A 55917-nucleotide genomic window follows, 5' to 3' on the forward strand; every position below is an offset into this window, starting at 1 on the left:
AGGCAGGCGCCCTGGCCGTCATGCCAGATCACCTTCAGCAGATTGCCCCGACGCCCGCGGAAGCAAAACAGGTGGCCGCCCAGCGGGTCGCGGTGCAGGATCTCCTGAACCTGCAATGCCAGCGACGGAAAGCCCTTCCGCATGTCGGTATAGCCGGTCGCGAGCCATACCCGCACGCCGGCCGGCAACGGGATCATCGCCGCCCGCTCGATAACGCAGCGACAGCCGTTGTCAGCGTCACCGCGTCAATCGTGCCGGTGATCCGCATCCGTACTCCGGTCACAAACTCAATCTCGATCGCGCCCGCAGCGGCCAGTTCAGTCGGCATTGGCGCTGTTGGCTCTGCTTCCGGAACCACCAATGCCGGAATGAAGCCAGTTGGCTGCTCGGCGCCACCCTCCTGCCTGGCTCGAAACAAGCGTCGCCATTGCAGCAGTTGCGAGCGTGAGATGCCGTGCCGCCGGGCTGTCGCAGAGACTTGGCGTACCCCTTGCAAACTCTCAACGACAATCTTGAGCTTCTCGTCTTCGGACCAGCGCCGCCGCCGCCCGGTCTCGACCACCCCAAGCCGTTCAATCTGAGCACTGTGAGTATGCCTGTCCATAAGGACAGTTCTCAACACAACGGTCCACCTGACAAGGCGGCCCCCAGCGGAGGATTACTCTTCAGATCACATTTGGCATGATCTCGTGCGGCGACGCCACGCACGCCTACATCGCCTCTTTCAGCGTCAACCGCGCCGTGAAGGGCACGCTGGCCTTGCCGACCAGCGCCATGCCTTCGACCTCCGCGCCGCCGGCGAAATAGCCGCCGGAGAAACCGCAGGTGACCTCCCTGCCCCCGAACGCCAGCGATTTGCCGAGCGCCTCAGTGTGCTGATTGACCGTCATGTCGCCGCGCCACTTGCCGTTCCGGAAGGTGTAGTGGCCGGTGTAGTAGAAATAGCTGTCGCCACCCATGATGCGCCCGTCGCAGAGCACGGCAACGCCCTTGGCCTGGCCGCGTTTGCCGTCGCGCATCTCGATCTCGAACATATAGAGGCCGTTGACGACCCCGGTGTGATCGTCGGCCGTTTCCGGCCCAGGCTCGGCCGCCATCAGCCTATCCCCCTTTTTCGTTGGCCTTCGTCACTTCGGCACGTTGCGCTCGAGGTCGTCGAGCCAGGCGGCTGCGCTGGAGTCGGACGGCGCGCGCCAGTCGCCGCGCGGCGAGAGCGAGCCGCCGGCCGAGACCTTTGGACCGTTGGGCATCGCAGAACGCTTGAATTGGCTGAAGGCAAAGAACCGTCGCAAGAACACCTCGAGCCAGTGGCGGATGTCGGCCAGCGCGTAGGCCTTGCGCCGATCGCTCGGAAACGCCGGCGGCCACTCGCCCCCGGCAACATCCTTCCACGCATGCAACGATAGGAAGGCGATCTTGGACGGACGGAATCCGTAGCGCAGCGTATAGAACAGGTTGAAATCCTGCAGCTCGTACGGTCCGATCGCGGCCTCCGTGCTCTGTGGCTTCTCGCCCGGCTTGACCGGAACGAGTTCCGGCGAGATTTCGGCGGCGAGGATCGATCCCAGCGTTCGGTTGACATCATCGCTGAACTGCTTCGAGGCGATCACCCAGCGGATCAGATGCTGGATCAGCGTTTTTGGCACGCCGGCATTGACGTTGTAATGCGCCATCTGGTCGCCGACGCCATAGGTGCACCAGCCAAGCGCGAGTTCCGACAGATCGCCCGTGCCGATGACGATGCCGCCGTGATGGTTGGCGAGGCGGAACAGGTAGTCGGTGCGCAGGCCCGCCTGCACGTTCTCGAAGGTGACGTCGTAGACTTTCTCGCCCTTGCCGAAGGGATGGCCGATGTCCCTGAGCATCTGCGTCGCCGTGGTGCGAATGTCGAGTTCCTGCCAAGTCGTATGCAGCGCTTTCATCAGCGCAAGCGCGTTTGTCTTGCTCTCGCTGCCGGTGGCAAAGCCCGGCATGGTGTAGGCGAGGATGTTTTCACGCGGCAGACCAAGCAGGTCGATCGCCTTGGCGGCGACGATCAAGGCGTGAGTGGAATCAAGCCCGCCCGACACCCCGATGACGACGCGTTTCGTCCCCGTCGCACGCATCCGCTGCACGAGGCCAGCAACCTGGATGTTGTAGGCCTCATAGCAGTCCTGCTCGAGCAGATGTTCGTCGCTCGGAACGAAGGGAAAGCGTTCGACGTTGCGCAGGAAGCCGATATCGACGACCGGCGGCTTCAAGGCAAAGGCGATCTTGCGGTAGCTTGCCTCGCGCTGACGACGATTGTCGTCGAACGTTCCCATCAGCGAACGCTCCTGCCGCAGCAGGTCGAGATCGACGTCGGCGGTCGTGATCTGTCCGCCCTGCCGAAACCGCTCGCCCTCGCCCAGCAGCACGCCGTTCTCGTAGATCGAGGTCTGGCCGTCCCAGGCCAGATCGGTCGTCGACTCCCCGGCACCCGCGGCGGCATAGACATAAGCGGCAAGGCAGCGCGCGGAGGTCGATTGGCAGAGCAGCGCGCGCGACCGTGCGCGGCCGATCGTGATCGGACTGCCGGAGAGGTTGATCAGCACGCTCGCACCAGCCAGCGCCAGCTCTGAGGCGGGCGTCACCGGGATCCACATGTCCTCGCATATCTCGACGCCGATGGTCAGGCCCGTGACGTCCTCCGCCGCAAACAGCAGGTCGACACCGAACGGCGCGCTTAGGTCGCCAACCGCGATCTCCTCGCCCAGGATCCCTGCCCCTGAGGCAAAGTGACGGCCTTCGTAGAACTCGCGATAGGTCGGCAGGTAAGTCTTCGGAACGACGCCCAGAATGCCGCCGCGATGGATGACGACCGCGCAATTGTAGATGCGCGCGCCATGGCGCAGCGGCGCGCCGACGATCAGCACGGTCATCAGGGCGGACGATGCCTCGACGATCGCTTCAAGGCCGCGCTCGACCGCATCGAGCAGCGGGTCCTGCATGACGAGGTCTTCGATCGCATAGCCGGATAGGCACAGTTCAGGGAACACGGCGACCGCCACCGACTGCTCGTGGCATGCGCCCGCCGCCGCGACGATCGCCGTCGCATTGGCGGCCGGATCGGCCACATGCGAGGTGGTGACGCAGGCGGCCACGCGCGCAAATCCGTGGGCGTAGATCGAGTGAAAGCTCATGGCGCGCGGGACCTTTTTGTTCAGTTGCGAACCATTCTTAGCCGATTGACGCGGATCAATGCACGCAATTCCCGATCATGCATAACGGTCCTGCTAAATATTCTCCCTACTCCACTTCCGGCCGCTGCACCCCATGGCTGCCGCGGCCGTTCCTTTTAGTGGAATGGCGCAGATCCCTATCGGGAGCGTTCGGCCCGCAGCGTCTCGAACAAAGCGACGATGGCCTCGACCTGATGGCTGGCAAGCCGCGGGTTCGGCATGGACTGGTTCGGTCCGAGGTAGCGATGACCGGAGGTGAGAAGCTGCCTGATGTCGTCGCTGGAGAATGACGGCCGGCTCGCGAGGTCCGGGAAGCTCGGCGCCGGAACGCGCGACTCCGGCTGTTCGTTCGGCCTGTCGGACACCACATGGCAGTTGCCGCAGATCGAGCGCGCCAGCCCGCGCGCCTCGGCGAGTTGGTCGACGAAGAGCTGATCCGTGAACGGCGAGTTCGCCGGGACCTGAAGCGTGATGAAACCATATCCTTCGGCGCGGTGGCAGGCGTTGCAGCCATTGGTCAGATCGCCATAGGCCTTGGTGAAAGCCGCGGCGTCCTTGGCATCGATGGCACTGCGCAAGGCCTTTACCGCCGCGGCAGCCCGATCGGCGCGGCCCATGGGTTGCGCCACACGCCCGAGGCCGGCTTCGATCTGGTTGAGCTCATAGGTCGCAAGCGGCCAGTTGCCGAGGCGGCCAGCGGACCACAATTTGATGTGCTGGAACTGAAGCGCGGCCATCAGCTCGGACGCCGCTTTGTCGCCGCGCATGCCGTCGGCCTGTGCGAGCGCCTGCGAGAGCGAGGCAGTCAGCAGCGCGAGAGCAGCCAGAAGTGTGCTGAACCTCATGGAGCCTCCACGTCACACTCTAGGCTCCACGTCGGTCCAGCGGCTTTGACCGGGATCAAGACCGGCGTCGTCCGGTACGTCGCTCAGGCCCGGCGTGCGAGAACGCCACCACCGAGATCGGAACGTAGCCATTCGGTGATGCGCGGCCAGGCATGAGCATGGGTCCGCGCTCCCATGAACAGCCCAAGATGATCCGAGGGCTCCGATGCCGCCGCGATGAACATCGAGGGCGTGCCCACGAGATCGGCGATCGCCAGCGCCTGCGTCGCCGGTACGACGTTGTCGTCGAGCCCGGCGAGCAGGAAGATGGGCGCTCTCACATCCTTCAAATCGATTCGTCTGCCGAGCGCCACGAAGTCGCCCGCCGCGATCCGGTTCTCGCGGAAGATCCAGTTGACGATCTGAAGATAATAGCTGCCCGGCAGGTTGAGCGTCTCCTCGTTCCAACGATTGAAGCGCTCCAGGAGCTCGGGTCCGCCCTCCTCGGCCAAACTCCTTTGCAACGCCACCGCGATATCTTCCGCACTCGGTGACCTCGACCAGAAGCGCAGCATCTCCTCGCCGCTGACATTGCCGCCGCCGCGTGCCACGAGCTGGTCATAGACCAGTTCCGGCGCATTGCGCGCCAGGCGCGACAATGCCGACTCGATCGCGAGATCAACGGGGGCGCCGACCAGCACCAGGCGGCGCACCTTGTCCGGAAAGCGCGCGGCGTAGAGCAGCGACAGCCAGCCGCCCTGACATAGGCCGATGAGGTCGACCGGCGCGCCGATCTCGTCGATCGCGACATTGAGGTCGCCGAGATAGCTGTCGATCGAGAGATAACGCATCTCAGGCGACGCCGAGCGCCAGTCCGTGAGATAGACCCGATCGACCCCGCCTTCGAGCAGCGACTGCACAACGCTATGACCCGGCGCAAAATCGGCGATCAGCGCGCGATGCAGCGCATAGGGCGCGCAGACCAGCGCCGGCGGGCCGGTACGCTTCTTGGTACAGTCGCGCAGGCGCATGGTCGCGAGCTCCAGCGCGACCTGATTGGGCGTGGTCCAGGGCAGTTCCGTCTCACGCGGCTCGGGCGAGCTGCGCTCTACCCACCAGAACGCGGCGTTCATGGCGAGCTTGGCCGCTGCAAACGGCCACAGCAGCGGATCATCCGACCCGGGCTCGGATCCCGTCGAGGGCGGCGGTTTCTTGGTGCCTTGCGCCATTTCTAGAAGAACGCCTCGATGCTGACCACGGGAATGCCGAGCGCCTTGAAGCTCTGATGGGTGGCGGCGACCGAGCCGTCGAGATCGATGCCGCGGCAGGCATCCTCGATCACGGCAACCTCGAGCCCAGCCTTGCGGGCATCCTCCGCCGAAAAGCGGACGCAAAAATCCAGCGCCAGGCCCGCGACGAACACCGTCTTCAGCTCGCGCTCGCGCAAATAGCCGAGCAGCCCGGTTGGGGTCTTGTGGTCGTTCTCGAACAGCGCCGAATAGGAATCGATGCCGCGGCGAAATCCCTTGCGCACCACGAGGCTTGGCCGGTGGACCTCGAGGTCCCGGTGGAATTCGGCGCCGGCGGTGCCCTGCACGCAATGGGTCGGCCACAGCACCTGCGGACCGTAGTCGAGATCGATGGCCTCGAACGGCCGCTTATTGGGGTGGTTGGAGGCGAAGGAGACGTGATCGGCGGGGTGCCAATCCTGCGTCAGCACGACATTGGCGAACTTTTGGGCGACGCGATTGATGGCGGGCACAACTCTTTCGCCGCTCGGGACGGCCAGGGCCCCGCCGGTGCAAAAGTCGTTCTGGACGTCGATCACGAGCAGGACGTCCCGGTCGGATATCTTCATTGCTGGTCTCCACCCGGTCTTGCCTCAATGTCGATCTTCCGGCGCCGCTTCGCAACCGCCTACCGCGGGCGGAGTGCTGCCGGCGCAACGGTTCGCCCGCATCGACGTTGACGACATCATCAAGCCGCGGTGGTATGCGAATCTGACCGCGTAGCAATGGAGACAAAGGTTCCCGCGATCACCAATGGCGGTGGACGCGGCGACCGCGAGGACATGACCAGTCGGACCACAAGAGGTTGCGCTTTGCTCGCCGACATCGGCGGCACTAATTCGCGGTTCGCGCTGATGGAGGAGGACGGCCGGATCGGGCCGGTCGCCTACGCGCGGGTCGTCGACTTCCCGACCGTTCGCGACGCCATGGCCGACTTCCTCGCCCGTCAGGTCAATGGCCCGTGCGTCGGCACCGCGGTGCTCGCCGTCGCGGGACCCGTCGTGAACAACCGCTGCGTCATGACCAACAGTCCCTGGATCATCGATGGGAAGGAGCTCCGTGAGGGCTTTGGCCTCGACGCTGTTCACGTGCTCAACGATTTCGAGGTGCTAGCCTGGGCGCTGCCGGCCTTGCAACCGGCCGACCTGTTCCCGCTCGATGCCCAGACTGGCGCGGCTGGCGAGCCGCTGCTGGTGCTCGGACCCGGCACGGGCTTCGGCGTCTCCTGCCTCGTCGAGCGTCACGGCGCCCGGGTGGCCGTGATCACGGAAGCCGGTCACGCGACCCTGCCGGCTGAGACGGAGCGCGAGGAGCGCGTCATCGCCGCGATGCGACGGCGCATGGGCCATGTCGAGATCGAGCTGGGCGCGCTGTCCGGTGCGGGGCTGCAAAATCTCTACGAGGCGGTCGCCGAGGTCGATGGTGTAAAGGCTTCGCAACGCGACGCGGCAGCCATCACCACGGCCGCGCTCGACGGCAGCTGCGACCTCAGCCACACCGTGCTCGAGATGTTTTGCGCCATTCTCGGCTCAGTCGCCGGCAACCTGGCGGTGACGTTCGGTGCTCGCGGCGGCGTCTATATCGCCGGCGGCATCGTCCCGCGCTTCCCGAAATTCCTCGCTGCCTCCGCCTTCCGCGAGCGCTTTGAGGCCAAGGGACGTTTCCGGGATTACCTGCACCCCATTCCGACCAGCATCATCGTCAAGCCGGACGCCAGCTTTGCCGGCCTGAAGGCTTTTTGCGATCACAGTACGGCTTGAGCCTTCGCCCCACGACTGCGGTGTCAAGCGTGAAACGCCTCACGGCTTGCCGCCCCGGCCGTGTTAGGATCACGGGGTTTGAGGGCTCGGGGGAGACTTTTGTGAAAGACCTGATCCGGATCATTGCGATTTCGTTTGTCTTGATTGCCCCTGGTTTTGCGCAAAAGCTGGTCGATCCAGGGGCGGTTGCGCCGGAATACCGCGACGCCACGGAGCATCGCCGCGCCGAGCAACTGAGGCAGCGTGCCTGCGCCCTCAAGGCGGACCAGGCCAAGATCCTGCTGCGCGACCGCGCCGCCTTTGTGCTGAAATGCATCGACGCGGCCGATGCGAGCAAATAGCCCGTCGCCCGCTAGCGGCGTTTGCCAAGCTCACCGCGCTTGCGGCCGAGCATGCCTGCCAACGTCATGAATGCAATCAGAACAGCCGTCAGACACGCCCATCCGCGCAACTGCGCGAGCGACCAGCCAAGCTCGGCCTGCGCGAAGTAGTCCAGCAGGATGGCGGCATAGCCGGCCACCCAGACGGCGACAATGATCGAAATGAAATCGAATTCGTCTTGCATTCGCGTATTCCAATGCCCTGCCGCTTAGCTATAGGCCCCGGCAGGCGAGAGCTCTGTGACCTCTTTCACAGCGGACGCGCGATCTACCATTGATCTCGCGCAAGGCAGGCGAGCCAATCCACAGCTGATTGCACCGGTCACGTCGCCGGACGCGAGTTCCTCCTTGCCCGCTGCCGTCGCTTGAACAACAATTCGCCCGTGGTGCGTGTGTACGATATGGGGGCGTGGCATGCGTAAGCTGGATGTGGGATTTGACTACCATCGCTATCACCGGTTGCTGACCGAGGCGGTGGACGAGGACAGGCGATTGGCGCTCATCGATCTCCTGATCGAGGAAAAGGCCAGGGATCAACTGGCCGCGCAGCGTGCCTCTGACCGGGCCGCGATGACGGCGCATACCATCGCCAAGGTGCTGCGAACGGGCCGCGACTAATCCCGGGCCACCAGCCCTGCCGGCCCGCCGCGGAGTCGGGTTTCGATTGCGATTCCGTTAAGGATGCCTAGCAATCCCGTATCAAACTTTCTGCGCTAGAGCTTTCCCCTACCTGATGCAATTCAGGATCAAAACAGGGGGAATTCACATGAGCATGCTTTCACTTGCTGAGATGCCGGCCCGCATTGAGGTCCGGTCGTTCGACAATGCCTTCAAGACCATCGTCTTCTTCTGCTGCATCGGTCTCGTCGCCTCGTTCAGCCTGATGGCGACCGGCATTGACCTGAGCGCCGGCTTGATGTGAGGACGAGACGCGTTGATTAGAGACGTTCTTTAGGTCAGTTTCACCGCAAGACATTGATCGAATGGCCGCCCCTCGGGCGGTCATTCTCGTTTTCGGCCCGCATGCAGCTCAGGAGCGCCGCGTTGCCTCCTCTGGGCCGACGAAGGCGAGTCCGATCCGGTTCTTCTGGATCCAGATCACCCGACAATCGTGGACCGAGGAGTCCTTGGCCATGACGAGGCGAAAACGCTGGGGAACGAAGGCGGGATTGTCGACGTCGATTGCCGCGCCGGCAGGCGAGATGTTGCGCACGACACAGCTCATCACCGAGCCGCCCGCGGAGACATAGGCCAGCTCTTCGATATCGATACGCGGATACTTTCGTTTGTCGTCCATGCGCGGTCTGCCTCGATCCAAGCCTAGCCGGACTGCCTAAACAAATTGCACGATCCTCGGGTTTCCCCAGCGTCTTTTCATTGTGCGATGCAATGGGGATGGCGGCTGGCGTGAAAGCCAATCACGCGCCCGCGTCGCGGGTTCCCGACAAGACCGCAGCTCGGCCACAGGTCGGGCGTGAATCGGTCGGCTTTTCTTCAAGTTCCCGTGACGAATTGGGCAGGCCGCGCCGCTGCGGCAGGATAGCCGGGCGCAGTGCCTTCCACCTACCCCAGGGCAAGGTTGCCCGGCTATTCGCCGCGAGCGGACGTCAGGCCGATCCGCTTTTCGAGGCGGCCGGTGCGCCGGGAAAAAGAGAATCGATGATCGCCTTGAGCTGGTCGATTGAAATCGGCTTGCGCAGGATCGGCCTGCGCCGGAGCAAGGACGGCAGCAATTCCGGTCCGTAACCCGTGGCGAACAGAAACGGTTTGCCGCGGCGCTCGATCAGGTCCGCGACGGGGTCGACGTAAAGCCCCATGAGATTGATGTCGAGAATGGCAAGATCGTATTGCGCCGTCATCGCGAAGGCGCTCGCGTCCTGAACATTGTCGGCCTCGGCCACAACATGGTGGCCAAGCTCCTCCACCATGTCGGCGATCATCATCCGGATCAACGCCTCGTCTTCGACCAGGAAAACGGAGAGTGCGCCCGTCGTCATATCAACCCCGCAGCGATCATTTGCAGCTAATCATAACTGCATCGCTGCGGGGATTCACGAGTTCGTGGCAGTCGAGCGCGACAAATCTTACTCAAACGCCGATCAATCCAGGCCGCGCTCGTGGCTGAGGCGCACCATTTCCTGGATGAACACTTCCTTCTGCTTGTCGTCCAGGCTCGAAAACAGCGGCTCGGCGGCATCGGCGACGTTGCGCTGGTCGGCCGCGCGGTCGATCAGGAACTGTGCCTCGTTGCGCATCTGCTCGATGATGTCGTCCGGCGGATCGCGCTTGGCGCGGGCAATCCGCAGATTGAGCCGCTCGGCACCATTATGCCCGAGGTAGTGCATGGCGCTGGAGAAACCGTACCAGTGCTTCTCCTGGTCAGGCGTGAGGTTCAGCTCGGTCTTGATGCGCTCGATATAGGAATCGCTGTTGGCGACGATCTGCTCGCCGGTGAGCTGCGGCGCGCCGTTCTGGGTGAGAACGGTGACGTCCTTTGTCGCATCCTTCGGTGCATCCTTGCCGGCCTTGGCGGTCTTGCTGCCCTTACCACTTTTGGCGTCCTTGGTGCCCTTGGCGTCGGCGCCCTTGTCGGCCCCCTGCTGCTTCGCGTCCTTGCTTGCGTCCTTGGCGGGCGGCGCCTGGTTGTTGTTGCCAACCCCGAGCACGCCGGTGAAGACACCGACCACGCCGCCAATCGCGCCGCCCAGCACGCCACCGACCGGGCCTGCAGCCTTGTTGCCGGCGGCCGCGCCCTCCTGAACTCCTTTGACCAGGCCCTGCGCATTGGCAACGCAAGCCGCGCCCAACAGCAATGCCACGACTGACCCGAGCGCGAACCATCGTCGCAGGCGAAGCCGCGCAGGCGGCGTCGGGTTGATCATTCTAGTCTCCATGTCGATCTGATTGGCTGCTCGGAGGGTGGAATCGCGGAAAGTCTGCCCGCCGGAACTCTAGCGTTTTCACGCCGCTCCGGTCCAGATCGAGGAGCGCCCCTCCACATCCGAAAAGTCTGTCCTGCGAACCGGTTAGTTCAGGGTTATTCGGAACTGCGGCGTAATTGCGCTCAAACGATCCTCGCCGATCCTGACCACAGTGTGCGTCGCAAAAGGATCAGTCCAGGTTCAACACCGCGACACATGCGCGACGCGGAGCTACTGAATTTTCGGACTCAACGTTAGTTCAAGAAACGCGCGCGTCGGATTTCTCGACAGACGCGATCAATTCTGATCTGATCGCGCTACCAATTCTCCGCGGCTCGCGTGACTGGCCACGCGAGGCGACGGCAAGAAAAACAAAACAACAAAAAGCAAAACAACGAACGCCAAAGCGAGGAAACGAGATGTCACGCAAGAAGCTTACGCGGCGACAATTTGTGGCCGCAACTGCCATGTCCTCCGCCGCCCTGATCACCGCGCCCTACGTGCGCGGCGCCTACGCCGCCGGCAAGCTCTCGATCGGCTTCTGGGACCACTGGGTGCCCGGCGCCAACGACAGCTCCAGAGCTCTCGTCAACGAGTGGGCAGCGAAGGAAAAGGTCGAAGTCTCCATCGACTACATCACCAGCAACAACAAGAAGATCGAGCTGACCGTTGCCGCCGAAGCGCAGGCCAAATCCGGTCACGACATTCTTCAGATGTACACCTGGTGGCCGCATGCTTATGCCGAGCAGCTGGAGCCCGTGAATGACGTCGTGGAGGCGGCGATCAAGCAGAACGGCGAGGTGAACGGCACCGTGAAATATCTCGGTCAGGCTGCCGGCAAATGGCTTGCCGTCCCCGCCACTCCGGGAAGCCAGATCAAGGGACCCTGCTCCCGCATCGATCTGATGAAGAAGCACGCCGGCATCGACGTTCAGGAGTTGTATCCGGCTGGCGGCCCACCGAAGGCAGACAGCTGGAACATGGATACCTTCCTGAAGGCGGCGGAAGCCTGCCAGAAGGCGGGCTTCGCATTCGGCATCGGTCTTGGCGAGACCACCGACAGCGTCGACACGGCGGGCGCCATCTTCCAGTCGTTCGGCGCCGAGCTCGTCAACTCCAAGGGCGACCTCACGGTGAAGACCGATCAGGTCCGCCAGGCGCTGGAATACTACAAAAAGCTGATCGCCTTCCTGCCGCCGGATGCGCCGTCCTGGGACGATGCCTCGAACAACAAATGGCTGATCTCGGGCCGCGGCGCGCTCATCATGAATCCGCCGAGCGCTTGGGCGGTTGCCAAGCGCGACGCGCCTCAAGTCGCCGAGCAATGCTGGACCCACGGTTTCCCGGCGGGTCCAAAGGGCCGCTTTGCGCCGTTCCTGCCGTATTTCTGGGGCCTTTGGAGCTTCTCCAAGAACAAGGAAGCGGCCAAGAGCCTGCTCACCTATCTGTCGCAGCCGTCATCGATCGAGAAATTCGTCGCGGCGAGCGGCGGCTATGACCTGCCGGCCTATGCCAACATGACGACGCTGAAGACCTGGGCCGAGGAAGGGCCGCCGAAGGGTACGCTCTATCATTATCCGAACCCCTACAACCATCAGACGCTGTCGATCGCGGCCTCTCCTGCGCCGCCGAAGATCGCCCAGCAGATCTATGCGCAGGCGACGCTGACCAAGATGGCGCTGCGCTTTGCGCAAGGGGAGAAGCTGGAGCAGTCGCTGGCCTGGGCCGAGGGCGAGTGCGAAGGCTTCATGCGAAGTTGAGCCGGGGTGTGCCACGGCGGTTCACGCCTCGCGCGTGGGCCGCCGGGCACCCCGCCATTCGCCGGACGTGATCAGATGAAGCCGACACGCGCGTGCCGGCTTCGACGTTGGACATCCTGCACGCAAGCTTGACCCAAGGAAGTTTGACCCGGGGAAACTGACATGGCCGATGTCGTCGTTGAGCACGGTCGCGTCGCGGGCACCGCGAACGCACGAAAACGGACGAGCCTGCACAACGCGTTGGGGCGAAAATCGACCGTAGCGTTCTTCCTGACGCTGCCGCTGATCCTCCTGATCGCGCTGCTCGTGCTCTACCCTGCCCTCTTCTCGATCCACCTCGCGACGCTGAACAAGTCGATGCAGAAGTTCGTCGGCTTCGGCAACTTCACCTTCCTGTTCAAGCGCGAAACGTTCTGGATGGTGGTCAAGCAGTCCTGCATCTTCGCGATCACCGCCGTGATCTTCAAGGCGCTGATCGGCTTCATCGTCGCGCATTTCGTGCACAATATTCCGGCCAAGGGCCAGCGCAAATGGCGCGGCATGCTGCTGGTGCCCTGGGTCATTCCGCCGGCGATGAGCACGCTGGCCTGGCTCTGGCTGTTCGATCCCTCCTATAGCGCATTCAACTACACGCTCTCATTGTTCGGCATCGGTCCCGTTAACTGGCTCGGTAGTGCCGCGTGGGCGCGCTTCTCCGTCATCCTGGTCAATGTCTGGTACGGCGCGCCGTTCTTCATGATCATGTATCTGGCGGCGCTGAAATCGGTGCCGGAGCAGCTCTATGAGGCCGCCGCAATCGACGGCGCCAATTGGTGGCAGCGGATCTGGTACGTGACGCTGCCGATGATGCGCAACATCATCGCGATCACGACGCTGTTCTCGCTGATCGTCACCTTCGCCAATTTCGACATCGTCCGCATCCTGACCTCGGGCGGGCCGCTCGACCAGACCCAGATCTTTGCCACCTACGCGTTCCGGGTCGGCATCGAGAGCAGTGACATCCCGCTCGGCGCCAGTGTCTCGCTGTTCATGGTCCCCATCCTCGCCGTCGCGGCGATCTTCATCCTGCGCGACGTCTCTAAACGCGGGAACGAATCCTGATGAGCACGCTCGCGATCGACAAGGCCGGCCCCCGGCGCAAGGTCAAATATGGCAGCATGAGCCGCGACCGCGCCTGGGCGCTGCGCTGGTCCTACTTCTTCCTGGTGCTGTTCGCGATCTTCTTCCTGACGCCGCCACTCTACATGGTGATCACCTCGCTCAAGAGCAGCGCGGAGATATCGGCTGCGACCAATCCATGGTGGGTTTTCCACCCGACGCTGTCGAATTACCTCGAACTCCTGACGTCCAACCAGTTTCTCCGATTTTTCTGGAATTCGTCGATCGTCTCGCTGGTGGTCGTGTTCGTGACCATGCTGATCAGCGTCCCCGCGGCGTTCGCGCTGGCGCGGATGCGGTTCTGGGGCTCGGCGACACTCGCGACCGGCGTCTTCCTGACCTACCTCGTCCCCGACAGCCTCCTGTTCATTCCGCTCTTCAAGATGTTCGCGCTGATCCAGGATCTGACTGGCATCACGTTGCTCAATCGATGGTACGTACTGCTGTTCGTCTATCCGACGCTGACGGTACCGTTCTGCACCTGGATCATGATCGGCTATTTTGCCTCGATCCCGAAGGAGCTCGATGAAGCCGCGATCATCGACGGGGCGTCCTGGCTGCAGACCCTGACCCGGATCTTCATTCCGGTGGCCCTGCCTGGCCTGATCGCCGCGACGATCTTTGCCTTCACCGTCTCCTGGGCCCAGTTCCTCTATCCCCTGGTGTTCACGACCTCCATCGACCAGCTCGTGCTGCCGGTCGGCATCACCACGACACTGATCAAGGGCGACGTCTTCAACTGGGGCCAGATCATGACGGGCGCGCTGCTCGGCGCGGCGCCGCCATTGGTCATCTACGCCTTCCTGATGGACTACTACATTGCCGGCCTGACCGCCGGTGCGACGAAGGGTTGAAAGCGAGAGGTTGACGATTCATGGCTGAAGTTTCCTTGCGCAAGGTGGTCAAACGTTACGACGACGTCGAGGCGGTGCGCGGCATCGATCTCGACATCGCAGACCACGAGTTCATCGTGCTGGTGGGCCCGTCGGGCTGCGGCAAGTCGACCACGCTGCGCATGATCGCGGGCCTCGAGGATATCAGCGACGGCGACATCACGATCGGCGGCGACGTCGTCAACGACGTTCCCCCGAAGGACCGCGACATTGCGATGGTGTTCCAGAACTACGCGCTTTATCCGCACATGACGGTGGCGGAGAACATGTCGTTCGGGCTGCGCCTGAAGCACTATCCCAAGGCCGAGATCAAGGCGCGCGTGACGGAGGCCGCCCGCCTCCTCGACATCACCGACCTGATCGACCGCAAGCCGAAGCAGCTCTCCGGCGGCCAGCGCCAGCGCGTTGCGATGGGGCGCGCGATCGTGCGCAATCCGAAAGTGTTTCTGTTCGACGAGCCGCTGTCCAACCTCGATGCCAAGCTGCGCGTGCAGATGCGCATCGAGATCAAGAAGGTGCATCAAAAGGTGCGCACCACCACAGTCTACGTTACCCACGACCAGGTCGAAGCGATGACGCTGGCGGACCGCGTCGTCGTGATGAACAAGGGCCGCATCGAGCAGATCGGCACGCCGAACGAGCTCTACCACAAGCCGGCGACGCGCTTCGTCGCGGGCTTCATCGGCTCGCCCGCGATGAATTTCGTGCCATGCCGGCTCGAGGACGTCGGCGGCCAGCTCAACATCCGCCTGACCGATCGTGTCTCCTTCCCGCTGCCGCCGGCGCGCGCCTCGCGCTACAACGCTCTGCCGCGCACCGACAAGCTGCAGCTCGGCATCCGCCCCGAGCACCTCACCGAGTCGCATGCGCATCTGGCGCCCGGGGTCGAGACCTTCGACACCGTGCTGGATGTCACCGAGCCCATGGGCATGGAGACGCTGGTCTACTTCACCCTCGAGGGCACGCCGGTCTGCGGCCGCGTCGATCCCAATGCCGGCGCCAAGGACGGGGCACCCATGCGTTTGGCGATGGACCTCAACAACATGCACCTGCTAAACGAGGCGACCGGCCTCGTGCTGTGATGGCCGGACGAGAAAAGCTTCGAGCAGGCAGGGAACGATGGCGGCCAACAAGAAGAAGATTTTTGTCACGCAAACTTTGTCGCGGGGCGCACGCGCCCTTCTCACCCAGCGGGACGACATCGAGCTCGTCGAGTTCTCCAATCTGATCTCGGCTTCGGATTTCCAGGCGATGCTGACGGCGCATGCGCCGGTTCATGGCGTGGCGCTCGGCGCAACCCGGTTCGGCGAGCCCGAGCTCGAGGCCTCCAGGGACATGAAGGTGGTGACGCGGATCGGCGTCGGCTACGACGCCGTCGACGTGCCTGCCCTCTCGCGCCGCAAGGTGCCACTGATGGTGGCAGGCAGCGCCAACTCGCCCTCGGTCGCGGAAGCCGCGCTGTTCATGATGCTGACGCTCGCCAAGCGCGCCCAGGAGCTGCACGCCTGCGTCAGGGACAACAAATGGGCCGACCGGCTCGGCATCCTGCCGTTCGATCTCTACGGCAAGACCGTGGTGATCGTCGGCTTTGGCCGCATCGGCAGCCGCACCGCCAAGCGCTGCCTCGCGATGGAAATGAACGTCCTGGTCTACGACCCCTACAAGCCGGCGGCCGACATCAAGGCTGCCGGTTGCGAGCCGGTCACCGATCTCGACGCGGCGCTGTCCCGCGCCGACTTCGTCAGCATCCACTGCCCGAAGACGCCAGAAACCGTCGGCATGTTCAATGCCGCGCGGATCGGTCTGATGAAGCGGGCCGCCTATCTCATCAACACCGCACGCGGCGGTATCGTCGAAGAAAAGGCGCTCTACGACGCGCTCACCTCTGGCCGGCTCGCCGGTGCCGGCCTCGACGTGTTCGAGCAGGAGCCGCCGCCGGCCGGACACTCGCTGTTCGAGCTTTCGAACGTGATCATGGCGCCGCATGTGGCCGGCGTCACCGTCGAGGCAGTCGACCGCATGAGCGAGCAGACCGCGCGCAATATCCTGAGCGTGCTCGACGGCGATCCGATCCGTCAGAATGTGATCAACCAGGATGTGCTCGCCTGAGCGCTGCAGTTTTCGGAGAGGCAGAAATTGCCGCACCAAGGTCAACCAGACGTCCCATTTTGGCACAATCGGGCCCAAACCTGGCCTTAATCAAAGGCAAGCTAGGCTGACAGGTCGCGACCGGTCGTGGGACGGAATTGCCGGCGCGTCCTCTTGGAGGATGACCCCTTGTCAGACATCGACCCGACCGACCACGCGCTGGCGACGATCGCCAGCATTCTCGAACACCCCGAGGCCCGGCCCGAGACTGAGAAGTTCGCGAGCGTCGACGAGCATCCGAGTGCCGACGAGGATCTGGTCGTCGACGAGCAGCCGCTCGTGCCGGAGCACCCGGCCGACGCCGACGGCTACAGCAAGCTCGGCCCCGGGCCGATGGCGGCACTGCGGTTCAAATGGACCGTGCAGCGCGGCGACGAGGGTCTCTACTACGTTCACGAGACCATCGGCGAGTATTCCACGCCTGTGGTCAGCGGACCGATGTCGGGCGAAGCCGCGGTGCGGTTCGTCGATGAGCGCGAGAGCGAAGCGCATCGCCGCTTCGAGGTCCTGCGCGACGAGATCGCTAACCGCAGCTCGGTCGCCGACATCGTACGGAAAGGTGAGGCGTAGGCCTCACCTTCTTCCCAAAAAATCCTTCTTCACGAGATCGACGCCGGCGTGCCGCAGGATGTCGTAGGCGGTCGTGACGTGGAAGAAGAATTGCGGGACCGAGAAGGTCAGAAGCAGCGAGCGCCCGGTGAAGGGCAGCTCGGCGCCGCTTTTCAGGCGGAAGGCGACGTCCTTTTCGCCTGCGGCATCGATCTCGGCCTGCGGCAGGCTCTCGACGAAATCGATCGCGGCCGCGATGCGCCGCTGCAGCTCCGCAAGATCAGGCTTGGCATCGGCAAACGTGATCGGCTCATGCCCGGCAAGCAGCGCGGGCCCGACCACGGCATGGCGGACCGCCTCGCCCACCTGCTGCGCCAGATCGTACATGTTCGGATAGAGCCGCATGCCCAGCAGGATGGCCGGATCGATCTTGCGCACCTCGGCGTAAGCGGCGGCCTTGTCGAGCAGCCCGGACAGGTTGCGCAGGAACGGCACGAACATGCCGACCGAAGCCTCGTGGAGAGAGAGCGTCACCTCAAGAAATTCCTTCTCGCAGTTTGCGGACATCTGGTCTAAATCCGCAGGTTCAAGAGCAACATGACAGCTCATGCGAGGGTAGGAAAGAGATGATCGTTCGACGACTGGCGGCGCTGGCTGCGGCGGTGGTGATAGGCTTTGCGGCCCATGCACAGGAGACAACGTCCCCTTCCCGCCTCGACGAGATCATCAAGCGCGGCACGCTGCGCGTCGGCATGACCGGCGACTACAGGCCCTTCACCTCTCTCGACAAGACCACGCAGAAATTCAGCGGCTTCGACGTCGACATGGCCGAAGCGCTGGGCAAGGCGCTCGGCGTCAAAGTGGAGTACGTCCAGACCGCCTGGCCCAAGCTGATGAAGGACTTTGAGGCCGATCAGTTCGACATCGCGATGGGCGGTGTCTCCATCACCTTCGACCGCCAGAAGAAGGGCCTGTTCTCGACGCCCATCATGCGTGAGGGCAAGACGCCGATTGCGCGCTGCGCGGATGTCGGCAAGTACCAGACGCTCGCCGATATCGACAAGAAGGGTACGCGCGTCATCGTCAATCCCGGCGGCACCAACGAGCGCTTCGCGCGGGCCAACATCAAGGACGCCGACATCGAGGTCTTCCCGGACAACACCGCGATCTTCGACGAGATCGCCAAGGGTCATGCCGACCTGATGATGACGGACGCCTCGGAGACGCGCTACCAGCAGAAGCAGCATCAGGGTGTGCTCTGCGCAGTGCATCCGGACAAGCCGTTCGATTTCTCGGAGAAGGCCTACTGGCTCCAGCGCGACGTCGCGCTGAAGGCCTTCGTCGACCAGTGGCTGCACGTCTCTATGGAGGACGGCAGCTACCAGAAAATTTATGGCGCCTGGTTCGACTAGAACGCGGCGCCTGTCCGCATTTTGGCGGCCCGCCGGTCAAACCTTGAACCGAGTTGGCGGGCATTGAACCAAGATCGAAGGGAGTACGACTCATAGCTGGAAAGTGATCTGGATCACGTTTCGCCACGGGGCCGCGGCGTAAGGGTCGATACGGGGAGCACCTGCTCAGGAGATTGCAATGAAAAAGCTGTTGGCGATGGCCGCATTTCTTTTGGCGAGCACGGCCGCGCAAGCGCAATACACCTTCGAGTATGGCGGCCGCACCATCCGGATCGACCCCGATCGCGGCACGGTGCAGATCCCAGGGGTCTACGACAACACCGGCCAGGGCAAGGCGAGGAAGGCCAAGAACGACACGAAGAACGACGCCAAGACGGACACCAAGAACGCTCCCAAGGCGGACACGAAGCCGCCCCAACAGGCCAAGGTCGATCCGCAGCCGCCGGCCAATCCTGCGCCCGCGCCGGCTCCCGTGACACCGCCTCCGGCGGCCGAGCAGACGCCCGCGGCAGCGCCAGCTCCAGCAGCAGCCGTACCGCCTCCGGCGCCACCCACCCCGCCTGCACCGCCACCCGCCACGACCGCCAACAACGCGCCGGCTGCAACCGCCGTTGCGCCTCCGCCGGCTCCACCATCGCCGCCCGCCCCGGCCCAGCAGGACGCCGCTCCCGCGGTGACACCGCCGCCTGCTCCGCCAGCCACCGTCGCGGTTGCTCCGCCTGCACCTCCGGCTCCGGCTCCGGCCCCGCCGCCGGCGCCCGCTCCGCCTCCCGTTCAGGCGACGGCCGCTCCAGCTCCGACGACAGCGCCTACGCCCACGCGCGACCTCAATTCGCCGCTCGGCATCTGGCTCACCGAGGAGAAGGAAGGCAAGGTCCGCATCGAGCAGTGCGGCAACAATCTCTGTGGCTACTCGGTCGATGCCAAATCGGACCAGAACGGCGAGCAGATCCTGATCAACATGAAGCCGGTCCAGGGCCAGAAATGGACCGGCCGGATCGTCGATCCCAACACCGGCTCGACCTATGATTCCACCATCGCGATGCGCGGCACCGATCGCCTGCGCGTACAGGGCTGCGCCTTCGGCGGCATGTTCTGCGGCGGCCAGACGTGGACGCGCGTGAACTAGTTCACATCCGTCTAGCTAAAGCGCGATGAGATTGGGATGAATCGTCATCGCGCTTTGGGGCGTTGTTTGGGCATGATCTCCGCGCAATCGCGAGGGAATACCGCTTCACACTTTTCCGGATCATGCCTTAGGACGTCGCCTCGATCACGTGCGCCTGGATCTTTGCGGAGATCTCGCCCTCGCCATGTCGCGCTGCAATTTTCTTTGCCGCGTGAGCAGTAGCAGCCTCCAGCGCGTCGGGACGTCTCGCCTCGATTTCGTTGCGGAGTGGCGTACCCTGACAGTAGCTCATCGCCACATGCCGCGCTGAGATGGATCGGCTTTCATCCGACCGTGTTTGAACTGCCACCTCTGAAAACCCTGCGTCCTGCAAATCGCGGTGGATCGTGGCGGTGTCGTGATAGCCATGCGGCGTGCGCGCCAGGAAGCGCGGCGGATCGTCCGGGAAGAACTCGGCCAGCGCGTCGGTGACGTCTCCGGCAAAGACGTTGTCCTCGACCCTGTCCCAGACGCTGAAGATGAAAATCCCTCTCGGCCTCAGCACGCGCCGCGCCTCCCGGTAGGCCTTGACCCGATCCGGGAAGAACATCGCGCCGAACTGGCAGCACACGACGTCGAACGAGCTGTCGGGGAACGGGAGCACCTGCGCGTCGGCCTGGCGCCAGCTGACGCGCGCATCGGCACCTTGCCGAAGTTTTGCATGCTCGAGCATCGGCTGATTGAGATCGGTCACGACGTAAGTCGCATCGGGCGGCAGAACGGCTGCGACGGCGCGTGTAACCACGCCGCTTCCCGCCGCCGTCTCCAGTACGGCCTTTGGCGAGCGCACGGCAACGCGGCGCGCCATGTCGTCGGCATAGCTCTGGAAAATCAGCGGAACCATATAGCGGTCGTAATTTTCCGGGACCGCGCCGGCAAACACCTTGTCGGATTCAGGCATCCTTTCGTCCTCCGCGAAAAGCCTTTCGGGTCGCAGGCAGCAGGCCATGAAGGCGGCGCCTTGTCACGTCGCGCTGCACAGCAGGCCGCAGCGTGCGCAAGGTCACGCCCCGCAGAACCGGCGTGATAGCCCTCACATCGGCGCGCTCGACCACCGTGGCAGGTTCCCAGAACGTTCAACTCATAGGGGCAAGCCATGAATCATTTTAGCAAAGGACTTTTGACCAGCATCCTCGTCATTGCCCTGCCGTATGGGCAGGCACGCGCTGCGACCGGCAGCTTCGACGGCACCTGGAATGTGCGGATCACGTCAACGAGCGAAGCCTGCGGCAACGGCTCGACGGTCGCCATCGGCATCACCAACGGTCAGATCGCCTCCGGCAGCGCCGCGGTGAGTGCATCGGGCAGCGTCGCACAGGCAGGTAAGATCAGCGTCCTCTTGAGTAGCGGCATCAAGCGCGCCGCGGGCTTTGGCCACCTCGCCGGCACCTCAGGCTCAGGCACCTGGCACGGCACAATGTGCACGGGCACGTGGACGGCGGAAAAAATCTAGGACGGCAACGCTCGCCCGACGGGTGGCAATCAATCGCGGTTCGCCAATGGTGGACAGACATCCCAGGGAACGTCGCTCTGATCGGTGCGTTGAGAAGCCCAAGCAAACCCACTCCAGCCTGTCGCGCGACGGATGGGCCGAGTGCGATTTGCCGGCTAGACAAGGGCGCGCCAAAGCTGGCGCGCTGACGCCGCGAACAGGCTTGAACAATGAGGGTCTGCGGAGCTATGCGGGCCGGTTTGTTCATCGCATTCATTGCAGCGGCCTGGCTCGGCGGACAGGTCCAGACGTCCCTCGCACAAAGCCGGCCATCCGTTTCCCCCAGCGACGCGTCGAAGACGTCTCTGTCGAAGATGTCTCCGCGGAAGGAAAATGCCCCCAGGAAGGAAGCCGCAAACTCTGATCCGCACACGACAGGATTTGTAACCGGCGCGGCGCAGAGCACCGAGTTCGCCATCGCTCAGGACCTTGCTACCACCCTGGCCAGCGGCCAGGAGACCGGCCCTCACGGGGAGGTCGCATTGCGGGTGCTGCCAATGGTGGGAAACGGTGGCATTCGCAACATCATCGACATACTCAGCCTGGCAGGCGCCGATATTGCGATCGCCCCCGTCCCATTGGCCGATCGTCTCCGAGAGTCAGGAACGCTCGGAGATATCCGCAACAAGCTTGTCTACGTCACCCCACTGTTTGTCGAAGAGTTCCACCTCCTCGCGCGGCCCGAGATCCAGAGCCTGTCGGATCTCGCGGGAAAGCCTGTCAATCTCGGCGAAGAAGGCAGCGCTGGCGCCGTCCTCGGTCGCGAGGTGCTCAACTATCTGGAGGTGAAGGTCAGCGAATCTAACCTGGCTTTGGACGCAGCACTGGAGGGAATGCGGAAGGGGCAAATCTCCGCCGCCTTGCTGGTGTCGGGCAAGCCGGTCAGCTTCCTCGCGCGATACGCGCAAGATGATGGCCTTCACTTTCTGTCCATCCCCTATTCGAAGGCGATGCTGGAGCGTGAGTTTCTGCCCTCGACCCTCCGCCACGAAGATTACCCAGACCTCATCGGCGTCTCTGATAATGTCGACACCATCGCGATCAAATGCGCGCTTTTCGCTTACAACTGGCCGGCGCGCAGCGAGCGGTTTCCGCTGGTGGAACTGTTTGTGCAGACGCTGTTCTCGCGATTTCCTGAATTTCTTGGCGACGGTCATCACCCGAAGTGGCGAGAGGTGAACCTGACGGCGCTGCTTCCTGGTTGGAGGCGATTTCAACCAGCGGAGCGCTGGCTCCAGCAGCAATCCGGCGGAGAGGCCGCGCTTCGCAAGGCGTTCGGTCGTTTCCTCGAGCAAAAGCCGATCAGCAATCCGCCGGACCGCGAACAACTGTTCCAGGACTTTATGCGGTGGCGAGAACGCCAGCAGGGCCGATGACCCAAGCACCGGGAGGTCTTGATGCGCAATTTACTGGTGGCCGCAGCCTTGGCCACGTTGCTTGCATTGATCGCCGACGTGAGGCGGCCGGCGGCGCAACTTTTTCCATTCGAGCTTCCGGATCCGCAGACGCTCGCTCCCGTGCCATCAACCGACAATGCCGGGAAAGCCAGGGCGGTAACTCGTCCAGACGGCAAACCACATGCTCGCCCGGACGAAAAACGACATGGAAGACTCTACGTCGCTCCCGCACGGCCAAATCAGCGGAGGATCGCCGAAAAGAAGGGATACAAGCGCGTCAGCGATCTCGTGAACTTCCCGAAGTTCTTTCCCGGCCTGGGCATCCTCTTTGTCAAACCCGACACTCTGCCGCTAGGTCCTTTCCTCTGCTTTGATCGCAGGGATCGCCTGGTGGCGAGCGTGTATATGGTGCCCATCAAGGATATCGACGATCACAAGTCGTTGGAGGCGCCCGGCTTCGCTGGAACAGTTGACCACGTCAGCATCTACTTCAATCCGGGGCATCCTGGAGTGGACGTGCCGCATTACCACCTCGTGATCTGGCACGTGAGCAAGAAGGAGGAAGCGCGCGTCGCCAAGTGACGCACAGCTTTGCGTTTGCTCATGGAAAAAGTGCTTGCCTATGCGATCTCGGGTTTCATCGTGTGCTTTGGCGTCTGGATCTTCGTTGCCGGCCTAAGCACCAGCGCACCCGCGCTGTGGTCGTGCGCGGCCTTCTTGCCCACCGCAATCGGACTTTGGAGCGCTTTCGGGGATATCTAGAGATAGTCCGGCCGGAACCAGAACGCGCCTGCGACCTTGGTTCTTGGGTGGCGAGATCTTATCCGATGGACCTTACCGCAACCGAGCGCGATTTCCTGAGACGGCTGGCTTCCCAAGCCTGGATCAGCACGCCGCTGTTCGACCACGAAATCGTCGCCCGACTTATCGAACTCGGGCTCGTTGAGACCGAACCACTGGCTTCAGGCGAGGTCGAATACCGGATCACCGACGCGGGCCGCGATGTCCTGTGAATTCGGTGGTGCAGCCCGAAGTGTTGCGACGCGGAGTGGAATCTAGTCAGCTTGATGCTCTCGCGGGTCTGTGCCCCGGATTGGCAACGCATCGCTGACGCGCTGCGTTGCCGCCGGGGCGCGAGACCGTGGCTAACCCACCGGTGCCGAATATTCCGCGTCGGTGACCGGCTCCAACCAGGTCGAGTACACGCCGTCGAGCGCTTCCTGCATGGCGATGTGGGTCATGCCGTTGGTGGGCGAAGCGCCGTGCCAATGCAATTCCCCCGGCGGAATCCAGACGGTGTCGCCGGGGCGGATTTCCCTGATCGGGCCGCCCTTGGCCTGGACGCGGCCGACGCCGGAGATGACGTAGAGCGTCTGCCCGAGTGGATGGTGATGCCAGTTGGTGCGCGCGCCGGGCTCGAACGAGACGCGCGAGCAGTTCAGCCGCGCCGGCGCAGGCGCCATGATGACGGGGTCCTGCAACACCGTGCCGGTGAAGTTCTCCTTGGGCGCGCGGCGGGTCGGTCGCGTGCCTGCGACGTGGATTTCCATGGGTGCCTCTCTTCCTGTTACTTCTTGCTCGCGGCGTAGCGCGCCTTGGTCTCGGCGTTCATGGGGTAGAGGCCCGGCAGCACGGCGCCGTTGTTCACCTCGTTGACGATCCAGGCTTCCATTCGCTCCTGCTCGACGCCCTCATTGAGCACATGGTCGAGCATCGCCTGCGGGATCAGCACGCAGCCGTCCTGGTCGGCGACGACGATGTCGTTCGGAAACACCGCAACGCCGCCACAGCCGATCGGCTCGCCCCAGCCAACGAAGGTCAGGCCCGCGACCGACGGTGGCGCGGCGTAGCCATCGCACCACACCGGAAGATTGGTGCCGAGCACGCCCTCGACGTCACGCACGACACCGTCGGTGACGAGCGCGGTGACGCCGCGCTTGACCATGCGCGCGCAGAGGATGTCGCCGAAGATGCCGGCATCGGTGATGCCCATGGCGTCGACCACGGCGATGCACCCCTCCGGCATCGCCTCGATCGCGGTGCGGGTCGAGATCGGAGAGGACCAGGATTCCGGCGTCGCCAGATCCTCGCGCGCCGGCACGAAGCGCAGCGTGAACGCCGGGCCGACCAACCGCGGCAACCCCGGGCGCAGCGGACGCGCGCCGCGCATCCAGACATTGCGCAGGCCCTTCTTCAGCAGGACCGTGGTGATGGTGGCAGTGGTGATGCCGGCAAGGGTCTTGCGGGCTTCGGGGGATAGCGACATGGACGAGAACGAGCTCCGGGTGGGAAAGAAGCTGCGCATCTTGCGAGGCGCAGGCCTGCCGTCAAGGGCCAAGGCGAAGCGGCGCAGGGCTGTTATGCGACGCGATAACAAGGCTTTATCGCTTGGCGCTGAATTAATTTATTGGACTTGCAGGCGCATTTACGCGAAGCAAAGGGCAGCGGGAACCAAAGGAGTCTCCCGCGATTTCCAAAGGGCCGATTTCGACAGCTCATGGCCGCGACGCTTCCCCCGCCCCGCCTTCTGCCCAGCGGCGACAGTGCCGTCACGGTCGAGTTCAGCCGGACCATCGACGACGCGGCCAATCAGCGCGTGTTGGCGCTCGACCGGGCGCTCACCGAAGCCGGCATCGACGGCGTCACCGAGGCGGTCCCGACTTATCGCTCGCTGCTGGTGCACTACGATCCCGGCCGGATCGCCTTTGATGCACTGAGCGAAAAGCTGCTTGCGCTTGCAAGCCAGCCGCGGCCGCGCTCGGCAAAAGCGCGCCGCTGGCGCATTCCCGTGGCCTATGGCGGCGAGCACGGCATCGATCTCGAGGATGTCGCCAAGACGCTGAACACCACACCCGACGACATCGTGGCCCGCCATATCGCCGGCGACTATCGCGTCGCCATGATCGGCTTCACCCCGGGCTGGTCCTATCTCAGCGGCCTCGAAAAATCCCTGCACATGTCGCGGCGGCAGAATCCGCGACTCTTGACGCCCGCCGGAACGATCGCGATCGGCGGCGTTCAAACCGGCGTGCAATGCCTGGCCGGTCCCAGCGGCTGGCACCTGTTGGGGCGCACCCCCGTGCGGACCTATCAGCTCCACCGGAATCCCACCTTCCTCACCGAACCCGGTGATCGCGTGACGTTTTTTGCCATCGACCCTAAGACCTTTGCGGAGCAGGACTGCGCCGCCGAAGCGGGCGAGATCATTGCGGAGCTGACGACGTCATGAGTCGGCTCATTGTCGCCAGCATCGGCCCGGCCAGCTCCGTCCAGGACGGCGGACGGCCGGGCTCGCAGCGCTATGGCCTCACGCCGAGCGGCGCGATGGACCGGCTGGCGCTGGCGACCGCCAACTGCCTGGTCGGCAACGATCTGTTCGCGGCCGCTGTCGAGATCGGCCCGTTCGGCGTCTCATTCATCGCGCGCGACGGTGCGGTGCGCGTCGCGCTCGCGGGCGCCCCGCGCAATGCGGATATCGCCGGCAAGCCTGTGGCGAACGAGACCTCGATGACGCTGAAGGATGGCGAGACGCTGACGCTCGGCTTCGCCCGCGGTGGCGCGTTCAGCTATCTCGCGATCGAAGGGGCTGTCCGAGGCGAGCCCGTGTTCGGCAGCCTCGCAGTGAACGCCCGCGCCGGGCTCGGCAGCCCCTACCCGCGCCCGCTCCAGGCTGGCGACGAGTTCGGCGTCGCGGTCGCAAGCGGCGGGCCTGAGCAGCGGATCGAATTGCCGAAGCCAACGAGCGGTCCGATCCGCGTCGTGCTGGGGCCGCAGGACGACGAATTCGATGACGCCAACAAGGCGCTGTTCCTGTCGAGCGACTGGAAGATCTCCGCGACCTCGGACCGCATGGGTTACCGGCTCGAAGGCCCGGTGATCAAACATCTCCACGGCCACAACATCGTCTCCGACGGCACGGTCAATGGCAGCATCCAGGTGCCGGGCAACGGCGCGCCGATCGTCCTGATGATGGACCGCGGCACCAGCGGCGGCTATCCGAAGATCGCAACGGTCATCTCCGCCGATCTCGGCCGCCTCGCCCAGACCTCTGCCGGCACCGCGTTCCGCTTCAAGGCGATCAGCATGACCGAAGCGCAGGACGAGGCCCGGAAATTCGCGCAGCTCCTGCGCCGCCTGCCCGATCGGTTACGCGCGGCGGACACCGTGGAGCTCAACATCGATGCCCTGCACGATGCTAATGTCGCGGGCTACGCGGTGAACGCTGTCGATGCCGGGACGTGGCAGGTTTCGGCGGAGTCGTAACGGAACCAGAGGTGGAGAGCACCCATGACGACGATCGATCTCAACTGCGACCTCGGTGAGGGATTTGGCGCTTGGGAGATGGGCAACGACGCCGCGATGCTCGAGCTTGCGACATCGGTCAACGTCGCCTGCGGCTTCCATGCCGGCGATCCCGACATCATGCGGCGGACGGTTGAGCTCGCGAAGGCGCGCGGTGTCTCGATCGGCGCGCATCCCGGCTATCGCGACCTGCACGGCTTTGGCCGGCATCCGATCCTCGGGCTGAAATCGTCCGAGATCGAAAACCTCGTCGCCTACCAGATCGGCGCGCTCCAGGCCATCGCGACCGCGGCCGGCCACAAGGTCACGCATGTGAAAGCGCATGGCGCGCTCTCCAACGTCGCATGCGAGGACGACATGACCGCAAAGGCGATCGCAGCCGGGATCAAGGCCGTCGACCCCTCGCTGATCTTTGTTGTGCTTGCCAACTCGAAGCTGGTGAAGGCCGGCGAGGACGCGAACCTGCCGATGGTGCACGAGGTGTTCGCCGACCGCGCCTATGAGGACGACGGCAACCTGGTCTCGCGCAAGAAGGCCGGCGCGGTGTTGCACGATGCCAAGGCGATCGCCGATCGCGTCGTGCGCATGGTGCAGGACGGCGCCGTGATCTCGGTCACCGGCAAGGTCATCAAGATGCGGATGGATACGGTGTGCATCCACGGCGACACGCAAGGCGCGGTTGATATCGCGCGCAATCTGCGTCAGGCGTTGAAGGATGCGGGGATTGCGGTAGCGCCATTCAAGCGCGCCGCGTGAGCCTTGCTCGGTGCCGCAGGGTGGGCAAAGCAAAGCTGCCCACCTCTTCTGTCTCATGACCGGAAGGATGGTGGGCACGGCGCAAGTGCGCCTTTGCTCACCCAAAATCAGAACGGGTGCACCGACAGTGTGCCGAAGATGATGGCCGCGATGACCGCAAAGGCGCTGTAGAGCGCCACATGGTGCATGCTCGCCCCGGTCCGCCGGGAGAGCGAGCGCGCGTAAAAATGCAGCCTCGCTTCCGCCGATAGTTCGCGCATGGTCGATCTCCAACGCCCCATTTGCGGAGATATGAAGGAGCAATCGCGGCGTCGGACAAGATGGTGGCGGAAATAGCGACGGCGGTTCTCTTCAGAACCGCCGTCGTAGAGTAAAATTCTCTTCACCCATGGGTTCCGAGAATCTTATTCGCTCAACCTTTAAGCCAATGGAACCGGTTCCTGCACGCTAATAGACATCCGCCTGGAACCTGCCCTTCTTCTTGAGGTCGGCAACGAAGCTCACGGCCTCGTCCGTGGAACGTGCGCCGAATTGGGCGACGATGTCGACCAGCGCACGCTCGACGTCCTTGGCCATGCGCTTGGCATCGCCACAGATGTAGAGATGCGCGCCTTCGGCCAGCCACGTCCAGACCTCGCGGCCGAGCTCGCGCATGCGATCCTGCACGTAAAACTTCTTCTCGCCGTCGCGCGACCAGGCGAGCGACAGACGCGTTAACAAGCCCGCCGTCTTCAGCGCGTTGAGCTCGTCGCGATAGAAGAAATCGCAGTCGCTGCGCTGGTGGCCGAAAAACAGCCAGTTCTTGCCCGGTGCGCCGGTCGCCTTGCGGTCGAGCAGGAAGGCGCGGAACGGTGCAACGCCGGTGCCGGGACCGACCATGATGATCGGCGTCTTCGGATCCTGCGGCAGCGCAAAGCCGTGCGCCTTCTGCACATAGACCTTCAGTTTCTCGCCTTCGGTGATGCGCTCGCCGAGGAAGGTCGACGCGACGCCGAGGCGCTTGCGCTTGCCGATGACGTAACGCACGGAATCGACGGTCAGCGACAGCTTTCCGGGCGACGCATTGTGCGAGGACGAGATCGAGTAGAGCCGCGGCTGCAAGGGCTCCAGCGCTTCGACGAAGGCTTCGGGATGCGGTCGGCAGCCGGAGAATTTTTGCAGCGCTGCCATGACGTCGAGCGTTGCGGCATCGCCATCGGGATCCTCACCCTGCGCCAACGCCCGTGCCTTCTCGCGCTGCGCGCCGCCGGTGATGAAAGAAAGCAGCTCGAACAGCTTGTCCGGCGCCGGCGACAGCGAGACGTCCTCGACCAACGCCTCGCGCAGCGTCTTGCCGTTGACCTGCGTGGTGTGGGAGGCGCCAAGCAGCGCGATTATCTGGTCGACCAGGCCGAGGTCGTTGCGCGCAAACACGCCGAAGGAATCGCCGACGACATAGTCGAGCTTGCTGTCGGAGAGATCGAACTCGATGTGATAGGTCTCCTTCTCCGAGCCCTGCTTGTTGAGGAGGCGTCGCGACAGGAATACGGCTTCAGCCGGATTTTCGCGGGCGCGACCCAGCTCGGCCTTTACTTCGGGCGCAGCCGGTGCGGCCGCTGCCGGCGATGCACCGCCCCCAGGAGGTTTCGCTGCCGGCGCCTTGTCCAGCTCCTCAAAGAGCTGCTTCAGCATCCGCGCGGTGTCCTTGCCGCCTGGAGCGCAGAGGTTGAGACGGGCTTCGCTCTTCTTGGCGATGGCGTTGGAATAGTCGGCACAATTGTAGCCGCACTGGCCGCAATCCTGCTGCGCCATCGCCGCCATCATGCGGCGGCGGAGCGGACGCCCTTCCGCAAGCTTCATGCGATCGCCGATTGGCATCGCCGGATCGTGCCAGGGCGCCTCGCCGTCATCGCCATCGCCCTGGGGCGCGAGCACCGCACCGTTTTCGGCCGGCGACAGCGGCGTCGAGCCGTCGAGGCCGAACATGCCCACGAGAAATCCATTCAGCCACAGCCGCTGCCCTTCGCTGAAAGGCGCGTTCGGCGGGATGATCTCGAGTTTCGGTGGGACAGGCATCTGGGTCATGCTGTTGCTTCCGCTCCGGCCAGTTTGCGCAGGGCTTCGCCGTCATGGCGACGAGAGAAGGTAAGGAACGTTTCTTCCGGCGAGGCGCGGTTGGCGAGATAGGCCTTCAAGAGACCCTCGACGAGCCTGGGCGCGTCCTCGGCCTTCACGTCGTGATAGACCTCCTGCCCGATATCGGCATCGGGACCGAAGCCGCCACCGGTGAAGAGGTGATAACCCTCAACCGTGTCCTCCTCCGTGGCGCCCGGCACCTTGGCCGCGATCAGGCCGATGTCGGAAATGTAGTGCTGCGCGCAGGAGTGGTGGCAACCGGTGAGATGGATGTTGAGCGGCGTGTCCAGCTTCACTCGCTCATCGCACCAGTCCCCGATCGCGGCAGCGTGGCGCTTGGTATCGGAGGCGGCGAACTTGCAGCCGGCATTGCCGGTGCAGGCGATCAGGCCGGCGCGGACTTGAGAGACCTGCGTGGCGAGGCCGAGCTTCTCGATGGCCGCGGTCACCAGCGCCACGTTCTCGTCCTGGACGCCCGAGATCAGAAAGTTCTGCCAGACGGTCAGGCGGATATCGCCGTCGCCGAGATCCTGGGCGATCTTGCCTATGCCGCGCATCTGCTCGCAGGTGAGCTTGCCGACCGGAAGCGCGACACCGACCCAGTTGTGACCCGCCTGCTTCTGCTTGTGCACCCCAATATGGGCCATGCGATCGAAAGCCGGACGCGGTGCGATCGCATCCGACGGCACGCGCGTGAACGGTTTCTTCAGCCGTTCCTCCACGAGCTTGAGAAACTGATCGTGCCCCATATTGTCGAGCACATATTTCAGCCGCGCCTTGGTGCGGTTGGTGCGGTCGCCATGCTCGATGAAGACGCGCACGATGGCGTCGGCAACTGCAGTGGCGTCCTCGGGACGAACGACGATGTCAGAATATTTTGCGAAATCCCTGTGGCCGGTGATGCCGCCGATGCCGAGCCGGAACCAGACGCCCGCGTCGACGCCAAAGCCGTCCTTCACCTCGACCGCGGAGAACGCGATGTCGTTGGTCTCTTCCAGCACCGCGATGCGGCCCGCGCCGTCGAAGGCGACGTTGAATTTGCGCGGCAAGCCGTAGAGCGAGCGGTCGTTGAGGATGTGGTAGTGCCATTCGCGCGCGTAAGCGCGCGTGTCGATCAGCTCCTGCGGATCGATGCCAGCGGTCGGCGTGCCCGTGACGTTGCGGATGTTGTCCGCGCCGGAACCGCGCGAGCATAGGCCGATGTCCTGGATGCCCTCGATGAGCGCGACCGCGTTCTTCGGCTCGATCTCACGGATCTGGAAGTTGGCGCGCGTGGTCACGTGGGTGTAACCGCCACCATAGGCTTCGGCGAGATCGGCAAGGCCCGAGAGCTGCCAGTGCTTCAGGATACCGTTCGGAATGCGCAGGCGCGCCATGTAGGAGGTCTGCGCCGGCGCGACCCAGAAGATGCCGTAGTAGCGCCAGCGGAAATTGTCCGCCGGCGTCGGATTTGCGTTGTTACGCGCCTGGTCCTTCAGCCGCTCATACCCGTCGAAGGGATGCAGCTCCCGCTTGAACTTCTCCTGGTCGGCGAGCTTCTTGCCCGCCGCAGTGAGCTTGTCCTGCGCCTTGATGGCGGCGGCATCGGGACCGGTCGGCTCCGAGGGCGCGCCGCCAGCGACAAAGGCGCGGCCGACACGTCCGACCTGGAGGCCGGACATGAAGCCTTCGAGATAGCGCTTCTGCTCGTCGGAGAAGTCGGCCGTGGGTGCTGTGTCGAGTTTCATGGGGTAACGGGACCTACTCTGCTGGCTGAACCGCGACCTGCGCCACTTCGGCTGCCGGCTTCGCGGGCTTGTACGTTGCGTAGAGGGCAAGGCCGGTGAAGACAAAGCCGCCGACGAGATTGCCGAGCGTCACGGGAATCTGATTCCAGAGCCACCAGTCGGTGACGGACACTTTCGCGCCGAGCAGCATTCCGGTCGGGATAACGAACATGTTGACGACGGCGTGCTCGAAGCCGAGCGCGAAGAACAGGAAGATCGGCAGCCAGGTCGCCGCGATCTTGCCGACTGTCGAAGTCGAGGTCATCGCCATGACGACGCCGAGGCAGACCAGCCAGTTGCAGAGAATCGCCTTGACGAAGACGGAGACCATGCCGGCGGTGCCGATCGCGGCATTGCCGATCGTCTTGGCTTCCGCCACCGCAACGATGCGTGCGGCGACGCCGGCGACCTCGACCTTGCCCATGTTGGTGAGCGAGATCGCAATCAGGGCACCGAAGGCGAGGCTGCCGAGCAGATTGGCGACGAAGACCCAAGACCAGTTGGCGATCACCGCATTCCAGGTGGCTTTGCCCTCGAGCCGGGCGAGCGGCACGATGGCGAAGCTGCCGGTGACGAGTTCGAGCCCGAGCAGAACGATCATCACGAGGCTGACGGGAAAGATGAGTGCGCCGACGATCGGCTGGCCGGTGGTCACCGCGCCGGTGAGGGCGAGGGTCGTGGCGGCACCAAGCAATGCTCCCGAGATCGCGCCTCGGATCAGGAGGTCGCGCGGCCCGAGCGCAAGCTTCTTCAAGCTGGCATCGACCATCGAGGCCACAACATCAGAGGGTTTTGAATAATCCATATCGAAGCTCCAGCACCGCGCAGGGCGGCCACAACGGGTTGAAACGACGTTGATCGCTGGGAGCACGATTTCAGGCGCACGTGGCCTGGCCGGAACCCGGGGCGATCCGATCAGCCTCGTTGCTGCGGAAATCCATCATGGACTTGGAGCCGCCGGCTTCCACGCCGGTCGGCTTACTCCTCCTATTCAAGGAGTGTGCCAACGCAGCATAATTCTGGAATTCGAGCAAAATCAGTTGGTTACATTTGGGTGCACTGCATGAAATGGATCAGCATTCATGCTGCTTCAGGCAGCAATGGCCCAAAGTTTAAGCTTCGAATCGTGGCGCCTAATGTTTGAGCAGGATCTAACGGACGCGGTGCGTAACCTCGAAGGAGGCGAGATACCCGGCCAGATCTTCGGGGTCAAAGGCCGGTCCAGCGAAGGCCCCGAACGAGCTGGCCGAGGCCTCCTTGCCGCCTCCCCCGGCGTCCACTGCGGCGTCATAGAGGTCAGGCCGAAACACCCCCATGGCCGTCTTCAGCGCCGCCTCGCTCAGCGCGGTCTGCCCCCAGCGTACCATCTGCGCATAGAGCCAGGCGGCTTGGACTGGGTCGGGGCGCCCTGCCCCCTCACGGCCGACCAGGAGATAGCGGCCGCTTTCGCGCAGGGTGCCGTCAGGCGCGATCTTCAGCCGGCCATCGAGGGTCCGCTGAATGACCTGGGCATCGACGCCGATCCGCTCCGGCTGCGCCAGGATGCGCGCGGCCTCGTTGCGGTTGTCGGGATGCTCAATGAAGGCTGCGGCCTTCTCCGCCGCGCGCACCAGCGCGGCCACCACATCCGGATTCTTCTCCGACCAGGTCTGGCGCATGGCCAGCACCTTCTCCGCGGCACGGACCAGGATGTCGGAGGAGAAATGCAGGATATGGCCGATGCCGAGATCGACCGCGACCGAATTCCAGGGCGCGCCGACGCAGAACGCATCGACATGGCCGTTGGCGAGGCTGTCGACCATGTAGGGTGGCGGCAGCACCACGAGACGCACGTCCTCGTCGGGATCGACGCCGGCCGCCGCCATCCAGAACCTGAGCTGGTAGTTATGGGTCGAGAATGGGAAGGTCATGCCAAAGGTCAGCGGCTCAGCCCCTGCCTGGCGCCGTTTCGCCACCACGCGCGAGAGCGCTTTGGCGGTCGCCATCGGATCGAAGCGGTCGCCGTCGATCTGCTCCATCAGCGCGGCATGCAGCGCGGGCGAGATAGTGATGGCATTGCCATTGATGCCAAGGTTGAAGGGGGCTGCGATCGGCACCTTGACGTGGCCAAGCCCGAGCGAGGACGCGATCGCGACGGGCGCGAGCAGATGCGCTGCATCGAACAGTCCGATATTGAGCTTGTCGCGGACGTTGGACCAGGAGACCTCGCGCACCAGCTCGACCTCGAGCCCTTCGGCCGCGGTAAACCCCTTGTCGACGGCAACGATCAGCGCTGCGGCATCGACCAGCGGGATGAACCCTATGCGGAGCGGTCCGGTCATTTCAGCATCTCCGACGCGGTGATGATCGACTGGGCGATCTCGCCGATCTTCTTCTTCTCGCGCATCGCGGTGGAGCGCATCAGCACATAGGCCTCGTCTTCGGTCAGGCCCTTCACCCGCATCAATATGCCCTTGGCACGCTCGATGACCTTGCGGTCCTCGAGCTGCGACTTGGTGCGCTCCAGCTCCTCCTGGAGTTTCGCGAAGGCGTTGAAGCGGGACACGCAGAGGTCGAGGATCGGCTTGATGCGCTCTTTCTTCAGCCCGTCGACGATGTAGGCCGATACCCCCGCCTCCACGGAGGCCTGGATCGAGGCCGAATCACTCTGGTCGACGAACATCGCGATCGGCCGGCGAACGGCGCGGCTGACCTGGAACATCTGTTCCAGGACGTCGCGACTGGGGTTTTCCAGATCGATCAGGATGATATCGGGGTCAACGGCATAGATGCGCGCCAACAGGCTCTGCATCTCCCTGATATGAACGACCTGGGTGAAGCCCGCCTCCCGCAACCCCTCCTCGAGGATCGCGGCCCGGATCGGGCTTTCGTCGACAATCACAATTTTAGGCGACTGTTCGGCGCTCATCGCTCACTCACCACCCGGCGAGGCATCCATAGCACGCCGGAGCCCCATGCAAAGGGTTGTAATTGTGGGCAATTAGGACTAGCTGCAGGCGGTCAATCAGGCAGATTTAGGTATGGATCAGACGGCTGCGCCCAAGGTCAGCTTCGTTTCGCTCGGGTGCCCCAAGGCATTGGTGGATTCCGAGCGCATCATCACGCGCCTGCGCGCCGAGGGCTACGAGCTCGCCCGCAAGCATGACGGGGCCGATATCGTCATCGTCAACACCTGCGGCTTCCTCGACAGCGCCAAGCAGGAATCGCTTTCGGCGATCGGCGAGGCCATGGCCGAGAACGGCAAGGTGATCGTGACCGGCTGCATGGGCGCCGAGCCCGAGCAGATCGAGCAGGCCTATCCCGGCGTGCTGTCGATTACGGGGCCGCAGCAATACGAATCCGTGCTCGATGCCGTGCACCGGGCGCTGCCGCCGGCGCACAATCCGCATCTCGACCTGGTGCCGCCGCAGGGCATCAAGCTGACGCCGCGCCACTACGCCTATTTGAAGATCTCCGAGGGCTGCAACAACCGCTGCACCTTCTGCATCATCCCGAAGCTGCGCGGCGACCTGGTGTCCCGCCCCGCCAATGACGTGCTGCGCGAAGCCGAGCGGCTGGTCGGCGCCGGCGTCAAGGAGCTGCTCGTCATCTCGCAGGACACATCGGCCTATGGCGTCGACGTGAAGTATGCCGAGAGCCAGTGGAAGGACCGCCAGGTCCGCGCCAGATTCCTCGACCTCGCGCGCGAGCTCGGCGAGTTCGGGGCCTGGGTGCGGCTGCAATATGTCTACCCCTACCCGCATGTCGACGAGGTCATCGCGCTGATGACCGAGGGCAAGGTGCTGCCCTATCTCGACATCCCCTTTCAGCACGCGAGCCCAGACGTCCTCAAAGCGATGAAGCGGCCGGCGGCGCAGGACAAGACGCTGGCGCGGATCAAGCGCTGGCGTGAGGAATCTCCCGATCTCGCTTTGCGTTCGACCTTCATCGTCGGCTTCCCCGGCGAGACCGATTCGGACTTCGCCTATCTGCTCGACTGGCTCGATGAAGCCGAGATCGATCGCGTCGGCTGCTTCAAATACGAGCCGGTCGCGGGTGCAACCTCCAACGCGCTGCCCGGCGCCGTGCCGGATGAGGTAAAGCAGGAGCGCTATAACGCGCTGATGGCGCGCCAGCAGAAGATTTCGGCACGACGGCTCAAGCGCAAGGTCGGCACGCGCCAGCAGGTCATCATCGACGAGGTTGGCCCGACCGTTGCGAAGGGTCGCTCCAGGTCGGACGCGCCGGAGATCGACGGCGCCGTTTATCTGTCGAGCCGCCGTCCCTTGCGCGTCGGCGAGATCGTCACCGCCAAGATCGAGCGCGCCGACGCCTACGATCTGCACGGCAGCGTCGCCGGATTTTGATCTTCACCCGAGCGCGCCCCGCGTTACGCGGCGCGCACGGCTTTCAGGAACCCGGCCACCTTGTCGCGCAGCGCAACTGCATGTCGTGACAATTCACCGGCAGCTCCGAGCATGTCATTGGCAGCAGTGCCCGTGGCATCGATCGTGCGCGTGACGGCATTGATATTTGCGGAGACGCCGCTGGTGCCTGCCGCCGCTTGGCTCACGGAGCGCGCGATCTCCTGCGTCGCATGACCTTGCTGCTCGACGGCAATGGCAATCGTCTTGCCGATATCGCTGATCTGTCCAATCGTGCCGCCAATTCCCTGGATGGCCGCAACAGTATCGTCCGTTGCACGTTGCATGGCGCTGATATGAGCGCTGATCTCTTCGGTCGCCTTGGCGGTCTGGCTGGACAGGCTCTTGACCTCGGCAGCGACGACCGCGAAACCGCGACCGGCATCACCGGCTCGCGCCGCCTCGATCGTGGCGTTCAAGGCCAGAAGATTGGTCTGGCTTGCGATCGCATTGATCATCTCGGTGACCGCTCCGATCTTGGCCGCTGCCTCCGACAGGCTCTTCACGAGATCATTGGTGCGTGCGGACGCCTCCACCGCTTCGGCAGCAATGTTCGAGGAGGTCGTGACCTGGCGGTTGATCTCGGCAACCGAGCTCGACAGCTCTTCGGTCGCACCAGCCACCGACTGAACATTGGTCGATGCCTCGGATGATGCAGCTGCGACGGTCGAAACGCGTTGCGCAGCGTTCTCGGCAGTCGAGCTGAGCGAGCCCGCCGTCACCTCTACGTCCTTGGCAGCCGACGACACGGCATTGGCAATGGAGCCGATGGTTTCCTCGAATTCGCCGGCAAGGTTGGCGATGGCGCGCTTCTTCTCTTCCCGCGCGGCAATCAGCTCCGATAAGTCCCGCCGATAGCTGATGACGACGGGCTGGCCATCGATCTCTGCGGGAACGAGCGTGACCTGCACCGGGACCATCTGCCCATCCGCGCGGCGCGTGATCCATTCGAAGCGGGCGTGGCCGTCCTTCATCGCCCGCGCAAGCGTCTCCTTGACGTACTCCGACGAGCGGCGGCCATCCGCCTGGAATTCGGGAGCCATATCGGCCGGCGAGCGCGACAACAGATCGGCCTTGCTGCGATAGCCGCCGAATCTGACCGCGGCCTCGTTACAGGCGATGATCTTGGGTCCCGCCAGCACCATGATCGCATCGACCGAACGTTCGAAAATTGCTTGCCAGATCTGGCCGTCGCGACCCTGGCTTGTCTGCCGCCCGAAGAATCTCATCCGCTCCCCCCAATTCGAAGCGGGCCAGTGAATAGCAAGAGAATATTAACCAAAAGCTTAATGGTCGCGAGCCGTTAGGGGCGAGGTCAGCCTGCGGCGAGCCAGGTCGGCACCCAACGCTCAGGCCGCGGTGCGCGGGCGAGGTCAGCCTTCGCCTCTGACAGCTCCGCCGGGACGTCGTCAATCGTCGGACGCTCGTCATAGTCGAAGCGCGGCATGACGCGGCCGTCGGCGTAGAGGCCAAAATCCATCGAATACCAAAGCCCGAGCTCCGGCTGCGCGCGGCGCATGTCGTCGCGCAATTCACGCAGCAACGGCTCGATCGCCTTCTCCTCCTTGAACGACTGCGGACCGGAACGCATGACCCGCGCCTGATATTGCGCGCCGACGATCGCGACCTCGAACCGTGTCTTGTCCCAGGGATTTTTGCCTTTCGGTAGATGCGCAGCGAGACGCCAGCCGAGTTCGGCCATCATCGGATGGTTCGCCCAATAGGTCTCGCGCTCCCTGCTCCATCTGTCGACGAAGCCACGAAAGTCGGGCAGGTCCGATGACGCCTCTTCCAGTGGCGTCACCCCGACATCGGAAAGTCGCCTCGCCAACCACTGCGCTAGCTCCACCGTCTCGCATTCCACCTCGTCGTTCGGCGCCAGATCATGCCACGCACGCTCGAACTCCTGCCTCGCGAGCTTGGCGATCAGCCGTGGCAATGACGGAGCAAGTATGTCGTATTCGCCTTCCGATCCAAGTCCCACGATGGGCGGATCGGCTCTGTCCAGGCCCTCGCCATACCAGGCGCCGACGGCCGAGCCGTCCGGCAGCCGCATGAACAGGGCGAACTTGTCGCGCAAGGGGCTGCTGTCGAAGACCGGAGCGGTATCGGCGAACTGTCCGCGCAGATCGAAGCAGCCGACGCTGCCCCAGGGACGCCCCTTCAGCCAGCCCGCAAAATCGAGCAGCAGGGGCGGCGCTTCGGTGCCGGGCGGAAAGGCTCGGCGGATGCTGTCGACGTCGATGCGATAGGAGGGTTCGGACAAGGGGGCCCGCCTGGCGGAATGGAGATGTCTTCTTGGTCGCGCAGGCCGCCGGCCTGGTTCGAACCAAACGGCGCCTGAGAGGTACAAACACGCGGGCGTGAAAATGGTTCGGCGCGGGCGCGATGGATGAAACCTGAATTTTGGGCTGATCTCAGGGCTTTTGCGGCCGTTCTCGCACTGCTGGTGCCCTCGCTCGCCGCCCCACGTCGAACGAAGGCGCAGACGCCCTCACCGTCCGAGCTGCGCGAACAGTGCTTCGCACGCGACATGATCCGCTTTTCGCGGCAAATCCTATTTGGCCAAGCGAGACTATAGCCACGTGTTCGCGCTGGGGCGTCGAGTAATCCGCAACCGCAGCGCGCGAGCAACATCGCGCCGTGCTTCGAGGTCGATCGCCGGCGCCGATTGGGGCGAAGACGACGGTGAAGAGTCGTCGCGATTCACCTGAAGCCGGCACCGCATCGACCGGCCCCCCTCGCGGAGCAGCTTGACAAACCCTGCCCTTCGGCTGTATGGCCGCGACCCATGACCTCTTCTCGGACCCACCGCCGCGCAGCTTTCCGTCGTCGCACCCGCGACGATGATGGGTTGCGCCATGTCCGACGACGCCGCTGAAGCACTGACATCAGCAGAGTTTTCGAGAAGGCCGCACCCGCAAAGTGCGGCCTTCTTGCTATTTCGCGCGTCTTTTTCCCGAAGATCGTCCCTGCCCCCAAGAGGAGTCTGATATGACCAACGCTACCCATCCGTATGATGCGCTGATGGACATCACCGCACGGCCGAAGGCCGTGTTCGTCCGCGGCGCGGGCTCCTACCTCTGGGACGACGGCCGCAAGCGCTATCTCGATTTCGTGCAGGGATGGGCGGTCAACTGCCTCGGCCATTCACCGCCGGCGGTCGCCGATGCGCTTGCGGCTCAGGCCAAGCGACTGCTGACGCCGAGCCCCGCCTTCTACAACGAGCCGAGCCTCAAGCTCGCGCAGGCGCTGGTCGAGAACAGTTGCTTCGACCGGGTGTTCTTCGCCAATTCCGGCGCGGAGGCCAATGAGGGCGCGATCAAGCTGGCCCGGAAATATGGCAGCCGGCACAAGGGCGGTGCGTTCGAGATCATCACCTTCGCGGGCGGCTTCCACGGCCGCACTCTCGCTACCATGTCGGCGTCGGGCAAGAAGGCATTTGAACCGCTGTTCGAGCCGAAAGTCTCAGGCTTCAAGAAGGCGACGCTGAACGACATCGCCTCCGTCGAAGCGCTCATCACCGCGAACACCGTGGCCGTGATGCTCGAGCCGATTCAGGGCGAAGCTGGCGTGTGGCCGGCGACCGACAAGTTCTTGCAGGAGCTGCGCGCGCTCACCAAGGCGCATGGTCTCCTGCTGATCTTCGACGAGATCCAGACCGGCATGGGCCGGACCGGAAAGCTCTTCCACTACGAGCATGCCGGGATTGCGCCCGACATCATGACGCTGGGCAAGGGCATCGGAGGCGGCGTGCCACTCGCCGCCCTGCTTGCGACCGAACAAGCCTCATGCTTCGAGCATGGCGATCAAGGCGGGACGTTCAACGGCAACCCCGTGATGTGCGCCGCCGGGCTCGCCGTATTCGAAGAGGTCGGCAAGCCGGAATTTTTGAAGGCCGTCGCCGACACGGGTCTGCTGCTCGAAAGCGAGTTGCAGAAGGTCTCGGCGCGGCACGGCCTCGGCGAGGTGCGCGGCCGCGGCCTGCTTCTGGCGCTCGACCTGAAATTGCCGATCGCATCTGCCATCGTCGCACAGGCATTTGAAGAGGGCGTCCTCCTCAACGCGCCGCAAGTCGACACGCTACGCTTCATGCCGGCCCTCAACGTGACGCGCGAGGAGATCGCCGAAATGATCGATTGCCTTGATGCGATTTTGACCAAGGCGGGCGCGGCACGGAGGGTGGCGTAGCGTAGGCATATCCACTCCGTCATGGCCGGGCTTGTCCCGGCCATCCACGCTTCAATCGCCGCCAAAACGCGCGGTCAAATAGCGCGCCTTGTCAGAGGTGATTTTCTCGACGATCGGGCCGAGCTGCGCTACCGCCTCACCGGCGTGGCTGTCGAGCAGCGAGTGGCAGGACTGAGCGGGCCAGCCCGGAACACCTTTGTCAGCGCCGAAGGCGCGCAGGACGGCGTCGGATAAAGTGGGGATGATGCTCCATGCGAGCACCGCCGAGAGCCGCACCAGATTCAGGCCCGTCCGTGTCACAACCGCCGCCCGTGCAGGATCCGACTTGATCGCAGTCCACGGCGCCGCCTGCTGGAGATAGGCGTTGGCCACACTCCAGAACGCCCGCGTCTCCGCGGCAGAGGCGCGGAACTCCAACGCTTCGTGATGCTGCCGCAGCGAAGCGATGCGCCGGTCAAGGTCGGCTGCCAGTGCGAGCTCAAGCCCGGAAGGCTTGCCGCCGTCCGGAATGCGGCCGTCGAAGGCAACATGCGCAAAGCTAATGATCCGATTGGCAAGATTTCCAAAGACGTCTGCGAGGTCTTTGTTCACATCAGTGATGAACCGCCTGACAGTGAAGTCCGTATCCGCGCTTTCCGGTGCGTTGGCGACCAGCCACCAGCGCCAGTAGTCGGCCGGCAGCGCCTCCAGGGCAGCGTCGGTGAAGACACCACGTTGTGCGCTGGTGGAGAACTTACCGCCCTCATGGGTGAGCCAATGAAAGCCCTTGATGACGTCGACCGTCTTCCAGGGTTCGTTCGATCCGATCAGCGTCGCGGGAAAGCTGACGGCGTGAAACGGCACATTGTCCTTGCCGAGAAACTGGATGTACCTGACATCGTCGGCCTGCCACCACCAGCGCTGCCAATCGCGGCATGGGCCGGCAGCGGCCCATTCCTGCGTCGCGGCAATGTAGCCGATCGGCGCGTCGAACCAGACATAAAATACCTTGTTCTCGAAACCGGCACGCGGCACTGGAATTCCCCAGGAGAGATCGCGCGTGATGCAGCGATCCCTCAGCGCCGCGGTCAACCAGCTCCTCGCCGTCGACACCACGAAGGGCGGCCAGCCCGCGCGACTGTCGATCCAGGCGCGCAATTTTCCGACGAGGAGGGACTGGCGCAAAAACAGATGCCCGGTTGCACGGATCTCGAGACCCGAGTCTCCCGAGAGCGCCGAACGCGGCGCGATCAGTTCGTCCGGGTCCAGCAGTGCACCGCAGGCATCGCACTGATCACCCCTCGCCTCACCGTGGCCGCAATGGGGACAGGTGCCGAGCACATAGCGGTCCGGCAGAAAACGCTGGTCGACCGGAGACCAGACCTGCTGTAATTCGCGCTCCTCAATCAATCCTGCCGCGTCGAGCTTGCGATAGAAGTGTTGCGTCAACGCGGCGTTCTGCGGCGATGACGTGCGGCCGAAATGGTCGAAAGAGAGATCGAAGCGGCGATAGATATCGGCCTGTATCGCGTGCTGCCGCGCACAGAAGTCGCCGATCTCCTGTCCCGCTCTGAGCGCGCCAAGTTCGGCCGGCGTGCCGTGCTCGTCCGTGGCGCAGACGAACAGCACATCGTCGCCGATCTGTCGCCTGAAGCGTGCGTGCACATCGGCGGGAAGCAGTGAGCCGACGAGATTTCCGAGATGTTTGACGCCGTTCACATAGGGCAGCGCACTGCTGATGAGAATTTTGGTCATGGGAAGCGCTCTTTTTTGCGTTGGAGTAGCGCTGAATCCGAAAGCAATAAAAAAAGCCCTCCCGCGGGACCGGAAGGGCTTGGATTCAGCTCACGCTCGGCACGCAATATGCGCGCACTATCCCATCCGGCAAACCTCCTCGCGGTCGGGCCGGGGCATTCGATTCAGGAATCGTGCGTTCCCAAAGATCACTGGCAATATCCTCTACCCCGCAAGGTAGCATCGTTTCGTGGACGCAATCAAGCCGGCTTACGGCTTCAATATCGACGCGCCCGTGGTGGCACGGCTTTCGAGATCGATATGCGCCTTCGCCGCGTCCTTCAATGCATAGGCGTGGTTGATCGGGACGTGCAGCTTGCCGCTGATCACGGCGGCGAACAGCGTATCGGCGCCTTCCAGCAATTCCGAGCGCTTGCCGATATAGTCGTTTAGCTTGGGCCGGGTCGCAAACAGCGAGCCGTGAGTGTTGAGCTCGGCGATCGCGAATGGCGGCACGGGTCCGGAGGCATTGCCAAATGAGACGAACATGCCGCGCGGCTTCAGGCAGGACAGCGAGCCGGGGAAAGTCGCCTTGCCGACGCCGTCATAGACGACGTCACAGCCTTCGTTGCGGCTGATTTGTTTGACGCGCGCGACGAAATCCTCCTCGTTGTAGAGGATGACGTGGTCGCAACCGTTGGCCTCTGCAAGCTCCGCCTTCTGGCGCGAGCCGACGGTGCCGATGACATGGGCCCCGAGCGCCCTCGCCCATTGGCAGGCGAGCAGGCCGATGCCGCCGGCGGCGGCATGGATCAGCACGCGATGATGTGGCTCGACCCTGAAGGTCTTGTGCAGGAGATACCAGACGGTGAGCCCCTTCAGCATCAGCACGGCGCCCTGCTCGTAGGTGATGTGGTCGGGCAGCTTGACGAGCCGCTCCCAGGGGATGTTGCGCTCGCCGGTGTAGGCACCGAGATTGTGGTAGTAGGCGACGCGGTCACCGGGGTGGAAATTCGTCACGCCGGGACCGACGGAGACCACCTCGCCCGCCGCCTCGTTGCCGGCGATGAAGGGAAGTCCCGGAGCCTTGTAGAGGCCGGTGCGGAAATAGACGTCGATGAAGTTCAACCCGACCGCGTGCTGGCGAATGCGCACCTCGCCCGGTCCCGGCGCCGGCACCTCGACGCTCTCATAGACCAGGACTTCGGGGCCTCCGACCTGGTGCACGCGGACGGCTTTGGTCATCACCTGACCTCCTCGTTCTTGTTGAGCGCAAGCGAAAGCCATCACGCCTGCGTTGTCAACTCGACGCAAGAAGCGGACCGGACAAACCGGCCTATTTGCCGGCCTTCCTGCGATTGCGCTTGGCCAACACGTTGAAGAATTCGACCGCCGCCGAGAACGCAATTGCGAAGTAGATGTAGCCGCGCGGAATGTGAAACTTGAATCCGTCGGCCACCAGCGCGACGCCGATCAGCACCAGAAATGCCAGCGCCAGCATCTTGGTGGTGGGATGCTCCGCAACAAATCGCGCCACCGGTCCCGAGGAAATGTACATCACGAGGCAGGCGATCACGACAGCCGCGATCATGATCTCCAGATCCTGCGCCATGCCGATTGCGGTGATGATGGAATCCAGCGAGAACACGATGTCGATGACGACGATCTGGGCGATCACCCAGAAGAAGGCCCGGCGGCCGGAATTGTCCTCGCCGTCCTCGTCATCCGCATCGACCTCGGCATGGATCTCGTGGGTCGCTTTCGCGATCAGGAACATGCCGCCGCCGATCAGGATGAGATCGCGCCAGGAGAAATCATACCCCCTGAGCGAGAACACCGGCTGGGTCAGGCCGATCAACCAGACGAGGACGCTGAGCAGGATGATGCGGAACACCAGGGCCAGCGCGAGCCCAATCTGACGGGCGCGATGCGCCTGTTTCTCGGGAATACGCGACACCATCACCGACAGGAAGATGACGTTGTCGATGCCGAGCACGATCTCGAGCGAGGTCAAGGTGAGAAGCGCGGCCCAGGCCTCCGGGCTGGTGATGAGATGCATCATGCGAAGGATCTAGCCATCCTGATCACGGCGTCGCTGCCGACAATCCAGAGCGCGATCGCGCACAGCGCGACCTTCACCGCAGTGGCGACCTGGAAATCCATCTCCAGCGCATAGAGGCCGAGCACGGCCCAGATCACGATCAACGTCATCGTGAGCCAGCGCAGCCGCACCACGCGGACCGGATGCAGCACGTGGAAGGGAACGAAGGTGAGGACGACCAGCGCCGCAACCAGCAGCGTCGACCACAATGGCGGCCAGTGCAACAGGAACAGATAGAACGCCGCAGCGTTCCACAGCGCCGGAAAGCCGCGGAAATGGTTGTCCTCTGCCTTCATGCGCAGGTCGGCGAAATAGAGCGCGCTGGTGACGATGATGGCGACCCCGAGCAGTGGCGCCGCGACGGGCAGGAGCAGGCCGCTCGCCACGATCGCATAGGCCGGCACGAACACATAGGTGACGAAATCGACCACGAGGTCGAGCACATCGCCCGACCAGTTCGGCTGCACGTTCTTGACGTTCAGCCTGCGCGCAATCGGCCCGTCGATCGCGTCGATGATCAGGGCGACGCCGAGCCACTGAAACATCGCCGCCCAATGCTCGCGCACGGCTTCCAGCATCGCCAGCAGCGCGACCGCGCCGCCGAACGCCGTGAAGATATGCACGGAGAAGGCCGCGGCACGGGCGGCCGGCGTGGGGTTGAGAGAATCCTGCGGGGTATCCATGGCTGGCGCAGTGCTATCAGAATGAGAACGATTTGCACATAAGGCGCGGCAATGTCCGGCCGTGCAATTCGCGACAAATTCGCGCGAAACAGCGGCTTGAAATTACCGCCGGGCATGTCAAATGTCCGGTCATGACAGATCTAGCAGCACCTTTTGACGCGGCCGTGATCGGCGGTGGACCGGCGGGCATCGCCGCGGCCATCGCGCTGGCGGAGACCGGCGCACGCACGGCGCTGGTGGCGCGGCGCGCGCCCTATTCCGACAACCGCACCACCGCGCTGCTCGGCGGCTCCGTTGAATTCCTGGACGGGCTCGGGATCTGGTCGCGCTGTAGCGACAAGTCCGCACCGCTCGAGGCGATGCGGCTTGTCGACGACACTGGCCGACTGATCCGCGCGCCCGAGGTGCGGTTCTCCTGCCATGAGATCGGTCTCGACGCGTTCGGCTACAACATCGACAACCGCTCGCTGATGCAGGCGCTGGAGGCGCGCGCCACCGAGCTTGCCAATCTCGTTCGCTTCGATGACGAGGCTGACAGCGTCCTCGCCGAGGCCGAGGCTGTCGCGATCCGCACCGCCGCGGGGCGGTATCTCACGGCGCACCTCGTGGTCGGCGCCGACGGCCGGCATTCACTGTGCCGCGAGGCCGCCGGCATCGACGTCACGCGGCGCGATCTGAAGCAGACGGCGCTGACCTTCAACGTCAGCCATTCCCGGCCGCATCGCAACGTCTCGACCGAGTTCCACACGCCGCATGGACCTTGCGTGTTCGTGCCGCTGCCGGGCGATCGAAGCAGCATCGTCTGGGTGACCTCGCCTGCGGAAGCCGAGCGGCTCAGGGCCCTGAGCGACGAGGAACTCTCGACGGCGATCGAGAAGCAATCGCATTCCATCCTGGGCCGGATGACCGTGGAACCGGGCCGCAACTTGTTTTCGCTAGCGATTGAGCGGCCGAAGGCTTTCGCCCGCGACCGCATCGCGCTCGTCGGCGAAGCGGCCCATGTGGTTCCCCCGATTGGCGCGCAGGGCCTCAATCTCGGCCTGCGGGATGCCGCCGATATGGCGAGGCTCGCCGGAGAGGCGATCGCGGCAGGCTGCGATCCCGGTGCTGACGAGGTGCTCAAGCGCTACGACTGGGCCCGTCGTCCCGACATTCTGAGCCGCACCTTCATGATCGATATGGCGAACCGTTCGCTGCTGAACGATTTCCTGCCGCTGCAGCCGGTCCGCGCCGTCGGCATGCACCTGCTCGGCGCCATCGGCCCGCTGCGGCGTCTCGCGATGCGTGAAGGATTGGCGCCAACGTGGCGACGGTAATTTGGCGGCTCACGGAAAAGCCAGCCGGCCGGTCTGGATGAACCACATCACGCTGGTCAACGTGACCACCGACGCAAACGTCCCGAGCAGCACCGCAACCGAGGCAGGCTCGATCCAGGCGTCATTCTGACGCGCGATGACGAACACGTTCAGCGCCGGCGGCAGCGAGGCCATCAGCACGGCGGTCGCGGCCCAGGGTTGCGCGAACGGCCCGAACGCCAGCATCAGCGCGAACGAAGTGAGCGGATGGATCAGCAACTTGACCGCGATCACACCTGGCACCTCCCATGGGACTCGATCGAAAGGCCGCAGCGCCACGGTGACGCCGAGTACGAACAGTGCCGTAGGAGCTGCGGCATTTTGCAGGAAGGTGATGGTGCGATCGAGCGCGACCGGAAGCTCGATATGGAGCGCCGCAACAGCCGCGCCAAAGCAGGCCGACATAATCAAAGGGTTGAGCAGGATCTGCTTCAGCACGACGCCAAAGGCGTGCAGGATCGAGGGATGATCGCGGTCGGAGAGCTCGATCAGGAGCGGCACGATCGTGAAGAGGAAGATGCTGTCGCAGCAGAAGATCAGCGCGGTCGGCGCCGCAGCCTTCGGTCCGAGCACCGCAAGCGCGAGCCCCGGGCCCATATAGCCGATATTGCCATAGCCGCCGGAGAGCCCCGCAAGCGTTGCCTCGCGCAGCGACAGCCGGCCAAGGACCCTTCCGACAATGAGCGCAATGCTGAACGCCGCAACCGTCGACAGCGTGGTCGCAACGAGGAACGGCGGGTTGTTCAGCTCGGAGAACGGCGTCTTCGACATGATCGCAAAGAGCAGCGCCGGCAACGACACGTAGAGTAGGAAAAAGTTCATCCAGGCGAGGCCTGACTCGGGCAGGGACTTGGCCTTACCGCAGGCGAAACCGACGAAGATCAGGCCGAAATAAGGTAGGGCCAGATTGAGGATATCGACCATTTATGAAGTGATTTCTAAGGTAATCGGGGCTATCCGCCCCGCCTCCGCGGGTTAATTCCAAGCAAGGGCACTAGCATCGGCCACAATCCTGGTCTATCGACGAAGCATGATTAAAGCGCGGACCGCCAAATTCCAGATCGGACAGGTCGTGCGCCACCGGATCTTCTCGTTCCGGGGCGTGATCTTCGACATCGATCCGGAATTCAACAACACCGAGGAATGGTGGCTGTCGATCCCTGAGGAGGTCCGGCCCCACAAGGATCAGCCGTTCTACCACCTGCTGGCGGAAAACGCGGAGTCGGAATACGTCGCCTACGTGTCCGAGCAGAACCTGTTGCCCGATGATTCCGGCGAGCCGATCCGGCATTCGCAGGTCGCCGAGATCTTCGTGAAGGACAAGTCGGGAGGCTATCGCCCGCGCAATCCGTCGCTCAATTGATCCGTTTCGAATTCGGCCAATCAAGCCAATAAAAAAAGGCGCTCAATCGAGCGCCTTTTTCGTGTTCCGCGTTGGCCCGATCACTTCTGGGCCGAAGGTGCGGGCGTCGCCTGACCGCTCTGCTCGAGCTTCTTGCGCTGCTCGTCGGCCTTCTTCTGAAGCTCTTCCTGGAGCTTCTTCTGGTTCTCTTCGAACACCTTCGGATCGGTCGGCGGACCGTCATAGGCCTTGGCGAACTCACCTGCCAGCGGCAGCGGCAGCGTCAGCGGCGCGCCATTGGCGTTGATCGCCTGAACCACCAGGTTCTGGCCCTTCTTCAGGTTGTTGATGAGTTCGGCGGTCGCCTCATAGTCCGACATGCAGCCGTTCGCGAAGCAGATCACATAGGGGCTCTGCAGCGGCGGATTGTTGTCGACGATGATGCGCGTGCCGTGAACGAGCTGCATGCCGAGCGGCAGCGTGACGCGAAGAATCTTCTTCGGCTCGCCTTCCGGCTCGATGATCACGGCGGCGATCACCGGCTGGCCGGACTCGATGCGGCCGTCCTTTCCGGTGAAGCAGACCTGCTTGGCATTGGCGTCCTGGCCCTTCAGGCAGAACTTGGTCCAGGGCGCGTAGATCAGCTGGACCTGCTGCTGTTGCTGATCGGCGGGCGGTGCGCCGGCTGGCGGAGCGCCGGCGGCGGGTGCCTGACCCTGAGCCTGCGGCGCCGGTGCGGCGGGCGCGGGCGCCTTGGGAGCTGCCTTCGGCGCGGCTTTCGGAGCTGCCTTCGGCGCCGCCGGAGCAGGCGTTGCGGTCTGAGCCTGGACGGCGAACGGAACAACCAGTGCCGAGGCCGTCAAAAGGGCGAGAAGGCGCCCGCGCGGCCGGACCGACGCGGCCAAAATACGGAAATTCATTGCGGAAAACCCTTTCTGAACGGGAAGTGCCCGAACCGCTCCTAAGCACCGATACTGAGCCGCCTTGGCGCGGCTGTCTCCCCATCAATAGAGGCGGAAACGTGACAAGTTCGACGCTCCTGCGCGATTGCCCGCCTTCTTAACGTGGCGGACGAAAAGATCAATGCCGACAAGCATGTTTGAAGTGGGCAGAGAGGCTTAAGACGAAGGCATATGCTAGGGTTTGGGCGTGACCGGTCTCCGAATCAATCCGCGCGCCGTTGTTCATGTCTAAGTGCCTGCGCTTAGCCGCCGCGGCCTGCGTAGCGCTTGCTCTCGCGGGCTTGAGGTCCGTCCCGGCCAAAGCGGACGAAAGCTACGCCATTGCTATGCATGGCAAGCCTGCGCTGTCGCCCGATTTCACCCACATGCCCTACGCCAACCCCGATGCGCCCAAGGGCGGCCGGCTGATTTGGTCGGTGCTCGGCACCTTCGACAGCCTCAATCCGTTCATTGTCAGGGGCATCGCGGTCCAGCAAGTCCGCAGCTACGTCATCGAAAGCCTGCTGGCACGCGGCAATGACGAGGCTTTCACGCTGTATGGCCTGCTCGCGAAGACGGTCGAAACCGACAACGACCGGACTTACGTGACATTCCACCTCGATCCGCGCGCGCGGTTCTCCGACGGAACACCGGTCCTCGCCGAGGACGTGCTGTTCTCCTGGCAACTCCTGCGTGACCATGGCCGGCCCAACCACCGGCAATACTACGCCAAGGTCGCCAAGGCGGAGACGCCGGATCCCCTCACCGTTCGCTTCGATCTCACTGGCGCCAACGACAGGGAACTGCCGCTGATCCTCGGTCTGATGCCGATCTTGCCCAGGCACGCGGTGGATGTCGCAACCTTCGAGGAGACGACGATGATCGGCCCGACCGGCTCGGGCCCCTATCGCGTCAGCGCGGTCAAGCCCGGCACCAGCGTGACGCTGACCCGAAATCCCGACTATTGGGGCCGCGACCTGCCGGTCAATCGCGGCCTCTACAATTTCGACGAGATCAGGCTCGATTATTATCGCGAGGCCAACGGCCAGTTCGAAGCCTTCAAGCGCGGCCTCTATGACTTTCGCGTCGAGACCGAGCCGCTGCGCTGGCACGACGCATACGACTTCCCGGCCGTCAAGACCGGCGCAGTGATCCGCGACACCATCAAGCCGGGTTTGCCGCAGCCCTCGGAATTTCTGGTGTTCAACACCCGCCGCCCGATGTTTGCCGACATTCGCGTTCGGCAGGCATTGACGCTGCTGTTCGACTTCGAGCTGGTCAACCGCAGCTACTTCTTCGGGCTCTATTCGCGCGTAGCCGGCTACTTCGCGGGCTCGGACCTCTCCGCCTATGGCCGCCCGGCCGACGCGCGCGAGCAGGAACTTCTGAAGCCGTACGCGGCGCAGATCCGGCCGGACGTCATGGACGGCAGCTACCGCCTGCCCGTGACAGACGGCTCGGGGCGTGACCGCGCCACGCTGCGCGCGGCACTGAAGCTCTTGTCGGAGGCGGGCTACGATCTCGACGGCACGGTGCTGCGCAACCGCGCGACGAAAGCGCCCTTCACCTTCGAGATACTGGTAAGCACGCGCGACCAGGAGCGCATTGCGCTCGCCTTCGCACGTGACCTCAAGCGAGCCGGCATCGAGCCGACCGTGCGCTCGGTCGATCCGGTGCAGTTCGACCAGCGCCGGCTCGGATACGAGTTCGACATGATCCAGAACCGCTGGGACCAATCACTCTCGCCGGGCAACGAGCAATCGTTCTACTGGGGCAGCGCCGCCGCCGACAATCCCGGCACCCGCAACTACATGGGCGCAAAGGACCCGGCTGTCGACGCAATGATCGCAGCCCTGCTGGAGGCCCGTGATCATACGGAATTCGTCTCCGCCGTCCGGGCGCTCGACCGTGCCTTGATCGCCGGCTTCTACACGATCCCCCTGTTTAACGTATCGGAGCAATGGATCGCGCGTTGGAATCGGATAGAACGGCCATCGGCTATCGCGTTATCCGGTTATCTGCCGGAGACCTGGTGGCAGAAGGTGGACGCCCCGAGCAAGTAAAAAGGCAACCAGCAAGCGACGTGATGCCGTGAACCAGCCAGCCGTATCGCCGACGCTCGACACGCTGTTCCAGCGGACGCTGACCCGCCAGCCACATGCGCCTGCGCTGTACGATCCCATCAACAAGATTCGCATCACCGGGCATCTGCCGAGACGCTTGACCTATGCCGAAGCCGATCGGGCGATCGAGGCGCTGTCGGCCCATTTCGTCGAGTCCGGCCTGCCGGCCAACTCCGTCATCGCCGTGCAACTGCCGAGCACCGTCGAGTTCGTGCTCACGGTGCTCGCGGCGCAGCGCGCCGGCCTCGTCGTCGCCGTGCTACCGCTACTCTGGCGGCACGCGGAGCTGACCGCGGCGCTCAACCGCACCGCCGCACGTGCGATCGTCACCATGAGCAAGGTCGACGGTGTCATCTACGCCGATCTCGCGATGCATGCCGCGGCAGAAGCCTTCTCTATCCGTCACGTCTGCGGCTTCGGCACCGATCTGCCCGAAGGCATGGCCTCGCTCGACGACGTTCTTTCGCGCGCGCCCGGCACGACTCGTAGCGTCATCCAGGACGGCCGCAAGGCAGCGATGATTTCCTTCGACGTCACGGCGGAAGGCTTTCGTCCGGTACCGCGGCCGCATTTCAGCATCATCGCGGGCGGGCTCGCGATGTCGCTCGAAGCCGACATTCCGCAGGGTGCGACCATCATGTCGGCGTTCACGCCGATGTCGTTTGCCGGCCTCGCCTCCTCGCTTGCGATCTGGCTCCTGTCTGGCGGAACGCTGGCGCTGCATCATCCCTTCGACAGCGAGGTGCTGGAGCAGCAAGTCAACGAGCAAGGTTGCGATGTGCTGATCGTGCCCGCCCCGCTGGCCTCGCGGCTTGGGGAAGCCGATCTCGCGGCGCGGATGCCGGGCTTGCGAAACGTCATCGGCCTGTGGCGCGCGCCGGAACAGGTCGCGGCGAGCGACGCCTGGATCGCGCCGCATGCGCCACTGACGGACGTCTACTTGTTCGGCGAGGCCGGCCTGTTCGGAGTGCGGCGCGGCGAGGACGGCATGCCCGTGCCGGTGATGCCAGGGCCGCATGGCGCCCCGCGCGAGCAGTCGGGCTCCTCTGTTGCGGGCGAAATCCTGCTGACACCGAAAGGCACGCTCGGCCTGCGTGGGCCGATGGTGCCGATTGCGGCCTACGCCCCGCCGCAACCGCTCGGCGACATCCTGTCGGCGCAGCCGCCGCGCGACTATGTCGACACCGGCTACGCCGCGCGGCTCGATCGCCCAAGCGGTGCGATCTGCATCACGGCGCCCCCCTCCGGCATCATGGCCGTCGGCGGCTATCGCTTTCTGTCCAACGATTTGCAGGAGTGGGCGCGCCGGCTTGGTCAGGGCGCCCTGCTCACGGCGCTGCCAGACCGGCTCTCGGGGCACCGTCTGGCCGGCCGCGCCCAGGACAACGCAAGGGCCCGCGAAGCGCTCGGCGAACTCGGGCTTAACCCCCTGATGGTCGAGGCTTTTCGCGACCGCACCGGGCCCGGTTGAAGCGCTTTTCATCGCTTCCGTTGACCGGGCATTAAGGCGGCCGGACTAGATTGCGCGGCATTCGTGTACGTAATCAGAGCTTGAGATGTCCCAGGCGGGCCCAATCCTCTTTGTGTCCAATGGTCAGCGGCCGGCCTTCATTTCGGCGCTCGATGGGGCCCGGCTTTTCCCCGTCATCGACAGCGATTGGGCGAGCGCGGCACGCGCCGTCGAAGAGGTCCAGCCAGCCGCTGTCGTCGGGGCGCTTGCCGGTGGGCATGAGCCGCATCTTGCCGCGGTCGCAAAAGTGATCGCTCAGCAGACGCTTTACCTGCCGCTGATCATCGTCGATCCCCAGACAGCCCTGCCCCATAACGCGCTGCCGTTCACGCTGAGCGGCAACAATTCCGACCACCTCATCGCGCGGCTGCGCGCCGCCATGCGCGTCCGCACGCTGCACGCGACCGTGCTGCGCCGCCTGCCGGAGGCAAAGGTCTCGCTGCCCGACTCCGACCCCGCGCGCGACGCTACGGTGCTGCTGATCGGCCGCGGCTCCGCCTATCCGGCGCTGTCGGTCGCACTCGGCGAGCGCGTGGGCGTAATCGGGGCTCTCAGCATCGAAGCCGCTGCAAAGCATCTCAACACCCGCGACATCGACGGCGTCGTGCTTGCCGAAGGCTTCACCGCGCGCGTTGCGGACGCCTTCCTCACTGTGCTTGCGGAAGACACCCGCTTTCGCAACATGCCCGTGATCGTCACCGCGCATCAGCTCACCCAGGCTTACGACCTGCCCAACCTCGAGCTCATCTCCGGCGAGCCGGCACAGATCGCCGCCAACGCGCTGCCGCTGATCCGTCAGCACGCGATGGAGGCGCAGTTCAGCCGCACGCTGCGCTCGATCGACGCCGGCGGCTGGCTCGATCCGCGCAGCGGCCTGCTCACGCCGGAAGCCTTTGCCCGCGATTTCTCCAAGGCAGTCGAGCAGACGCTCGCCCGCGGCGGCGGCCTGTCGGTGGCGCGCTTTGCTTTCGATGCCCATAATCCACGCGCGCAGTTAGACGCCGCGCGGATCCTGAGCCGGCTGATGCGGCAGATGGATTTCGGTGCCGCTCAGAAGGACGGCTCCGTCATCGTGGTGTTCGCTGAGACCGACTTCCGGACCGCTCACATGATCGCCCGCCGCCTCTCCGCCGTGATGCGCCACACCTCCAACGGCAAACGCGAGCCGCGCAGCGAGCCCGTCGTCAGCGTGGATTCGCTGGCGCCGTCGGATACGGCAAGATCGCTGCTCGCTCGTCTCTCTGCTGAGGCGCCGCGCGCGGCGTCGTAGCTATTCTCTCGATGCCGTAGGGTGGGCAAAGGCGCATAGCGCCGTGCCCACCATCTCTCCACGAAGGTGACAGAAGAGGTGGGCACGCTTCGCTTTGCCCACCCTACGGCTACAGCACCTCCCTTCGCGTCGCCTACGCCGCCTTCTTGCTCGTGGCGAGCTGCGCGAGCTGGCGCAGGATCTCGGTCGTACCGGCAAGCCGCTCCTCCGGCGTCTCCCAATCCTGGAAGAACACCACCTTCATGTCGGGCCGCACCTTCGCGGCCTCGCCGTGGCTGCGAATGAACGACACCAGCCGGTCCGGATGCGCAAAGGAGTTGTCGCGGAAGACGATGACCGCGCCCTTCGGACCGGCATCGACCTTCTCGACATTCGCGCGCCGGCAATAGGCCTTGATCGCCGCGACCTTGAAGAGATAGCGCACCTCGTCGGGCAAGACGCCAAAACGGTCGCGCATCTCGGCGGCAAAGTTCTCGATCTCCTCCTCGGTGTCGAGATCGGCGAGCCGCCGGTAGAGCGACAGCCGCACCGACAGGTCGCCGACGTAATCTTCGGGAATGAGCACGGGCATGCCGATCGTGATCGACGGCGACCAGCGGTCGGCCGCAGGCTCGGAAACGCCGGCCTTGAGGTTGACGATCGCCTCTTCCAGCATCGATTGGTAGAGCTCGAAACCGACCTCCTTGATATGGCCGGACTGCTCCTCGCCGAGCAGATTACCAGCGCCGCGGATGTCGAGGTCGTGCGAGGCGAGCTGGAAGCCGGCGCCGAGCGTCTCCAGTGATTGCAGCACGGTGAGCCGCCGCTCGGCCTGCGCGGTGATCTTCTGCTGCGCCGGCAGCGTGAACAGCGCATAGGCGCGCAGCTTCGACCGGCCGACGCGGCCGCGGAGCTGGTAGAGCTGGGCAAGGCCGAACATGTCGGCGCGATGCACGATCAGCGTGTTGGCATTGGGGATGTCGAGGCCGGACTCGACGATCGTGGTCGAGAGCAGGATGTCGAACTTGCCGTCGTAGAACGCCGTCATGATGTCCTCGATCACCGCGGGCGGCATCTGCCCGTGCGCGACCGCGACCTTCATCTCCGGCACGTTCTTGTCGAGGAAGTCCTTGACCTCGGCCAAGTCATCGATCCGCGGCACCACGTAGAACGCCTGTCCGCCGCGATAGCGCTCGCGCAGCAGTGCCTCGCGGATCATCAGGGGATCATGCGGGGCGACGAAGGTGCGAACCGCGAGGCGGTCGACCGGCGGCGAGGCGATGATCGAGAGCTCGCGCACGCCGGTCAGCGCGAGTTGGAGCGTGCGCGGGATCGGCGTCGCCGACAGCGTCAGCACGTGCACCTCGGAGCGGAGTGCTTTCAACCGCTCCTTGTGGCTGACGCCAAAGTGCTGCTCCTCGTCGACGATGAGCAGGCCAAGGTCGCGGAACTTGATCGCCTTGCCGAGCAGCGCGTGGGTACCGACAACGATGTCGACCGATCCGTCGGTGATGCCCTTCTTGACCTGGTTGAGCTGCTTGGTCGGGATCAGGCGCGAGGCCTGCGCGACCTGCACCGGGAAGCCGCGGAAACGTTCGGTGAAGGTCTTGTGGTGCTGGCGGGCAAGCAGCGTGGTCGGCACGACAACCGCGACCTGCTTGCCTTCGAGCGCGACCGCAAAGGCCGCGCGCAAGGCGACCTCCGTCTTGCCGAAGCCGACGTCACCGCAGATAAGGCGGTCCATCGGACGGCCCTTTTCGAGGTCCTTCAGGGTGGACTCGATCGCGCCCAACTGGTCCTCGGTCTCATCATAGGGGAAGCGCGCGCAGAACTCGTCATAGAGGCCTGGCTGCACCGGTAGCTTTGGCGCTTCGTGGAGTTGGCGCTCCGCGGCGATCTTGATCAATTCGCCCGCAATCTCGCGGATGCGGTTCTTCAGCTTGGCCTTGCGGGTCTGCCAGCCGCTTCCGCCGAGGCGATCGAGCTCGACCGTCGTCTGGTCGGAGCCGTAGCGCGAGAGCAGCTCGATGTTCTCGACCGGCAGGAACAGTTTTGTCTCGGCGGCATAATGCAGTTCGAGACAGTCATGCGGCGCGCCACCGACCTCCAGCGTCTGCAAGCCGATGAAACGGCCGATGCCGTGATCGACGTGGACGACAATGTCGCCGGCGCTAAGGCTCGTCACCTCAGAGATGAAATTGTCGAGCTTGCGGCTCGCCTTGCGCGGCCGCACCAGGCGGTCGCCCAGGATGTCCTGCTCGCTGATGATGGCGATCTCGTCGGTCTCGAACCCGCTTTCCAGGCCCAGCACGGCGAGCATGGTCTCGTTGCGCGGCGTCGCCTGCACGGTTCGCCAGTTATTGACGCTGGTCGTATGCGTCAGCTTGTGGTCGCGCAGCATCGAGGTCATGCGGTCGCGCGAGCCTTCGGTCCAGAGCGCAACGACGACTTTTTTGCGTTGGGCCTGCATGGCCATCACATGCGCGACCACCGCTTCGAAGACGTTGACGGTGGAATCGTTGCGCTCCGGCGCAAAGTCGCGGCCCTTGCGCGCGCCGGCATCGATGACGCTGGTGCCGTCCGCGGGCACCGAGAACTGCGTCAGCCGCACCAGCGGGATCGCGCCTTCGCGCTTTCCCCACTCCTCTTCGGTCAGATACAGCCTGTCAGGCGGCAGCGGCTTGTAGACGGCGCCACCGGTCGGATGCTCCAGCGCATCGCGGCGCGCCTCGTAGTAGTCGAGAATCTGCTTGAAGCGTTCGCGGATCGCGTCCTCGGCCTGCGGCTCGATCGCGACGGCAGCGCCTTGCAGATAGTCGAACAGGGTGTCCATCCGCTCCTGGAACAGCGGCAGCCAATGCTCCATGCCGGGATGGCGGCGGCCTTCGCTGACGGCCTCGTAGAGCGCATCGTCACGCTCGGGCGCACCAAACTCGGCGACGTAGCCCATGCGGAAGCGGCGGATGGTTTCGGTGACGAGCTGGAATTCCGAGATCGGCACCAGGTCGAGCGAGCG

The 55917-nt window shown here is 64.1% G+C and carries 56 protein-coding genes (1 of these 56 only partly in view); 26 read left to right on the forward strand and 30 right to left on the reverse strand.

Annotated features, from left to right (window positions below; translation table 11 throughout):
- The 7 genes from tnpB to pncA form a co-directional block, all read right to left on the reverse strand.
- Positions 1–197, reverse strand: a 197-nt coding sequence (gene tnpB / locus SO139_RS23520) for an IS66 family insertion sequence element accessory protein TnpB (RefSeq protein ID WP_498540672.1), incomplete at its 3' end; no start/stop codon positions are given.
- On the reverse strand, positions 194–604 hold the full coding sequence (tnpA, locus tag SO139_RS23525) for an IS66-like element accessory protein TnpA (RefSeq protein ID WP_449381372.1): 411 nt from the start codon (positions 602–604) through the stop codon (positions 194–196). The genes tnpB and tnpA, both read right to left, overlap by 4 nt.
- A gap of 106 nt (positions 605–710) precedes the next feature.
- On the reverse strand, positions 711–1097 hold the full coding sequence (locus SO139_RS23530) for a GrlR family regulatory protein (protein WP_449381676.1): 387 nt from the start codon (positions 1095–1097) through the stop codon (positions 711–713).
- A 30-nt stretch (positions 1098–1127) separates the two neighbouring features.
- A complete protein-coding gene (locus SO139_RS23535) occupies positions 1128–3161 on the reverse strand; it encodes an NAD(+) synthase (protein WP_449381677.1) in 2034 nt (677 codons plus the stop codon).
- Positions 3162–3337: 176 nt separating this feature from the next.
- Positions 3338–4045, reverse strand: a complete 708-nt coding sequence (locus SO139_RS23540) for a c-type cytochrome (RefSeq protein WP_449381678.1) — start codon at positions 4043–4045, stop codon at positions 3338–3340.
- A gap of 83 nt (positions 4046–4128) precedes the next feature.
- Entirely contained in the window at positions 4129–5253 is a 1125-nt protein-coding gene (locus SO139_RS23545; RefSeq protein ID WP_449381679.1) for an alpha/beta fold hydrolase, read from the reverse strand.
- 2 nt (positions 5254–5255) lie between these two features.
- Positions 5256–5882: a bifunctional nicotinamidase/pyrazinamidase gene (pncA, locus tag SO139_RS23550; protein ID WP_449381680.1), complete on the reverse strand. Its 627-nt coding sequence runs from the start codon at positions 5880–5882 to the stop codon at positions 5256–5258.
- Between the two features lie 213 nt (positions 5883–6095).
- Here pncA and glk point away from each other — a divergent pair, with 213 nt between their 5' ends.
- Complete coding sequence (glk, locus tag SO139_RS23555) at positions 6096–7073, forward strand: glucokinase (RefSeq protein WP_449381735.1); 978 nt, start codon at positions 6096–6098, stop codon at positions 7071–7073.
- 101 nt (positions 7074–7174) lie between these two features.
- Entirely contained in the window at positions 7175–7414 is a 240-nt protein-coding gene (locus tag SO139_RS23560; RefSeq protein WP_498540673.1) for a hypothetical protein, read from the forward strand.
- An 11-nt stretch (positions 7415–7425) separates the two neighbouring features.
- On the opposite strand, the gene SO139_RS23565 is transcribed toward SO139_RS23560, so the two are convergent.
- Positions 7426–7638 (reverse strand): hypothetical protein, encoded by a 213-nt coding sequence (locus SO139_RS23565; RefSeq protein WP_449381682.1) that lies wholly within the window; start codon positions 7636–7638, stop codon positions 7426–7428.
- Between the two features lie 229 nt (positions 7639–7867).
- Here SO139_RS23565 and SO139_RS23570 point away from each other — a divergent pair, with 229 nt between their 5' ends.
- Both SO139_RS23570 and SO139_RS23575 read left to right on the forward strand, forming a co-directional pair.
- On the forward strand, positions 7868–8071 hold the full coding sequence (locus SO139_RS23570; protein WP_449381683.1) for a hypothetical protein: 204 nt from the start codon (positions 7868–7870) through the stop codon (positions 8069–8071).
- A 148-nt stretch (positions 8072–8219) separates the two neighbouring features.
- The gene (locus tag SO139_RS23575; protein ID WP_449381684.1) at positions 8220–8375 is read left to right on the forward strand and encodes a hypothetical protein; all 156 of its coding nucleotides are present in this window, start codon (positions 8220–8222) and stop codon (positions 8373–8375) included.
- Positions 8376–8483: 108 nt separating this feature from the next.
- Here the strand turns inward: SO139_RS23575 and SO139_RS23580 are convergent, their stop codons facing one another.
- From SO139_RS23580 to SO139_RS23590, 3 genes are all read right to left on the reverse strand, one after another.
- Complete coding sequence (locus SO139_RS23580; RefSeq protein ID WP_449381685.1) at positions 8484–8750, reverse strand: PilZ domain-containing protein; 267 nt, start codon at positions 8748–8750, stop codon at positions 8484–8486.
- Between the two features lie 310 nt (positions 8751–9060).
- Complete coding sequence (locus SO139_RS23585) at positions 9061–9450, reverse strand: response regulator (protein ID WP_449381686.1); 390 nt, start codon at positions 9448–9450, stop codon at positions 9061–9063.
- A 102-nt stretch (positions 9451–9552) separates the two neighbouring features.
- Positions 9553–10335: a Spy/CpxP family protein refolding chaperone gene (locus SO139_RS23590; protein ID WP_449381687.1), complete on the reverse strand. Its 783-nt coding sequence runs from the start codon at positions 10333–10335 to the stop codon at positions 9553–9555.
- Between the two features lie 458 nt (positions 10336–10793).
- On the opposite strand from SO139_RS23590, the gene SO139_RS23595 reads away from it, so the two are divergent.
- From SO139_RS23595 to SO139_RS23620, 6 genes are all read left to right on the forward strand, one after another.
- Positions 10794–12134 (forward strand): ABC transporter substrate-binding protein, encoded by a 1341-nt coding sequence (locus tag SO139_RS23595; RefSeq protein ID WP_449381688.1) that lies wholly within the window; start codon positions 10794–10796, stop codon positions 12132–12134.
- Between the two features lie 162 nt (positions 12135–12296).
- A complete protein-coding gene (locus SO139_RS23600) occupies positions 12297–13235 on the forward strand; it encodes a carbohydrate ABC transporter permease (protein WP_449381689.1) in 939 nt (312 codons plus the stop codon).
- Complete coding sequence (locus SO139_RS23605) at positions 13235–14146, forward strand: carbohydrate ABC transporter permease (RefSeq protein ID WP_449381690.1); 912 nt, start codon at positions 13235–13237, stop codon at positions 14144–14146. The genes SO139_RS23600 and SO139_RS23605 overlap by 1 nt, the downstream gene beginning before the upstream one ends.
- 20 nt (positions 14147–14166) lie before the next feature.
- Entirely contained in the window at positions 14167–15267 is a 1101-nt protein-coding gene (locus SO139_RS23610; protein ID WP_449381691.1) for an ABC transporter ATP-binding protein, read from the forward strand.
- Positions 15268–15304: 37 nt separating this feature from the next.
- The gene (locus SO139_RS23615) at positions 15305–16294 is read left to right on the forward strand and encodes a hydroxyacid dehydrogenase (RefSeq protein WP_449381692.1); all 990 of its coding nucleotides are present in this window, start codon (positions 15305–15307) and stop codon (positions 16292–16294) included.
- 168 nt (positions 16295–16462) lie between these two features.
- Positions 16463–16903 (forward strand): hypothetical protein, encoded by a 441-nt coding sequence (locus tag SO139_RS23620; RefSeq protein WP_449381693.1) that lies wholly within the window; start codon positions 16463–16465, stop codon positions 16901–16903.
- 3 nt (positions 16904–16906) lie between these two features.
- Here the strand turns inward: SO139_RS23620 and SO139_RS23625 are convergent, their stop codons facing one another.
- Positions 16907–17449, reverse strand: coding sequence for a DUF1993 domain-containing protein (locus SO139_RS23625; RefSeq protein WP_449381694.1), 543 nt, complete (start codon positions 17447–17449; stop codon positions 16907–16909).
- 59 nt (positions 17450–17508) lie between these two features.
- On the opposite strand from SO139_RS23625, the gene SO139_RS23630 reads away from it, so the two are divergent.
- A complete protein-coding gene (locus SO139_RS23630; protein WP_449381695.1) occupies positions 17509–18294 on the forward strand; it encodes a transporter substrate-binding domain-containing protein in 786 nt (261 codons plus the stop codon).
- A 178-nt stretch (positions 18295–18472) separates the two neighbouring features.
- Positions 18473–19423 (forward strand): DUF2147 domain-containing protein, encoded by a 951-nt coding sequence (locus tag SO139_RS23635; RefSeq protein WP_449381696.1) that lies wholly within the window; start codon positions 18473–18475, stop codon positions 19421–19423.
- 127 nt (positions 19424–19550) lie between these two features.
- Here SO139_RS23635 and SO139_RS23640 read toward each other — a convergent pair whose 3' ends face one another.
- Positions 19551–20363, reverse strand: a complete 813-nt coding sequence (locus SO139_RS23640; RefSeq protein ID WP_449381697.1) for a class I SAM-dependent methyltransferase — start codon at positions 20361–20363, stop codon at positions 19551–19553.
- 195 nt (positions 20364–20558) lie between these two features.
- Between SO139_RS23640 and SO139_RS23645 the strand changes: the two genes are divergently transcribed.
- The 4 genes from SO139_RS23645 (at position 20559) to SO139_RS23660 (ending at position 23364) form a co-directional block, all read left to right on the forward strand.
- The gene (locus SO139_RS23645) at positions 20559–20915 is read left to right on the forward strand and encodes a hypothetical protein (RefSeq protein WP_449381698.1); all 357 of its coding nucleotides are present in this window, start codon (positions 20559–20561) and stop codon (positions 20913–20915) included.
- A 239-nt stretch (positions 20916–21154) separates the two neighbouring features.
- Positions 21155–22330 carry a TAXI family TRAP transporter solute-binding subunit gene (locus SO139_RS23650; RefSeq protein WP_449381699.1) on the forward strand — a complete coding sequence of 392 codons (1176 nt, stop codon included), beginning with the start codon at positions 21155–21157 and terminating at the stop codon, positions 22328–22330.
- A 21-nt stretch (positions 22331–22351) separates the two neighbouring features.
- A complete protein-coding gene (locus SO139_RS23655) occupies positions 22352–22933 on the forward strand; it encodes a hypothetical protein (protein ID WP_449381700.1) in 582 nt (193 codons plus the stop codon).
- 245 nt (positions 22934–23178) lie between these two features.
- Positions 23179–23364: a hypothetical protein gene (locus SO139_RS23660; RefSeq protein ID WP_449381701.1), complete on the forward strand. Its 186-nt coding sequence runs from the start codon at positions 23179–23181 to the stop codon at positions 23362–23364.
- A 132-nt stretch (positions 23365–23496) separates the two neighbouring features.
- Here SO139_RS23660 and SO139_RS23665 read toward each other — a convergent pair whose 3' ends face one another.
- Both SO139_RS23665 and SO139_RS23670 read right to left on the reverse strand, forming a co-directional pair.
- Entirely contained in the window at positions 23497–23901 is a 405-nt protein-coding gene (locus SO139_RS23665) for a (R)-mandelonitrile lyase (protein ID WP_449381702.1), read from the reverse strand.
- Positions 23902–23918: 17 nt separating this feature from the next.
- On the reverse strand, positions 23919–24617 hold the full coding sequence (locus SO139_RS23670) for a ribonuclease activity regulator RraA (protein ID WP_036012452.1): 699 nt from the start codon (positions 24615–24617) through the stop codon (positions 23919–23921).
- Between the two features lie 231 nt (positions 24618–24848).
- On the opposite strand from SO139_RS23670, the gene pxpB reads away from it, so the two are divergent.
- Genes pxpB through SO139_RS23685 form a run of 3 tightly spaced genes read left to right on the forward strand, consistent with a single transcriptional unit; the run spans position 24849 to position 27409 of the window.
- On the forward strand, positions 24849–25580 hold the full coding sequence (gene pxpB, locus SO139_RS23675; RefSeq protein ID WP_449381703.1) for a 5-oxoprolinase subunit PxpB: 732 nt from the start codon (positions 24849–24851) through the stop codon (positions 25578–25580).
- Positions 25577–26614 (forward strand): 5-oxoprolinase subunit C family protein, encoded by a 1038-nt coding sequence (locus SO139_RS23680; RefSeq protein WP_449381704.1) that lies wholly within the window; start codon positions 25577–25579, stop codon positions 26612–26614. The genes pxpB and SO139_RS23680 overlap by 4 nt, the downstream gene beginning before the upstream one ends.
- A 24-nt stretch (positions 26615–26638) precedes the next feature.
- Positions 26639–27409: a LamB/YcsF family protein gene (locus tag SO139_RS23685; RefSeq protein WP_449381705.1), complete on the forward strand. Its 771-nt coding sequence runs from the start codon at positions 26639–26641 to the stop codon at positions 27407–27409.
- A 107-nt stretch (positions 27410–27516) separates the two neighbouring features.
- Here SO139_RS23685 and SO139_RS23690 read toward each other — a convergent pair whose 3' ends face one another.
- The 6 genes from SO139_RS23690 to SO139_RS23715 all read right to left on the reverse strand — a co-directional run bounded on the left by SO139_RS23690 (position 27517) and on the right by SO139_RS23715 (position 34198).
- Positions 27517–27669, reverse strand: coding sequence for a hypothetical protein (locus SO139_RS23690; protein ID WP_449381706.1), 153 nt, complete (start codon positions 27667–27669; stop codon positions 27517–27519).
- 187 nt (positions 27670–27856) lie between these two features.
- The gene (locus SO139_RS23695; RefSeq protein WP_449381707.1) at positions 27857–29473 is read right to left on the reverse strand and encodes a sulfite reductase subunit alpha; all 1617 of its coding nucleotides are present in this window, start codon (positions 29471–29473) and stop codon (positions 27857–27859) included.
- A complete protein-coding gene (locus tag SO139_RS23700) occupies positions 29470–31251 on the reverse strand; it encodes a NirA family protein (RefSeq protein ID WP_449381708.1) in 1782 nt (593 codons plus the stop codon). The genes SO139_RS23695 and SO139_RS23700 overlap by 4 nt, the downstream gene beginning before the upstream one ends.
- A 13-nt stretch (positions 31252–31264) precedes the next feature.
- Positions 31265–32095, reverse strand: coding sequence for a formate/nitrite transporter family protein (locus tag SO139_RS23705; protein WP_449381709.1), 831 nt, complete (start codon positions 32093–32095; stop codon positions 31265–31267).
- Positions 32096–32441: 346 nt separating this feature from the next.
- Positions 32442–33611, reverse strand: coding sequence for a CmpA/NrtA family ABC transporter substrate-binding protein (locus tag SO139_RS23710; protein ID WP_449381710.1), 1170 nt, complete (start codon positions 33609–33611; stop codon positions 32442–32444).
- Positions 33608–34198, reverse strand: coding sequence for an ANTAR domain-containing response regulator (locus SO139_RS23715; RefSeq protein ID WP_449381711.1), 591 nt, complete (start codon positions 34196–34198; stop codon positions 33608–33610). Before SO139_RS23715 ends, SO139_RS23710 begins: the two co-directional genes overlap by 4 nt.
- 112 nt (positions 34199–34310) lie before the next feature.
- On the opposite strand from SO139_RS23715, the gene rimO reads away from it, so the two are divergent.
- On the forward strand, positions 34311–35636 hold the full coding sequence (gene rimO / locus SO139_RS23720) for a 30S ribosomal protein S12 methylthiotransferase RimO (protein WP_449381712.1): 1326 nt from the start codon (positions 34311–34313) through the stop codon (positions 35634–35636).
- Between the two features lie 23 nt (positions 35637–35659).
- On the opposite strand, the gene SO139_RS23725 is transcribed toward rimO, so the two are convergent.
- On the reverse strand, positions 35660–36922 hold the full coding sequence (locus SO139_RS23725) for a methyl-accepting chemotaxis protein (RefSeq protein WP_449381713.1): 1263 nt from the start codon (positions 36920–36922) through the stop codon (positions 35660–35662).
- An 86-nt stretch (positions 36923–37008) separates the two neighbouring features.
- Positions 37009–37959: a hypothetical protein gene (locus tag SO139_RS23730; RefSeq protein ID WP_449381714.1), complete on the reverse strand. Its 951-nt coding sequence runs from the start codon at positions 37957–37959 to the stop codon at positions 37009–37011.
- Positions 37960–38687: 728 nt separating this feature from the next.
- Here SO139_RS23730 and SO139_RS23735 point away from each other — a divergent pair.
- Positions 38688–39884, forward strand: coding sequence for an acetylornithine transaminase (locus SO139_RS23735; RefSeq protein WP_449381715.1), 1197 nt, complete (start codon positions 38688–38690; stop codon positions 39882–39884).
- 51 nt (positions 39885–39935) lie between these two features.
- Here SO139_RS23735 and metG read toward each other — a convergent pair whose 3' ends face one another.
- The 4 genes from metG to pcsA all read right to left on the reverse strand — a co-directional run bounded on the left by metG (position 39936) and on the right by pcsA (position 44381).
- A complete protein-coding gene (gene metG, locus SO139_RS23740) occupies positions 39936–41618 on the reverse strand; it encodes a methionine--tRNA ligase (RefSeq protein ID WP_449381716.1) in 1683 nt (560 codons plus the stop codon).
- A 249-nt stretch (positions 41619–41867) separates the two neighbouring features.
- Positions 41868–42842 carry a quinone oxidoreductase family protein gene (locus SO139_RS23745; protein WP_449381717.1) on the reverse strand — a complete coding sequence of 325 codons (975 nt, stop codon included), beginning with the start codon at positions 42840–42842 and terminating at the stop codon, positions 41868–41870.
- Positions 42843–42933: 91 nt separating this feature from the next.
- A complete protein-coding gene (locus tag SO139_RS23750; protein WP_449381718.1) occupies positions 42934–43659 on the reverse strand; it encodes a TerC family protein in 726 nt (241 codons plus the stop codon).
- The gene (gene pcsA / locus SO139_RS23755) at positions 43656–44381 is read right to left on the reverse strand and encodes a phosphatidylcholine synthase (RefSeq protein ID WP_449381719.1); all 726 of its coding nucleotides are present in this window, start codon (positions 44379–44381) and stop codon (positions 43656–43658) included. The genes SO139_RS23750 and pcsA overlap by 4 nt, the downstream gene beginning before the upstream one ends.
- Before the next feature lie 131 nt (positions 44382–44512).
- Between pcsA and SO139_RS23760 the strand changes: the two genes are divergently transcribed.
- Positions 44513–45697, forward strand: coding sequence for a UbiH/UbiF family hydroxylase (locus SO139_RS23760; protein ID WP_449381720.1), 1185 nt, complete (start codon positions 44513–44515; stop codon positions 45695–45697).
- Between the two features lie 9 nt (positions 45698–45706).
- Here SO139_RS23760 and SO139_RS23765 read toward each other — a convergent pair whose 3' ends face one another.
- Complete coding sequence (locus SO139_RS23765; protein ID WP_449381721.1) at positions 45707–46660, reverse strand: AEC family transporter; 954 nt, start codon at positions 46658–46660, stop codon at positions 45707–45709.
- A gap of 106 nt (positions 46661–46766) precedes the next feature.
- On the opposite strand from SO139_RS23765, the gene hspQ reads away from it, so the two are divergent.
- Positions 46767–47099 carry a heat shock protein HspQ gene (gene hspQ / locus SO139_RS23770; RefSeq protein ID WP_027523411.1) on the forward strand — a complete coding sequence of 111 codons (333 nt, stop codon included), beginning with the start codon at positions 46767–46769 and terminating at the stop codon, positions 47097–47099.
- A gap of 80 nt (positions 47100–47179) precedes the next feature.
- Here hspQ and SO139_RS23775 read toward each other — a convergent pair whose 3' ends face one another.
- A complete protein-coding gene (locus SO139_RS23775; RefSeq protein WP_449381722.1) occupies positions 47180–47998 on the reverse strand; it encodes an invasion associated locus B family protein in 819 nt (272 codons plus the stop codon).
- A 266-nt stretch (positions 47999–48264) separates the two neighbouring features.
- On the opposite strand from SO139_RS23775, the gene SO139_RS23780 reads away from it, so the two are divergent.
- The 3 genes from SO139_RS23780 (at position 48265) to SO139_RS23790 (ending at position 52922) form a co-directional block, all read left to right on the forward strand.
- Positions 48265–50082: an extracellular solute-binding protein gene (locus SO139_RS23780; RefSeq protein ID WP_449381723.1), complete on the forward strand. Its 1818-nt coding sequence runs from the start codon at positions 48265–48267 to the stop codon at positions 50080–50082.
- Between the two features lie 28 nt (positions 50083–50110).
- The gene (locus SO139_RS23785; RefSeq protein ID WP_498540674.1) at positions 50111–51613 is read left to right on the forward strand and encodes an AMP-binding protein; all 1503 of its coding nucleotides are present in this window, start codon (positions 50111–50113) and stop codon (positions 51611–51613) included.
- Between the two features lie 85 nt (positions 51614–51698).
- The gene (locus tag SO139_RS23790; protein ID WP_498540675.1) at positions 51699–52922 is read left to right on the forward strand and encodes a GGDEF domain-containing protein; all 1224 of its coding nucleotides are present in this window, start codon (positions 51699–51701) and stop codon (positions 52920–52922) included.
- Positions 52923–53055: 133 nt separating this feature from the next.
- Here the strand turns inward: SO139_RS23790 and mfd are convergent, their stop codons facing one another.
- On the reverse strand, positions 53056–55917 hold the 3' portion of the coding sequence (gene mfd / locus SO139_RS23795) for a transcription-repair coupling factor (protein ID WP_498540676.1). Its footprint extends 657 nt past the window's final position; 2862 of the gene's 3519 nt are visible here — the last part of the coding sequence; the start codon falls outside the window, past its right edge; it ends in the stop codon at positions 53056–53058.

The organism is Bradyrhizobium sp. UFLA05-89, assembly GCF_059803475.1.

Coding starts and splice junctions, on each gene's coding strand:
- tnpA (WP_449381372.1), bottom strand. CDS start 604: ATGGACAGGCATACTCACAGTGCTCAGATTGAACGGCTTGGGGTGGTC.
- SO139_RS23530 (WP_449381676.1), bottom strand. CDS start 1,097: ATGGCGGCCGAGCCTGGGCCGGAAACGGCCGACGATCACACCGGGGTC.
- SO139_RS23535 (WP_449381677.1), bottom strand. CDS start 3,161: ATGAGCTTTCACTCGATCTACGCCCACGGATTTGCGCGCGTGGCCGCC.
- SO139_RS23540 (WP_449381678.1), bottom strand. CDS start 4,045: ATGAGGTTCAGCACACTTCTGGCTGCTCTCGCGCTGCTGACTGCCTCG.
- SO139_RS23545 (WP_449381679.1), bottom strand. CDS start 5,253: ATGGCGCAAGGCACCAAGAAACCGCCGCCCTCGACGGGATCCGAGCCC.
- pncA (WP_449381680.1), bottom strand. CDS start 5,882: ATGAAGATATCCGACCGGGACGTCCTGCTCGTGATCGACGTCCAGAAC.
- glk (WP_449381735.1), top strand. CDS start 6,096: ATGACCAGTCGGACCACAAGAGGTTGCGCTTTGCTCGCCGACATCGGC.
- SO139_RS23565 (WP_449381682.1), bottom strand. CDS start 7,638: ATGCAAGACGAATTCGATTTCATTTCGATCATTGTCGCCGTCTGGGTG.
- SO139_RS23570 (WP_449381683.1), top strand. CDS start 7,868: ATGCGTAAGCTGGATGTGGGATTTGACTACCATCGCTATCACCGGTTG.
- SO139_RS23575 (WP_449381684.1), top strand. CDS start 8,220: ATGAGCATGCTTTCACTTGCTGAGATGCCGGCCCGCATTGAGGTCCGG.
- SO139_RS23580 (WP_449381685.1), bottom strand. CDS start 8,750: ATGGACGACAAACGAAAGTATCCGCGTATCGATATCGAAGAGCTGGCC.
- SO139_RS23585 (WP_449381686.1), bottom strand. CDS start 9,450: ATGACGACGGGCGCACTCTCCGTTTTCCTGGTCGAAGACGAGGCGTTG.
- SO139_RS23590 (WP_449381687.1), bottom strand. CDS start 10,335: ATGATCAACCCGACGCCGCCTGCGCGGCTTCGCCTGCGACGATGGTTC.
- SO139_RS23595 (WP_449381688.1), top strand. CDS start 10,794: ATGTCACGCAAGAAGCTTACGCGGCGACAATTTGTGGCCGCAACTGCC.
- SO139_RS23600 (WP_449381689.1), top strand. CDS start 12,297: ATGGCCGATGTCGTCGTTGAGCACGGTCGCGTCGCGGGCACCGCGAAC.
- SO139_RS23605 (WP_449381690.1), top strand. CDS start 13,235: ATGAGCACGCTCGCGATCGACAAGGCCGGCCCCCGGCGCAAGGTCAAA.
- SO139_RS23610 (WP_449381691.1), top strand. CDS start 14,167: ATGGCTGAAGTTTCCTTGCGCAAGGTGGTCAAACGTTACGACGACGTC.
- SO139_RS23615 (WP_449381692.1), top strand. CDS start 15,305: ATGGCGGCCAACAAGAAGAAGATTTTTGTCACGCAAACTTTGTCGCGG.
- SO139_RS23625 (WP_449381694.1), bottom strand. CDS start 17,449: ATGTCCGCAAACTGCGAGAAGGAATTTCTTGAGGTGACGCTCTCTCTC.
- SO139_RS23630 (WP_449381695.1), top strand. CDS start 17,509: ATGATCGTTCGACGACTGGCGGCGCTGGCTGCGGCGGTGGTGATAGGC.
- SO139_RS23635 (WP_449381696.1), top strand. CDS start 18,473: ATGAAAAAGCTGTTGGCGATGGCCGCATTTCTTTTGGCGAGCACGGCC.
- SO139_RS23640 (WP_449381697.1), bottom strand. CDS start 20,363: ATGCCTGAATCCGACAAGGTGTTTGCCGGCGCGGTCCCGGAAAATTAC.
- SO139_RS23645 (WP_449381698.1), top strand. CDS start 20,559: ATGAATCATTTTAGCAAAGGACTTTTGACCAGCATCCTCGTCATTGCC.
- SO139_RS23655 (WP_449381700.1), top strand. CDS start 22,352: ATGCGCAATTTACTGGTGGCCGCAGCCTTGGCCACGTTGCTTGCATTG.
- SO139_RS23660 (WP_449381701.1), top strand. CDS start 23,179: ATGGACCTTACCGCAACCGAGCGCGATTTCCTGAGACGGCTGGCTTCC.
- SO139_RS23665 (WP_449381702.1), bottom strand. CDS start 23,901: ATGGAAATCCACGTCGCAGGCACGCGACCGACCCGCCGCGCGCCCAAG.
- SO139_RS23670 (WP_036012452.1), bottom strand. CDS start 24,617: ATGTCGCTATCCCCCGAAGCCCGCAAGACCCTTGCCGGCATCACCACT.
- pxpB (WP_449381703.1), top strand. CDS start 24,849: ATGGCCGCGACGCTTCCCCCGCCCCGCCTTCTGCCCAGCGGCGACAGT.
- SO139_RS23680 (WP_449381704.1), top strand. CDS start 25,577: ATGAGTCGGCTCATTGTCGCCAGCATCGGCCCGGCCAGCTCCGTCCAG.
- SO139_RS23685 (WP_449381705.1), top strand. CDS start 26,639: ATGACGACGATCGATCTCAACTGCGACCTCGGTGAGGGATTTGGCGCT.
- SO139_RS23690 (WP_449381706.1), bottom strand. CDS start 27,669: ATGCGCGAACTATCGGCGGAAGCGAGGCTGCATTTTTACGCGCGCTCG.
- SO139_RS23695 (WP_449381707.1), bottom strand. CDS start 29,473: ATGACCCAGATGCCTGTCCCACCGAAACTCGAGATCATCCCGCCGAAC.
- SO139_RS23700 (WP_449381708.1), bottom strand. CDS start 31,251: ATGAAACTCGACACAGCACCCACGGCCGACTTCTCCGACGAGCAGAAG.
- SO139_RS23705 (WP_449381709.1), bottom strand. CDS start 32,095: ATGGATTATTCAAAACCCTCTGATGTTGTGGCCTCGATGGTCGATGCC.
- SO139_RS23710 (WP_449381710.1), bottom strand. CDS start 33,611: ATGACCGGACCGCTCCGCATAGGGTTCATCCCGCTGGTCGATGCCGCA.
- SO139_RS23715 (WP_449381711.1), bottom strand. CDS start 34,198: ATGAGCGCCGAACAGTCGCCTAAAATTGTGATTGTCGACGAAAGCCCG.
- rimO (WP_449381712.1), top strand. CDS start 34,311: ATGGATCAGACGGCTGCGCCCAAGGTCAGCTTCGTTTCGCTCGGGTGC.
- SO139_RS23725 (WP_449381713.1), bottom strand. CDS start 36,922: ATGAGATTCTTCGGGCGGCAGACAAGCCAGGGTCGCGACGGCCAGATC.
- SO139_RS23735 (WP_449381715.1), top strand. CDS start 38,688: ATGACCAACGCTACCCATCCGTATGATGCGCTGATGGACATCACCGCA.
- metG (WP_449381716.1), bottom strand. CDS start 41,618: ATGACCAAAATTCTCATCAGCAGTGCGCTGCCCTATGTGAACGGCGTC.
- SO139_RS23745 (WP_449381717.1), bottom strand. CDS start 42,842: ATGACCAAAGCCGTCCGCGTGCACCAGGTCGGAGGCCCCGAAGTCCTG.
- SO139_RS23750 (WP_449381718.1), bottom strand. CDS start 43,659: ATGATGCATCTCATCACCAGCCCGGAGGCCTGGGCCGCGCTTCTCACC.
- pcsA (WP_449381719.1), bottom strand. CDS start 44,381: ATGGATACCCCGCAGGATTCTCTCAACCCCACGCCGGCCGCCCGTGCC.
- SO139_RS23760 (WP_449381720.1), top strand. CDS start 44,513: ATGACAGATCTAGCAGCACCTTTTGACGCGGCCGTGATCGGCGGTGGA.
- SO139_RS23765 (WP_449381721.1), bottom strand. CDS start 46,660: ATGGTCGATATCCTCAATCTGGCCCTACCTTATTTCGGCCTGATCTTC.
- hspQ (WP_027523411.1), top strand. CDS start 46,767: ATGATTAAAGCGCGGACCGCCAAATTCCAGATCGGACAGGTCGTGCGC.
- SO139_RS23775 (WP_449381722.1), bottom strand. CDS start 47,998: ATGAATTTCCGTATTTTGGCCGCGTCGGTCCGGCCGCGCGGGCGCCTT.
- SO139_RS23780 (WP_449381723.1), top strand. CDS start 48,265: ATGTCTAAGTGCCTGCGCTTAGCCGCCGCGGCCTGCGTAGCGCTTGCT.
- SO139_RS23790 (WP_498540675.1), top strand. CDS start 51,699: ATGTCCCAGGCGGGCCCAATCCTCTTTGTGTCCAATGGTCAGCGGCCG.